Here is a 55,465-nt window from a genome sequence, read left to right as displayed (position 1 = left end):
GAGGATGCGCGGGCGCCGTCGGTGCCCAGGCGTCGCAGGGTCAGCTTCAGGATCTCGCCCACGTTGCCGGTTGCGGCGACGTCGGGGTGTTCGGCAGCGGTGTCCTCGATGGCCGTCGTGGCATCCTTTTCGGACCAGCCCAGCCCGGTCATGGCTGCCAGCACCTGCTCCTGCCAGCGCGGGGCGGCAGGGTTTTCCGTTGTTCCGTGCGGCACCAGCTTGTCCGCCAGTTCCAGGACGATGCGCCGGGCACCCTTGGGGCCTATGCCGGAGACCTTACTGAAGGCCTTGTCGTCTCCGGTGGAGGCGGCCACGCGGATGGCTTCGGGGGTGTGCACGGCCAGGACGGCCAGCGCGATCCGCGGCCCGACACCACTGACGCCGAGGAGGATTTCAAATACCTCGCGCTGGTCGGCGTCGGAGAAGCCGTAAAGGGTCATGGAGTCCTCGCGGACAATCATGGCCGTGTGGACGGACGCTTCACTTCCCGTGCGCAGGGTGGCGAGGGTCTGGGGCGTGGCCTGGATGAGCATCCCGAGTCCGTGGACATCGATGACTGCCGAATTGAGGCCCACGTGCGAAACGACCCCGCGGAGGGAACTGATCATGAAGGAACTCCAGAGGCTGTATAGAACATATCTACGAATACCCTACTTGCTGGTGCCCGCATTCCCCTGCTGTTCAGTAGCTTCCGCGTTTTGCGCGTGCTTCGGCTTCCGCCCACAGCCGCTGCGCCGCCGTCATGCCGGTGTTCGGTGCGGTGCCCCGGGATGCCGAACCGGCAGTGGGTCCGGGGCCGGCGACGCCGCGCCGCCAGGCGTGCGTGATGGCCAGGGCCAGGGCATCGGCGGCGTCGGCGGGCTTGGGCATTTCGTCCAGCCGCAGGATCTTGGTGACCATCTTGCCCACCGCGTCCTTGTTGGCCGAACCGGATCCGGTGACCGCCGCCTTGACCTCGGTGGGTGTGTGCAGGGCCACGGGGATGCCGCGCCGGGCCGCGGCGGCAATGACGACGCCGGAGGCCTGGGCGGTGCCCATCACGGTGCTGACGTTGAGCTGGCTGAAGACCCGCTCCACCGCCAGGACGTCCGGCCGGTGGGTATCCAGCCACAGTTCGATGGCTTCGGAGATCACCAGCAGCCGGGCATCCAGGGCGGTTCCGGCCACGGTGCCTACAACACCGACGGCCACGAGGGTGGCCCGGCGGTTCCCTTCGACCTCAACTACCCCGAGGCCGCAGCGGGTCAGGCCGGGGTCCACCCCCAGGACGCGTAAAGACACTGGATGGGCGCTTAGTCGTCTTCTTCAAGCTCGGCCATGACTGCGGCCGGGATGTCAGCGTTGGAGTAGACGTTCTGCACGTCGTCGAGCTCTTCGAGGGCGTCCACGAGCTTGAGGAACTTGCGGGAAGCATCGGCATCCAGTTCCACATGCATGGAGGGTACGAATTCGGCTTCGTCGGTTTCGTACTCGATGCCGGCTTCTTCCAAGGCACCAACAACGGCGCGCAGGTCCTGCGGCTCCGAGATGATCTCGAAGTTCTCGCCGGACTCCTTGACCTCATCTGCGCCGGCATCCAGCACGGCCATCAACAGGTCATCTTCGGTGAGGCCGTTCTTGGGCAGGTTCACGACGCCCTTGCGGGTGAACATGTAGGCCACCGAGCCCGGATCGCCCATGTTGCCGCCGTTGCGCGTTACCGCCAGGCGCACCTCGGATGCTGCGCGGTTCTTGTTGTCCGTGAGGCACTCGATCAGCAGGGCCGAGCCCTGGGGACCGTAGCCTTCATACATGATGGTCTGGTAGTCGACGGCCTCGCCCAGCAGGCCGGCACCGCGCTTGACGGCACGGTTGATGTTGTCGATGGGCACAGAGGTCTTCTTGGCCTTTGAAACGGCCAGTTCAAGGGCCGGATTGCCCGCCATGTCGGCGCCGCCGGCACGTGCTGCAACTTCGATGTTCTTGATCAGCTTGGCGAAGGACTTGGCGCGCTTGGCATCAATTACGGCCTTCTTGTGCTTGGTGGTTGCCCATTTAGAGTGGCCCGACATGCTCTACGCTTCTCCTAAAGATCCTGTGGATAAAAAGTCCGGCTGCCCACCGCCTGCCTTGGGCCGCGGGAATACCCGCCCAGACAGGGACACCGGCTGGCTTCCCGAACGCACTGCCATAATTCTAGCGACCGAATCCCGTTCCGGCGGCGGAAACGCTGCCGCACTTTCCCCTGCGGCCCCTGCTGCCGCTCCGGCCCGGGTCAAAAACACCGGTTCCCGTCCAGCTTTGCGTGCAGCCTCACGCCGCCCCGGCCCGCCTGCGGACAGGGCGGTGCGCTATATTCAGTAACCATGAGTTCTTTCTCCATCCTGGTCGGAAAACTGGTCCGCAGTGCCTCCAAACTGCGTGGCGGCGGCTCCGCCCTGCCGGGCCTGGTGGTGGAGAAAATCGACCCCGACTTCATCCGCCGCACCCTCGCGGACCTGCCGCTCGGCGTCGCCGTCGTCTCCGGCACCAATGGCAAAACCACCACAACCAAGATGGTGGTGGAGCTGCTCGAGAGCCAGGGCCTGAAGGTCTTCACCAACCGCACGGGCAGCAACTTCACCCGCGGTGTAGCCGCGGCCCTGCTGGGCGAGGTGAATATGCGCGGCCGGCTGGATGCCGACATCGCCGTCCTGGAGCTGGACGAGGCGCACGCGGTGCACTTCGTGAAGCTGATCCAGCCGCGCTACAGCCTGCTGCTGAACGTGCTGCGGGACCAACTGGACCGGTTCGGTGAGATCGACAAGACCACTCGGCTGCTGGAGCAGATTGCCCGTGCCACCACTGAGACCGTGGTGTTGAACCGGGAGGACCCCCGGGTCGCCGGCATTGCCGAGTCCCTGACTACCCAGCGCGCCGTGTACTTCGGCCTGGATGCCTCGCTGCGCAGCACCTTCCCCAATGACGACGAGATGCGCGGCAGCCTGGCCGAGGCCCTGGCAGCCACGCAGGAAGCCGACGTCGTCCTGACCCGTGTTGGCGAGGCGGATGCCGATTTCCTGGTCGACGGCGCAACCCGCACCTCCGGCCTCAAGCTCCGGGGAGTCTACAACATCTTCAATGCCGCTGCTGCGCTGGCCTTCGCCAGGACCATCACCGGCAAGGACACCGACGCCGAGGCACTGTTCACCGCGCTGTCCAACGTTGAGCCGGCCTTCGGGCGCGGCGAATCACTGACGGTCAACGGGCAGCCGCTGGAACTGGTGCTGGTGAAGAACCCCAGCGGTTTCCGCCTCGGGCTGAAATCTTTTGCGGCTCACGGCTACTCGACCATGATTGCCATCAATGACAATTACGCCGACGGCAGGGACATGTCCTGGCTATGGGACGTGGACTTCGAATCCCTCGCCGACCGCGGCGTGGACGTGGTCAGCGGTGTGCGCGCCTATGACATGGCGCTGCGCCTGAAGTACGACGACGTGCCCGTACGCACCGTCGAACCGGACATCACGGACGGCCTGAAGCGTTTCATCAAGGACTCACCCGGGGTTCCCATGCGGATCTTCTGCACGTACACCGCCATGCTGGCGGTGCGCCGGGAACTCTCCAAGATCACGAAGGTAGAGGTGGTCTCATGACCGAGGACCGCACCATCAAAATCCTGCAGCTGTACCCGCGGGAAATGAACATTTACGGCGACTGGGGCAACGTCCTGGTGCTGAAGCAGCGCCTGAAATGGTACGGCTATAACCCCGTTGTGGAGGAATACAACGCCGGGGACACCTTCCCCGAGGGCGTGGACATCATTGTGGGCGGCGGCGGCCAGGACAGCGGGCAGGTGGTGATCCAGCAGGACCTCCAGGAACTCGCGCCCACGCTGCGGGCACTGGCCGACGACGGCCTGCCGATGCTGGTGATCTGCGGCCTGTACCAGCTGTTCGGGAAGTTCTTCAAGACGCACGAGGGCACGCTGATCCCGGGGATCGGCATCCTGGACCTGGAAACGCACGGCGGCGATGTGCGGCTGATCGGCAACGTGCTCTCCGTCAGCAGCGAGTTCGGCGAGATCCACGGTTACGAGAACCACAGCGGCCAGACCTTCCTGGGCCCCGGCGTCGAGCCGTTGGCCGAGGTGCGCAAGGGTGAAGGCAACAACACCAAGGACAACACCGAGGGTGCCCGGTATAAGAACGTGGTGGCCAGCTACTTGCACGGCTCCCTGCTGCCCAAGAACCCGGCCATTGCCGACTTCCTGATCCAGCAGGCCGCCATCCGGAAATTCGGCAGCTTTGAGCCGACGCCGCGCTCCGAAGAGGACCTGGCCGAGCTGTCCAAGCTCTCCGAAATGGCCCGGCAGCACGCCGGGCAGCGGCCGCGGTAGTTCGCGCGCGGGACGCAGGGCCTAGAAGCTGAGTTCCTGGGTCCCGGTGGTTCCGTCGCGGTAGGTGACATTAACGGTTGTGCCACCACCGGATGCGTTCTGGAGTTCGGCGCCGGGCAGCCACAGGGCGAAGTGTCCTTTGAACACGGTCGCAGCCACTTCCTCACCCGCGATACTCATGTACGTCACTCCCACGACGTCGTCGCCGGCTCGCCCTGAAGCTATCGAGATTGGTTTGTTCCTGATCATCCCGGTTCCCAGCTGGGTGGGCGCGAGGGATCGAGCAGCGGGATCGGTTTCGGCGCCGAGCCTGCCGATGGAGCCGATCATGCCCCCGTCGAACAGGGGCGCGGAACCATCGGTGATGCAGGTCGCTTCGAAACCGTCGGCGCCGGTAAGGACCACGGTCATCCACTCACCGCGGCGCTCCGCGATAGCCACCTCCGCGGTGGCAAGGTCCTGTGCATACATCCCGTCCCCCGTGTTTTTGTTCGATGCCATGCAGTCCGCCGCGGCCTCATCGAGGTCGGCTCCGGAAAGGGTTACCGGGTTCGCTGTCCACGTAGCGAATGCTGCATCACCGCCGGAAAGCGAAGGGAGGACGAGCAGCCCGGCCGTGGCGGCTGCGGCCAACCCGCCGAGGACGACGGCGCGCCGACGTCGGACGGGCGCCCCGTGCTTCTGCCCCCGGAATGGGTCATTCCTTCCAGCCCTGGCCCGCTCCCCAACCCCGACCTTGGCCGGAACCGTCGCGGGCGCCGTCGCCGTCGTCCTCCGTGCAGTGCTGCCAGCGAGGATGTGCTCGAGGTCGGCCTGCGCCCGTTGCGGACGGGCGTCCGGGGCTTCATTCGCTGCGTCCATGCTGCGCAGCATTGTGTCTATGTCCTGAAGGCGTTTCATGGCATTGCCGTCCTTTCGGGTGCTGCTGCTGACCTGCTGGAAGGGTCCGGAAGATGATCAATGAGCAGGCGCAGGGCGCGGCGTGCGCGGCTTAGCCGGAGCCGGTAGGCCACCGGGGATATGCCGAGCACCACGGCCGCCTGCGGAGCGGAAAGGTCCTCGAAGACTGACAGGCCTAGTGCTTCCTGGTGCACTGCGGACAGGAGATGCCACGCGCGGCTGAGGTCGACCCGGCTCATCACCGCATCCTCGTGCGAGCTGCTGTAAGGCTCACCGCCAATGTCACTGAGCCGGACGCCGAGGGCCTGCCGGCGCTGCTCGCTGCGCTCGGCGTTCAACATGACGTTCCGGGCGATTCCGAACGTCCAGGCCCGCGCGTCGTCGTGGTTCCGGGGAACCTCGGCAAAGCGGCGCCATACAACGAGGAACGCATCCGACACCACGTCTTCGGCCAAAGCCGCGCCTGTGCGCCGTTGCACGAACCGGAGCACATCCGGGTACACCGCTGTGTACATAGCCCGGAAAGAGTCCGCCCGATCAGCGGGCGCTGAAAGATCATCCATACCCATACATGTCCCCCATGGGCCCAAGTGTGTCGCACGGAAGGCAAAGCTACGCTTCCCGAGTTCCAGCCCAAGGGAAGTGCTTCGTTAATTCAGGTGTTGAAGATTCCATCCAAGTAGTTGCGCTGGGACGGCAAACACCATCCAATAGTCCAATGACGGACGATACCGGCACAGCCACATCAAAACCACAAACCGGACTGAAGCGGGCAATCGGTGCACCGCTGCTGTTCGCGTTTATCGTGGGCGACACCCTCGGCGCCGGCATCTACACTCTCGTGGGGACCATGGCCTCCGACGTCGGCGGCGCGATCTGGATACCCCTGCTGATCGCCTTGGTGGTCGCGCTGCTCACTGCCGCAACCTACGCGGAACTGATCACCAAGTACCCGCACGCCGGCGGAGCCGCGCGCTACGCCGACCGGGCTTTTGGCATCCCCTACGTGTCATTCCTGGTCGGCTTCCTGATGATGGCTTCCGGAATCACCACGGCCGCTGCCCTCGCGAACGCCTTCGCGGGCGATTACCTCACCGCGCTCATCGACGTGCCGGCAGCGCCCGCAGCGGTGGTGTTCATCATCCTGCTGACTTTGATCAATCTTCGCGGCGTCAAAGAGTCCCTCACCGCGAACCTCGTAGCCTCCGTCATCGAGGTATCCGGCCTCGTCATCGTCATCGTCGTCTGCGCCATCGTTTTCGGCTCCGGCAACGGGGAACCATCCCGGCTCCTGGAATTCGCGCCGGACGTCCCTCCCCTCCAGGGCGCCTTCGCCGCATCCATCGTCGCCTTTTTCTCCTTCCTCGGCTTTGAGGCGGCGGCAAACATGGCCGAGGAAGTACGTAACCCCTCCAAGGCCTACCCCCGCGCATTGTTCGGCGCCATCTGCACCGCCGGGGTGGTGTATCTCCTGATCGCTCTCGGCGCCGTCATTGTTATGGACCCGACGGACCTGGCCGATTCCACCGGACCCCTTCTCGCCGTCGTCGCCGCCAGCGGCGTCGCAATCCCGCCCGGACTCTTCAGCATCATCGCGCTGATCGCCATCGCCAATGGCGCACTGCTGTTTATGGTTATGGCCAGCCGCGTCGGCTACGGATTGGCCGAAGCAGAACTGCTCCCTCGTGCCTTCAGCCGCGTGCTGCCGGGCCGCCGCACCCCGTGGGTCTCCATTGTGGTCGTGGCCGGACTAACGATTGTCCTGACCCTCACCGGAAATGTCGCCTCGTTGGCCGAAACCACCGTGCTGCTGCTGCTCCTGGTGTTCCTGTCTGCCAACGTCAGCGTCCTCGTCCTCAAAAAGGACAAAGTGGACCATGACCACTTCAGCGCCCCACGGTTCATGCCGGTCCTCGCGATCATTGCGAGCATCGCACTCCTCACCCAACAAAGCGGGACCATCTGGCTCAGTGCCGCCGTCTACGTAGCGATCGGGTCCTTGTTGTTCCTCGCGGCCCGGGCCCGACGCAAGCACGAGGAGCGATTGAGCGCTTAGCTGACCTGGGCCCCCGGCAAAGACCTAGCCGTATCCCGCACGAGTTCCAGGCGCGCGCTGAATCCTTCCGGTACTTGGGCCGGTAATTCGTTGACCGGGAACCAGCGGACGTCCTCGCTCTCTTCACTCACAGAAGTCACCGCTTCCGGGCTCACCACCGCGGCAAACCCCACATCCCAATGAGCCGAACAAGAGAAACCCCCCTGCAGATCGTGGCGGTCAAGATCCATGATCTCCCGGGCAAGCAGTAGAAGACCGCTGATTCCAGACTCCTCGCGGGCCTCCCGTTGCGCCGCGTCCGCAACCGATGCATCCTCCGGTTCGATGTGACCGCCGAACTGCACCCAGAACTGCCCCTTGCGATGAAAACACAGGAGAACGTGATCGAATGCGGGGGAAAACACGAAACATGACCCCGTGACATGCTCCGGGCCGCCGTCCCTGCGCAGTGAGGCATCCCCTGCCATGTTCAGGAACCCGAGATACCCATCTCTCCGTTGTGATGCGGGAAGTGCTTGGAGGCTGGTACGCAGATCATCAAGGGGCATACCCACATTTTGCCGGATTCCTCACGGCTACCTGTTCCATGTAGGTGGGTCTCCGTCCGGCACGGCATTGATACCGCCGCAGCCTGCGCCCATACTCAGTCCCAAACATGTGGGAAAACCGTCCAACCAAGGAGTGAGATGTCGGGTACAGCACTGGCCAGGTCAACGATGAGGTTTGGAACCAGGTTCGGTATCGCTGCCGTCGTCCTGATAGTTCTTGGTCCATTCATCAACAGGAACTTCGGCGTCGGAGACGCCGCGAACCTCTTGCTTCCCTCCATCGTGGAATCAGCGCCCGCTGCAGTGCTGGGATCGCTGATGTACCTAGTCTTGCTGGGGCTGTGCGTGCTGTTCGGGGCCGCGCTGATCACCGCGTCCCTGGTTATCCGCCATGCGGAAATGAGCGATGAATCTGCACCAATCGAGGAATCCGACTCCCACGCGTTCTGATTCCCGCGTTTCCCGTCTCCCGTCCTATCTGTCGGCCCGCGCCTGAATGCTCAATGTCGTCCAGGTCCGACGGCCGTGAGTATTACTGTGGACTGATGTTTAGGACGCATCAGCTTAGTGAAGATGTCAGCATGCGCGTTTTACGCCTGACGGATGCGAAAGCACTTACCGCAGCGTACGTGCGCAACCGGGACTACCTTTCACACTGGGAACCGGTTCGCCCCGAGGACTACTACACCGAGGTTTGGCAGGCCGATGACATATCCGGTCGCCTGGCTGCGAATGAAGCCGGCGCGCAGTATCCCTTTGGCCTGTTTGCCGGCGACACCGTCGTGGGCAGATTCAACCTCGCAGGAATCGTGCGTGGACCCTTCCAGAGTGCCGGTCTTGGCTACTGGGTGGACGGCACATACGCCGGCCGAGGACTGGCATCGGCTGCCGTCCAGGTGATCGTCGAAACGGCCCGCGACGAACTCGGGCTGCACCGCATCGAAGCGAGCACTCTTCTGCACAACACTGGCTCGCAGCGGGTGCTGCTGAAAGCGGGATTCCAGCAAATCGGAATGGCGCCGCGATACCTGCAGATTGCCGGAAAATGGCAAGACCACAATCTCTACCAGGTACTCCTGCATTAGGCCCCTTGCCCGCTCATGGGTGTCCTCGGGAGGGCAAACGGCGCCTGAAACGGCGCCTGCAGTCTCTGCCAGATAGGGTGCACCCTGTGAACACGTTTATTCCTAAGGTTGGGGTTATCGCCGCAGGGCGGCGCCATTCATTCGGCGTGAATTTCCACGGCTCAGTGGTGTCCGCGGGAATTCCTCATGCCGAGGAGTGCCGCGTCGGCAAGTGGACCGACGTCGGTTCAGTTGCCGCCGGAAACGTCCACACCGCTTCCAATACCGGTAGGTCCCACACCGTGGGACTGCGCGCGAACGGCACTGTGATCGCCACCGGATGGAACAATGACGGACAGTGCGATGTTGGTGGTTGGGCGGGTGTCGTCGGCATAGCGGCCGGTTGGCGACGCACGCTTGCAGTCTTTGCGGACGGTACAGCACAGGCTGCGGGCCGTCGGGGCGAGGGAGCGTGCGATGTTGACGGTTGGAATGAGATTGTCGCGGTCGCTGCCGGGGATTGGCACTCTGTAGGGCTCAGGGCCGACGGCACGGTCACAGCGGTGGGAAATAACCGCAGGGGACAGTGCGACGTCGCCGAGTGGCGCAATCTGCGCGCGATCGCCGCGGGTTATTTGCATACCGTCGCCGTCGACGCAGACGGGCGTGTGCTCGCCGCTGGCGAGCGGGTGTCCGGGGTCCAGGACGTTTCTGCCTGGCGCGACGTCGTCGCTGTGTCAGCGGGCAGCCGGCACACAGTGGGCCTTACGGCCGGTGGGCGCGTTCTTGCCGCTGGAGACAACAGCCGGGGGCAGTGCAATACGGCATCATGGCGTGACGCGGTTGCCGTTGCGGCCGGCTCAACGCACACCCTCGCCCTGCGTGCTGACGGATCCGTAGTAGCTGCCGGCAACAATGATGACGGTCAGTGCAATACAGCTGGTTGGATGCTCACGCTTTGAACGCTGCCGGAAGTAGCCGGGTTACCTCGTTGTTAAGTACTCCTCAACAATCGGCCACCAATGCTGGTGCGCCAGCTCGATCCGCGCTCGGCCAGCTCCATACCATTCGCCGTCTATGACGGGCTGAGCGGTATCAGTGACCAGAAACACCGGGACATGAGCCCAGGGGGCCGGGTATCCATAGGTTTCGTCAGGTGCGGGGACGACATTCCGGATAAAGCCGATACAACGAGTGGCAATTTCCGTCGTCCCGAAAATGTCCTGCAAGAGTCGTTTAAGCCCCTGGGACACGGACTCATGATCAAGACCGGAATACAAATAGCGAGTCGGGATATTCGGTCCCTTAGCTGTCGAGACGCAAAAAAATTCAGATGCGCCGTCTTGGTTGCGCCGCACTAGCAGCAACCGAATGACGATCACCGAATCGTCGCTCCGGCAGTCGCCACCGACCCAAACTTCCGCAGAACTGCCAGGCGGCAACCACGCAGCCTCTCGCGTGCTCCCGATTAACCGTGCGCCAGTCATGCCGTTCATGGTACGAGGAATGGTTGCTGGGGCGGACCTACCCGGCGCTGGCGTGGCGGGGTGCGTGGCATGCAGCTGGAGGCTCGGCCGGGCGTCAGACCGCGGCGACGGTCACTTCTTGACCAATGATCATGGTTATGAGGTCGTCTAGGGTTCCGTGGCTCTTCTCCAACTCGGGCAGGTGGTAGAACGTGCTGGTGATATCAAGGTTGTTCATGACCTCGGTCGGCGAATGCAGGATGGTCCGTTTGCCTTGAGCGATCGCGATGCCAAGCTCAACATGCGTGCCCTTCCCGCCTGGAAGCAGGATTACAACCACGTCGGCACCTATCACCGCATCCCGCTCACGCTGCCCGATGGAGCGCAGATCGGCGAGGGTGACTGTACCCGCGTCGCGCGCCGAGGCGTCCCGGGTCCAGTCGTACGTGTTGACGTAGCCGCTGCTTTCCAAGGCGTGCGCGACGTAGCGGACATTGACGATGTTCATAAAGCTGGACGCAACATAGAACCTTTTCACAACCACACCCCCTCAAGTTCGTTCGGCCCTTAGCCGGATGAGCAACTCCAAGAGTCCCTGTTCGGCTGCCGTGCGAGTTGTTCGAAGACTGAAAGTACCAGTTCAATCGAGGCTTAAGCTGCAGGTGCTGCAGCTTAAGCCGTCGCCCCCCTCATGGTGTCCGTCTCACCCGGGCAGCGGAGGCGCCGTGGAACGCTAACGGTGCCGGGTGGGGGTGGTGATCTCGACGGTGTGCCGTGGTGGGGAAGCCGTAGCCGGCAGACCGGCGCCGTGCTTTATCACCACCGATTTCCATCCCGGTGCCTCCTTCGCCTGGTTGCAGGACTCGCACAGACCCTGCAAGTTGCCGGCATCGGTGCTTCCTCCGGCACGATGAGGCTGAATGTGGTCGCGGTGGCGGATGGGTGCGCCGCACCACGGGGTGCGGCAGAACTGGTCCCGGGTTTCGATGAACCGGGCCAGGGATTCCGGGGCACAGCGCGCTTTGGAATCCATCCCGATCAAGTCACCTGTTGCCGGAGCCGTATACAGCCGCCGGAGCCAAAGCCCCGGTGATTGTTCCCCGCCGTCGGAGCGGCCCCGGGCAGACAATTCGCCGCCCTGCCGGGCCTGGCCGGTTGCTGCTGCAGCGGCCGTGCCAACGGCATGACGCGCCCACATGGCAGGAACGATCCCGTATCCGTCCAGGTGCGCCGGCTCAGCGGATCCGCTCAGCAGCGTGCGGTCGGTCATCACCAGTTGGACCTCCAGCGGCACGCGATCAGCCCGTGAGAGGCCGGTAATGCGTTCCACCATGGTGTCAGCCATGATCTGTCCCCGGCCTCTCGTGTCGCCGTGTGCCCGCAGCGAGTCCGCTTCCCGGCTCAGTGCTGCATACACGGCTACCCCTTGCGCGACCGGCAGCAGACCGGTCACGTACGTCATGGTGTCCGGCGCCGGACGGCAGGAAACATACCGGTCGGCCTCCGCCTTCGCTGCCCGGCGGACGATGGCCTGCTGGTCGATGTGGTAGGTCAGTTTCCGGATCCGGGCGATCAGCCGGCGGTCACCCAGACCCTCCAACTCGGCAGGGTCCCCCGCGATGTCCTTATCCACCAGCCGCCGGTCCTCCACGGACAGGCAGGCGGTCTCCCGCACCAGCAGGGTGGCCCGCCACTCGCTGATCCGGCCTTCGGACAGAGCCTGCAGGGTGCAGGGCATTTCCTCAATCAAAGCGTTGGCGAAGCCCAGGATCCGCCCGCCCCGGGCCGGTGATTCCCTGCGGGCCAGCGCGATCTGGGCACCCACTCCCCTGCCTTGCTGCTTGCGGGGGATCCCGGCCCGCGCATGCGCCCGGCGGATTGATCCGTCAAGCGCGACGGCGACCCTCGCCTGGGCAGCGCTGGCGGCCGCTTTTAGTTCCTCCAGAACGCGAAGCTGATCCACTAGGCCGGCATCTGCCTCACCGCCTACCGCAGACAAAGAGGCGGGGCTAGACAACCTGCGGATCCAGCCGGAAACGGTCTCTACGGCTCCCACCCCGGATATCGCCCCGGAAACCGGGATGGGAGCCGCATTGGGCCGGTCCACCGTGGCCGGTACCTCAGCAGCCGCCCCTCGAGGGGTCAATAATTCGAACATGTGTTCGAGTTTATGGAGCGGGCGAGGCGTTCCAAACCGGATACTTTTTCTTGTTCACAACGCCGCAGACGCACTGTCCTGTGGAGGTAGAGACCCTCCGAGCCTCCCGCGCTCCCCCGCTCCAGCCTCCCCGCGTGCCTCCCAGCCTTCCCGCGTACCTCCCGTCCGCCCCGTCCGCCCCGCCCCGCGCTTCCCCCGCTACTTTCCCGAGCCCTCCCGCGACAGCAGCCACTCGTGCGCCCCGGCGCCGGCCGCCCCCAGGGACTCGACCACCGAAACAGTCCGCGCCCGGACGGCTTCGCGCTGCCCGGCCGGCGCGCACTCCCCCTGCGGCAGGTCCGCAGCCACTGAGCACCAGCGATACGGGTCCCGGACAATGACCGACGGCGCCCAGGCCAGATCACTCACGGACCACGCGCCGTCGTCGTCGCGGGCGAACTGGGCCCGCACTATCAGGCCCTCGTTGTTCACGTCGTACCATGGCGAAAGTTCCGTGACGGCGTTGCCCAGGCCGTAGGCAATCCAGGTGCCGTTGTAGTTTTCGATGGGCAGCACGGAGTGGGTGTGGTGGCCGTAAACGAAGTCGAACTCCCCGCTGTCCGCGAGGGCATGGGCGGTTTCCACCTGCTCGCTGTTGGGCGCGGACGCGTATTCCTCACCGGCATGGATGGCGCCCACGACGACGTCGGCCCCCTGGGCGCGTGCCTGCCGTGCCTTGGCGATCATCGCCTCGGCATCGAGCAGATCCACCTGCCACGGATACTCAGCTGCCAGCCCGTTCAACCCGTACGTCGCCTCGATGACCGCCACCTTGCCGGCCGGAGCGGACAGGATCATCGGCCGGCCCGCCTCTTCCTGCGAAGCGTAGGACCCGGTGTGCGCCAAGCCGAGCGAATCCAGCACCCCCAGCGTGCGGTTCAGCCCCGCCGTGCCCGCATCAACTGTGTGGTTGCTGGCCGTCGTGCAGGCCCGATAGCCGACAGCGGCCGCTGCAGTGAGGATCTGCGGGGGCACGTTGAACATCGGATAACCGGAATACGGGCCGCCGGGTTCGGCCACGGGCGTTTCCATGTGGCAGACGGCCAGGTCCGCTGCGGCAATGTAGTCCACCTGCCCCGCCAGCAGCGGTTCGAAGTCCAGCGGGCCCTTCCCGGTGGCGGCGGCGTCGGCCGCGGCCTGGTCCCACAGCTGCGGATGGACCAGCAGGTCCCCGGCCAGCATCAGCGAGAAGCAGTCCGCGGCCGGGCACGCGGGCCCTTTGCCGGGGATGGCGGGAGCAGCGGTTGCCGCGGGCGACGACGACGCCGGCACCACACGCTCCCCCTCGCCGTCATCCCCGTCCTCCGCGGCCATACAGCCGCCCAGCACCAGGGCAACCAGCAGCATTCCCGCCGTCGCCGCCGCAACCCGGCTCGAACCAAGGCCAGAGCTCCCCACACGTGCGTTGCGTTTCATGAATCCCCCAGGGAATATGCCCCCAGGCCTGCGACTGCGGGCAGCGGGGAATCGGCCCGATCTTACGGGAGGGTCACATTGGTTTGGAATAGGCCGGTGTGCCAGTCTTGGGCCTTATGGACACCCCTTTCCTCACTCCCAGCACCCTCCCGTATCAGCTGCCCCCGTTCGCGCAGATTTCCGAGGACACCTTCCTGCCCGCCTTTGAGGCCGGAATCGCCGAACATGCCGCGCAGATCGAGGCCATTGCGGGCAACCCGGCGGCCTCCGATTTCGCCAACACCATCGCCGCGCTGGAAGCTTCCGGGCAGCAGCTCGGGCGCACCGCCGTCGTCTTCTTCACCCTGTGCGCCGCCCACGCCACCGAGGGCGTGCAGCGGATCCAGCAGGAAATCGGACCCCGGCTGGCCGCCCACGAGGATGCCATCTACCTGAACCGGCAGCTTTTTGAACGGGTAGAGGCCGTCGCCGGACAGGTCGACGGGCTGCACGCCGAACAGTCGCGGCTGGTCTCCGAATACCGTCGCCACTTCATCCGTGCCGGGGCGCAGCTCGACGACGCCGGGCAGGCGCGCATGCGGGAACTGAATGCGCGGCTTTCCGAACTGGGGACGGAGTTTTCCCAGCGGCTGCTGAAGGACACCAACGATTCTGCCCTGGTAGTGGACACCGCTGCCGAGCTGGCCGGGCTCTCCGACGACGACATAGCTGCAGCGGCCTCGGCAGCCAACGAGGCAGGGCATGAGGGCAAGTACCTGCTCTCCCTGGTGCTGCCCACGCCGCAGCCCGCCCTGTCCTCGCTGACCAACCGGGAGACCCGCCGCCGCCTGCACGAAGCCTCCCTGCGGCGCGGCTTCCGCGACAATGACCGCAACACCCTGTCCGTCGCGGCCGAAATGGCTGCGCTCCGGGCGGAGAAGGCAGCCCTGCTCGGTTTCGCGAACCACGCGGAGTACGCCACCGACAACCAGACGGCCCCGTCCCTGGACGCCATCCACGAGATGCTGGACAAGCTGGCGCCGGCCGCGGTGCGCAATGCCCGTGCCGAAGCCGAGCTGCTGCGCGAAGCGGCACGCCGCGACGGCCATGAGCTGGCGGCCTGGGACTGGGCCTTCTACTCGGAGCAGGTCCGCAGGGAGAAGTTCGACGTCGACCTTGCCGCCCTGCGCCCGTATTTCGAACTTGAGCGTGTGCTGCACGACGGCGTTTTTCATGCCGCCAACCGCCTGTACGGGCTGACTTTCACGGAACGCAAGGATCTGGCCGGCTACCACCCCGATGTCCGGGTATGGGAAGTCCATAACGCTGACGGCACCGGGCTGGGCCTGTTCCTGGGCGACTACTACACCCGCGATACCAAAAACGGCGGGGCCTGGATGAATTCCCTGGTGCACCAGTCGCGGCTGCTGGAGGAACCGCCGGTGGTCATCAACAACCTGAACATCTCCAAGCCGGCCGCGGGCGAACCCACCCTGCTGACCTTCGACCAGGTGGTGACCGCGTTCCACGAATTCGGCCACGCACTGCACGGACTGTTCTCCGACGTGACCTATCCGCAGTTCTCCGGCACGGCGGTGCCGCGGGACTTTGTCGAGTACCCCTCCCAGGTGAACGAGATGTGGATGCTGTGGCCGGAAGTGGTGGCCAACTTCGCCCGGCACCACGTCACCGGTGAGCCGCTGCCGCAGGACGTCATCGACAAGGTCCTTGCCGCCTCGACCTGGGGCGAGGGATTCTCCACCACCGAATACCTCGGTGCCACGCTGCTGGACCTGGCCTGGCATGAACTGGCGCCCGGCGAAACCGTGGAAGACCCCGAAGCCTTCGAGGCACGTGCCCTGGCCGCCGCGGGAGTGGACCTGGATCTGGTGCCCCCGCGCTACCGCACCGGCTACTTCAAGCACATCTTCGCCGGCGGCTACGCGGCGGCGTATTACGCCTACATTTGGAGTGAAGTGCTCGACGCCGACACGGTGGAGTGGTTCAAGGAGAACGGCGGCCTGACCCGGGAAAACGGGGACCGGTTCCGGACCGAGCTGCTCTCGCGCGGCAACAGCATCGATCCGCTGCAGGCTTTCCGGAACTTCCGCGGCCGTGACGCGGAAATCCAGCCGCTGCTGGACCGCCGCGGACTGGCCTAGGAGTTCCAAGGGCCGGCAGACGCAAAGGGCGGAACCGGTTCACCGGTTCCGCCCTTTGAACATCTGCAGCCCGGTTAGGCCGCCGGGTTGTTCGTCCGTGCCTGCTTGGCGACGGCGTGCATCCGCTGGCCGATGGTCACGCAGCTGGCCAGGGTCAGCAGGACCAGCACCACCAGCAGCAGCACCTCGGGGACGCCCAGGCCCACGAGCCCGGTGGCCACCAGCAGGGAGACCAGCCGTTCGGCCCGCTCGGCAATACCCACGTTGGCGTTGAAGCCCAGGGACTCTGCCTTGGCCCGGATGTAGGAGACGAGCATTCCCGCGACCAGGCACAGGACCGCCATGATACCGATGGCGTCGTTGCCGCCGCCGGTGAAGAACCAGATGGCCACGCCGGCAAACAACGCACCGTCGGCGAAGCGGTCCAGTGTGGAGTCCAGGAACCCGCCCCAGCTGCCCTTGCGGTCCAGCTGCCGGGCCATGATGCCGTCGATGACGTCGGAGAAGATGAACGCCGTAATGAAGATGGTGCCCCAGAAGAGTTCACCGAGCGGGTAGAAGACCAGGCCGCCGATCATCACGCCGAGCGTCCCGGCAATGGTGACCATGTCCGGGGTGACCCGGTGGCGGAGCAGCCAGGTGGCCATCGGGGTGAAAACAGCAGTGAAGAATCCCCGTGCGTATTTGTTGAGCACGCGTCAGTCCTCGCTGTCCCGGCCGGAGCCGTCTGCGGGCCAGGCGTCGGCTACCTGCCGGCGCACCTCGCCCAGGGTCTGGGTGATGGCCTTGGTTTGCGCGATGATCGGCAGGAAGTTTCCGTCCCCGCCCCACCGCGGCACAATGTGCTGGTGCAGGTGCGCGGCAATGCCGGCGCCGCCGGTCTCGCCCTGGTTCATGCCCAGGTTGAAGCCGGAGGGGCCGGACACCTTCCGCAGCACGCGCATGGCGGTCTGCGTCAGGGCCGCAATTTCCGCCGTTTCCTCCGGGTCAATGTCCGTGTAGTCCGGCACGTGCCGGTACGGGCAGACCAGCAGGTGGCCGGCGTTGTACGGGAAGAGGTTCAGGATGACGAAGGCATGCTTCCCGCGGTGCACAATCAGCGATTCTTCGTCCGTCCGCCCCGGTGCGGCGCAGAAGGGGCAGGACTCTTCTGAGGAGACCTGCTTCTGTCCGCCCTTGATGTAGGCGAGGCGGTGCGGGGTCCAGAGCCGCTGGAACGCGTCGGGAACGCCGGCGAGTTCAAACGTGTCCGTTATTTCCGTGTCGTCTGTTTCTGCCATGGTGTTCCCGCCGCCCTACTTGTCGTGGTTCCGGACGGCTTCGACAATGCGCTTGACGGCCTCTTCAACGGGCACGCCGTTGTCCTGGCTGCCGTCACGGAAGCGGAAGGACACGGCGCCGGCCTCGGCGTCGTCGCCGCCGGCAATCAGGACAAACGGGATCTTGTCCTTGGAGGCCGTGCGGATCTTCTTCGGGAAGCGGTCGGTGCCGGTGTCCACCTGGGCACGGATGCCGTGGGCCTTGAGCTTGTCGACGACGTCGAACATGTAGTCGTTGAACGCTTCGGCAACGGGGATGCCAACCACCTGGACCGGAGACAGCCAGGCCGGGAACGCACCGGCGTAGTGCTCGGTCAGCAGGCCCATAAAGCGTTCCACGGAGCCGAACAGGGCACGGTGGATCATGACCGGACGCTGGCGGCTGCCGTCGGCGGCCTGGTATTCGAGCTCGAAGCGCTCGGGCAGGTTGAAGTCCAGCTGGATGGTGGACATCTGCCAGGTGCGGCCAATGGCGTCGCGGGCCTGCACGGAAATCTTCGGGCCGTAGAACGCTGCTCCGCCCGGATCCGGCACCAGGTCCAGTCCGGAGGCTTCGGCTACCTCGGCGAGGGTGCGGGTGGCTTCTTCCCACACCTCATCTGAACCTACGTATTTCTCGGGGTCCTTGGTGGAGAGCTCCAGGTAGAAGTCGTCCAGGCCGTAGTCCCGAAGCAGGTCCAGCACGAACTTCAGCGTGCTGGTCAGTTCGTCCTTCATCTGCTCGCGGGTGCAGTAGATGTGGGCGTCGTCCTGGGTCATGCCGCGCACGCGCGTCAGGCCGTGAATGACGCCGGACTTCTCGTAGCGGTACACGGAGCCGAATTCGAACAGCCGCAGCGGCAGTTCACGGTAGGACCGTCCGCGGGAGCGGAAGATCAGGTTGTGCATGGGGCAGTTCATCGGCTTCAGGTAGTAGTCCTGGCCGGGCTTGGTGACCTCGCCGGTCTCCGGGTCGGTGACCTCGTCCACGTGCATGGGAGGGAACATTCCGTCCCGGTACCAGTCCAGGTGGCCGGAGACCTCATAGAGGTGGCCCTTGGTGATATGCGGGGTGTAGACGAACTCGTAGCCGGCCTCGGTGTGGCGCTGGCGGGAGTAGTCCTCCATGGCCTTGCGGATGATGCCGCCCTTGGGGTGGAACACCGGCAGGCCGGAGCCCAGCTCATCCGGGAAGGAGAACAGGTCCAGTTCGGTGCCCAGCTTGCGGTGGTCGCGGCGCTCGGCCTCGGCCAGGCGTTCCTGGTAGGCCTTCAGGGCGTCCTTGGTGGGCCAGGCGGTGCCGTAGATGCGCTGCAGCTGCTGGTTCTTCTGGTTGCCCAGCCAGTAGGCGGCGGCGGAGCGGGTCAGCGCAAAGGCGTTGGAGATGAGCTTCGTGTTGGGCAGGTGCGGGCCGCGGCACAGATCACACCAGACGGTCTCGCCGGACTTGCGGTCCACGTTGTCGTAAATGGTGATCTCGCCGGCGCCCACCTCGATGTTCGCGCCCTCGCCTGCTTCCTCGGCGCCGTCCTTCTTGCCGAGCAGCTCCAGCTTGTACGGCTCGTTGGCCATCGCTTCGCGGGCTTCGTCTTCGCTGACCACGCGGCGCACGAATTTTTGGTTCGAGTTGATGATCTTCTGCATCATCTTCTCGAGCGTCTTCAGGTCTTCGGGGGTGAACGGCTCGGCGACGTCGAAGTCGAAGTAGAAGCCGTCCTTGATGTACGGGCCAATGCCCAGCTTGGCGTCCGGGCGCAGCTGCTGCACGGCCTGGGCCATCACGTGGGCGGTGGAGTGGCGCAGGACGTTCAGTCCGTCTTCGGACTCGATGGTGGCTGATTCCACCACGTCGCCCTGTTCCAGCGGGGTGTCCAGGTCCTTGAGGACCGAGTTCACGCGCATAACGACGACGTCGCGGCGTTCGAAGAAGAGCTGCGCACCGGTGGTGCCAGTATCCACCGTGGTCTCTTCGCCGTCGACGATGAGGGTGAACTTCTCTGGCACTGACACGTTGTCTCCTAGATTTGTTTGTACGGGGTCTGCGGCACGGCCTGGACTCGGCCGGCTCCTTCTACGCCCGTACCGATGTTATCCGCTGCGCTTGTGCCCCACCAACATGCCGCGCTGGGGAACCGGCAGCGGAAGCGAGCCTGTGTCCGCCAGATTCCATGCTTCCAGCGCCTGCAGGCTGATGCCGCGGGCACCCGTGCGGCGGGTCAGGCCGCGGATCAGCAGCAGTTCCGTGCCGAACAGCAGCGGGCCGGCTTTCTCCTGGGCTTCGTGGAAGAACGTGCAGTCAACGCACCCGGTGCCGTCGTCAATGCTGATGAAGACCACACGGCGGCCCCCGCGCATGGGCGGGGTTTGCGTGGCCACCCGGATCCCGGCCACCAGCACCTCGGTGCCGTTGCGCAGGTCCATCAGAGCCTCTGCCTGTGTGACTCCCAGCCGCTTCAGCAGCGGGCCGTAGCTTTCCATCAGGTGCGCACTGACGTCCACGGACAGCAGGTCCAGTTCGGTGCGGACCTTCTCACGCAGCCCCGGTTCGGGCAGCTGGTGGCGCAGGTTCTTCAGCTCGGTGTCCCCCAGCGGCAGGGCCAGCTGCCCGGGAATCGGATCATGCTTGCGGGAGGCGGACTTGGCCGGGGCGGCGTCCAGGTACTGGATCAGGTCCGCCCGGCTGCCGGCCGAGCCGGTCTGCCTGCTGAGCGAATCAAAGGCGCCGAGCTGGGCCAGCCGGCGCAGCGTGGGCCGGGAGACCCGCGCCCGGGCCCGCAGGTCCGCCAGGGAATCATAGGGCTGCCCGGCGGCAATGCGCCGAAGCTCAACGGCGGAGAGCCCGTAGATCCCGGCCAGGGACAGCCGGATGCCCAGCTTTCCCTCTTCGGTCCGCTCCACCCGGTACTGCTCCCCGCTCCAGTTGATGTCCAGGGGCAGGATGGGGATGCCCATCCGCCGGGCTTCAGCCACCAGCAGCCGGCGGGGATACATACCGGGATCATGCTCGAAGATCCCGGCCAGGAAGGCCGCCGGATGGTGCGCCTTCAGCCAGGCCGACTGGTAGGTGGGCACGGCGAAGGCCGCCCCGTGGGCCTTGCAGAAACCGAAGCTGCCAAAAGCCTTGAGCGTGTCCCAGACCTTGTCGATGGTCTCCTGCGTGTAGCCGCGTGCCGCGGACTTGCTGCGGAAGTACTCTTCCACCCCCGGTTCTGCCGCTTCATTGCCCAGCAGCCGGCGCAGCTCATCTGCCTTGGCCAGGCCGCAGCCGGTAAAGACGTTCAGGGTGCGCAGCACCTGTTCGTGGAAAACGGTGACCCCGTGGGTTTCCGCCAGTACCGGCCGCAGCGCCTCGTGCGGGTACACCTCCGGGGAAAAGCCGTGCCGGTGTTCCAGGAACGGGCGGACCATGTCGGATTTCATGGGACCGGGGCGGAACAGGGAGATATCGATAATCAGGTCATTGAACTCCCGCGGAGCGAGTTTGCCCACCAGTTCGCGCTGGCCCGGGGATTCAATCTGGAAGCAGCCCAGGGTGTGGGTGCTGCGGATCAGCTCGTAGGTTGGTTCGTCGTCGAACGGCACGGCGTCCAGGTTGATTCGGCCGCTGGGTTCGATGAACTCCGGATCCGGGGCATCCGGTGCCTCCCGGTGACCGCCGGCGGCAATCACTTCCTCACGCGAGGAATGCACGCGCACCACCTCGCGCACGGCAAAGGCCATGGCGCTTTGCATCCGCACACCCAGCACGTCCAGCTTGAGCATGCCCATGGGGTCCATGTCGTGCTTGTCGAACTGGGACATGGGCAAGCCCAGTCCGCTGGGCTGCACCGGGGTGCGGTCCAGCAGGGACTTGTCCCCCAGGATCACCCCGCACGGATGCATGGAGATGTGCCGGGGCAGGCGGTCCAGCCGTTCGGTGAGATCTACCAGCAGGTCCAACTGCTTGTTGTTTTCCACCTGGCCGGAGATTTCGCGCAGTTCCGGTTTTTCGGCGAGCGCCTCACGGAAGTTGCGCGCCGAGAAGCGCCACAGCTGCTTGGCCACGGCTCCGATGTCGGCTTCATCCATACCCAGGGCCAGTCCGGCGTCGCGCACCGCTCCGCGGGCCCGGTAACCGTTCTGCATGCTCATCAGCGTGACCCGTTCGGAGCCGAAGCGTTCGAAGATGCGGTGGTACACATTGTGCCGCTCGGCGCTTTCGACGTCGATGTCGATGTCCGGCAGCGTGGAGCGGTCCCGGGAGAGGAAGCGTTCAAAGATCAGGTCGTGGTCCAGCGGGTTGACGTGACTGACTCCCAGCAGATAGTTCACCAGCGAGGAGGCGCCCGAGCCGCGGGCCGCGGCGCGTACCCCCATTCCCGTGATCATGGCCGAAACTTCGGCGACCGTGAGGAAGTATGAGGCGAAGCCGAGCCGTTCAATGATGCCCAGTTCGTGTTCGAGCCGGTTGCGCATCTGGACCTCGGCGATGGAGTCCTGCACGCGCAGCCGGCGGGTGATCCCCGCTTCGCAGCGTTGGCGCAGTTCCGTCATGGGTTCGGCGTTGATGCCGATCACCGACGCTTCCGGAACCACTGGCTGTTTCCAGCCCATGTCGGCCACCGGGTCAATCCGGCAGTCATCGGCGAGCGCCGCAGTGTCAGCCAGCATCCGTGCCGCTCCCCCGGAGCCGTAGCCCGCTTCCGAGCTGATCTCCCGGGCAAGTGCCGTCATCTGGCGTGTGCCCTTGAGCCAGCCCTGCCCGTTGGGCTGCAGGTCAGGGAGCCGGGACAGCGAGGTCAGCGAGCGCGCGGCGTCGAGCACGTCAGCGGTGGCGGCGCCGTCCTCATCCACGTACCGCACGGCGTTGGTGAGGATGGCGGGTACGCGCATCTCATCGGCCAGCCGGAACATCCGCACCGCGTGGGCGAGGCTGAGGTTCTCCCCCGGCGGGGCCAGGTGCGTCACCACCTCGACGGCGAGCGCCCCCGCAGGGATCAGCGAGCGCCAGCGGGCGAAGAGGGTACGCGCCACGGCATAGCTGCGGCTGCGCATGGCAACGCCGACGTCGGACTGCGGGCCTACCAGCACAGTCAGCACCGGCTGCCCGGCCTCCCCTATGGGAGTTCCGTCTTCTGCCAGTGTTCCCCGGGCATGGGCGGCCAGTTGCTCCATGGTGACGCCTACGGGTTTGCCGGTGCGTGCCCGGGAAGCCGAGGTGCCGGCGTGGGCTGCGGAGATCAGCCGGCACAGGGCACGGTAGCCGGCGCCGCCGTTGGATCCGCGGGCCAGGAGAACCACCCGGCCCGTGACGGTGTGGTGTTCGTCCAGGACGGCGAGGTCCACTCCCACAATGGGGTCGATTCCTGCCTCCATGCAGGCGCGCAGATGCTTGACGGTGCCGTACAACCCGTCCCTGTCGGTGCAGGCGAGGGCATCGGCGCCGTCGGCAGCAGCGGCAGCGGCCATCTCCTCGGGCCAGGACACTCCGTAGTGGGCGCTGAAGGCAGTGGCTGCGTGCAGGTGGATAAAGCTCATGGGGTTGGTGCTGTCCCCTCAGGCACTGGGTCTCAGTGCGTCATGGATCCGTATCAGGCGCCAGCGGTCGGTGTTCACGTGGTGCGAGAGGTCCAGGGTGCGCAGCTCGGAGTGTTCACTGACACGGGCCTGAACCCGCCAGATCTCGGTATCCACCAGTCCGGCGCCGTGGCCGCGTTCGGCCCGGGTTTCCTCTTCCCACCAGTTGCGGCGTTCATACCAGCGCACCGGATCAGCGCCCACCTTGTAGGTGTGCCCGCCCCACACCAGCCGCAGGGGCTTGCCCGCGGGCGAGCACACCACCTCTATTGCTTCGCTGAAGACACCCATTCAGCTTCCCTCCCCGCCCGGCACGTGCATACCGCACGCCGCCATCCCCGCTGGTTTTTACTGGCTGCACTGGTTGCCGGCGGCAGTTTCCCTGTTGGTTTCCTTGGTGGTTTCCCTGTTGGTTAACAGCCGGCAACTAATTCGAACATATATTCGAACAGCGTCATCTTCAGTGTACGACCAGCGGCGGACAATAGGCACCACGAGGTGCCGGATCCGGTATTTTGGTCCCCGCTAACAGACCGTTCATCCACACCCGGGCAAGGGGTTACGGGCTAAACACGCCCGCCTGGTGCACACTGGTTCCAGATTCCCGTCCCCAACCGATGGAGCCAACCATGGACCCTGCCACGCACACCGGCATGCCGCCCGCCGGACAGCCTCCCCTCCATGACCCGCAGGCCTCCCAGCAACAGACGCAGCAACAGGCGCAGCAGCAACCCGGTCCGCCGCCGGGGTACGCCGGGGCCTACCAGAACCCGTATAACGGTGCCCCAATGCAGGGAAACCCGTACCCCGGGGCGTCCATGGCTGGAAACCCGTACCCGGGGGCACCAACGGCTGGAAACCCGTACCAGCAATTCCCCCAAGCACCCCGGGAGCGCTTCGGCGGCGGGGCAATCGCCGGCATCGTCATCGTTACCCTCGGCTGGGCCCTGGCCTTGATGCCCCTCATTGTCTGGGCCGGCAGTATGGGCGACTACGCCTATGGTTCCGGCTGGGGCGGCCTTGTTGACCTCATTGCCATCCTCGGCATCCTCACCCTGGTCGCATCCGTAGGCGGTTTTATTGCAGCGCTCCAGAACGGCAGAAAGAAGCTCGCGGCACGGCTGTACATCATTCCCTCCCTGGTGTGGCAGGGCGCCGTGCTGGCACTGATCCTGTGGCTCTTGTACATGCTGTTCACTTACGGCATTTCCTAGGCCTCTTCCTTCGCCTCCACCCGCACTGTTGTGGACAGCGGAATCTCCTTGATGAACAGGCACAGCACCAGGGCTGCCGCCACAATGGGCACGCTCAGCAGGAAGATGGGCGGCAGCGCGTGCCCAAACGCGGCGGCGATAAAGTCCTGCGCCGGTGCGGGCAGGCTGCGCAGCATGGCCGGGCTGAGCGAGTTGATGTCTCCGCCCGCGGCGGCCCCTGCCCCGGGCGGCGCCGCCGCCATTTCGTTGCCCAGCCGGTGGATGAAGATGGAGCCAAACAGTGCAATGCCGAACGAGGCACCGATCTGCCGGAAATAGTTCGCCCCGGAGATCGCTGCCCCCATGTCCCTGCCCGGCACGCTGTTCTGCACAATCAGCACCAGGTTCTGCATCAGCATCCCGATCCCCATGCCCATCACCAGCATCCCCAGGGCCGTGAACCCGTACGGCGTCGTATCCGAGATCCGGGACAGCAGGACCAGTCCGGCAATGATCACGGCACAGCCGGCCACCGGATAGACCTTGTACCGTCCCGTGCGCGAGATCAGCTGGCCGGTGCCGATGGAGGTGAGCAGCAGCCCGCCCATCATGGGCAGCATCATCAGGCCCGACTGGGTGGCGGTGGCGCGGTTGACCATCTGCAGGAAGGTCGGGAGGTAGGAAATGGTGGAAAACATCGCGATCCCGACGGAGATGCCCACCAGCACGGGGAGCAGGAAATTCCGGTTGCGGAACAGCCCAAGCGGAAGGATGGGTTCGGGGGCGCGGCGCTCCACCGGGATGAACGCCCCGGCCGCGGCCAGGGTCACGGCTGCCAGGGCAAGGATCTGCGGGCTGGACCAGGCATATGTGGTCCCGGCCCAGGTGGTCAGCATGATCAGGGCAGCGCTGGCCAGTGCCAGCAGTCCCGCGCCGGCATAGTCCAGCTTCGGACGCCTGCCCTCGGGTTTGGGCAGGTGCAGTGAGGCGATCACGACGGCGAGCGCCAGCGCCCCGATGGGCAGGTTGATGTAGAACACCCACCGCCAGGACCAGGCATCGGTGATCCAGCCGCCCAGCAGCGGGCCACCCACGGAGGCCAGCCCGAACGCCGCCCCAATCAAGCCCATGTACTTGCCGCGTTCCCGGGGCGAGACCAGATCCCCCAGGATGGCCTGCGCCCCGATCATCAGCCCGCCGCCGCCGATACCCTGCAGGGCACGGAAAGCGATCAGCTGGCCCATGTTCTGGGACAGCCCGGACAAGACCGAACCGGCCAGGAAAACCGCTATGGCGAAAATGAAGATGCTTTTGCGCCCGAACAGGTCTCCGAGCTTCCCGTAGATCGGCAGGCCGATGGTGGCGGCAAGGATGTACGCGGTCACCACCCAGGACAGATGTTCCAGCCCGTTGAGGTCGCCCACAATGGTTGGCAGCGCAGTAGCCACAATGGTCTGGTCCAGCGCGGCCAGCAGCACCGAGAGCAGCAGGCCCGTGAGGACCAGGCCGAGGTTCCGTCCGGGCTCCACCTCCTCCTGGACGGCCTGCCCGCGGTGCCTGGGCACTGCGGGCACAGGACGGGGCGGTACTGCCGCGATCCGCGGCGTGAGGGCTCTGTGGGACATAGGGGGCAACTCCTGGTTGGCTTCTTATTCCACGTCCGCTTCCACACGGGCGGTTTTGGACAGCGGCTGCTGCACAATGAAGAGCGTTAAGATGAATGCCGCGGCCAGGAAGGGCACTCCCAGCAGGAAGATGGGCGGCAGCGCTTCACCGAAGGCGGACTTGATGAAGTCCTGGGCGGCGGCAGGAAGGGCTTTGATGGTTTCCGGGCTGATCGAGTTCGCTCCGCCGGACGCCGGATCCCCGGCTCCGCGAGGCGCCGAGGCCAGCTGGTCATTGAGCCGCTGGATAAACAGCGACCCAAACACCGCAATACCCAGTGACGCGCCCAGCTGCCGGAAATAGTTGGCCGTGGACACCCCGGTGCCCATGTCCGTGGGCGGGACGCTGTTCTGCACAATCAGCACTGTGTTCTGCATCAGCGCTCCGATGCCCAGCCCCAGCACGAACATGCCCAAGGCAGTGAACCCGTACGGCGTCGTACTGGAAATCCGGGAGAGCAGCAGCAGTCCGAGAACCATGACAGCCGATCCGAGGATCGGGTAGATCTTGTACCTGCCGGTGCGGGAAATCAGCTGTCCGGTGCCGACGGAGGTGATCAGCAGGCCCGCCGTCATGGGCAGCATCATCAGCCCGGACATGGTCGGGGACGCGCCGTTGACAATCTGGAGGAAGGTGGGCAGGTAGGCGATGGACCCGAACATCGCCAGGCCCACGGCCAGCCCCACCAGCGTGCAGATCAGGAAGTTGCGGATGGAGAAGAGCCGCAGTGGCAGCATCGGCTCCTTCGCCCGCAGTTCCACAGGGATGAACACCGCGACGGCAGCCAGGAAAACCGCGCCCAGTGTCAGGATGGTCGGAGAAGTCCACGCGTAGTTGTTGCCGCCCCAGCTGGTCAACAGCACCAGAGCGGCGCTGCCGATGGCCAGCAGTCCCGCGCCGGCGTAGTCCAGGGCAATACCCTTGGCGCTGTTCCGCGGCAGGTGCAGCGCGCCGATGATGACGGCGAGCGCAATGACCCCGATGGGCAGGTTGATGTAGAACACCCACCGCCAGGACCAGGAGTCCGTCAGGTATCCGCCCAGCAGCGGTCCGCTGACCGATGCGATGCCGAAGGCAGCCCCAATCAGGCCCATGTACTTGCCGCGCTCGCGGGCGGGCACAATGTCGCCGATGATGGCCTGCGCACCGATGATCAGCCCGCCGCCGCCCACACCCTGGATGGCCCGGTAGGTGATCAGTTCGGCCATGCTGTGCGACTGCCCGGACAGCGCTGAGCCCACCAGGAAAACCACAATGGCGAAAATGAAAATGTTCTTGCGTCCCAGCAGGTCACCGAGCTTGCCGTAGATGGGCAGCCCGATGGTGGAGGTCAGCAGGTAAGCGGTGATCACCCAGGACAGGTGGTCCAGCCCGTGCAGGTCCCCCACAATGGTGGGCAGTGCCGTGGAAACGATGGTCTGGTCCAGGGCAGCGAGCAGCACCGCGAGCATCAGGCCCGTGAAAATGACGGCAATGCGGCGCCCGGAATGTTCAGGGGACGGCTGCCGGCCGGAGTGCGGGTCCGGGGCGCCCGCGCCTGCGGCCGTTGCGCCGCCCGGGTCTGCCGGGGCTGCACCCGCCGGAGCCGTTCCCGGAGGGGCCGCGTCCGGAGCCGTTCCCGGAGCGGCCAGCGTCGCACTGGAGTGGGCCGCCAGCGACACGGTACTGACAGGGGCACCCATGGCGCCGGTCATACCCGCGGCGGGGTGGGCTGCTCTTGTGCCACGGGCGGTGAATTGCTCTGCCATGCGCATCTCCTTGGAAGTTTCCGCCGAGTGATGGCAGTCCAGGTGCACTTCCCATTCGACGCCCGCCTTGCCCGCCAAGTCAACGGTCGCGACGGCCTCCTATGCCCCCTGTACCGCTGTCCCGGCGAGTGCACTTGTCCCGGTGCGGGCGGGAGAGTCAGGCAAATTCCATTCCTTCTGCCGGGCGGGGCCGGGTGAGCCAGTACTGGGTACCGGCGGGATCCCGGGCAACAATGCCCTCGTCGATGAGGTAGCGGCGGATAGCGGCGGGGTCGGAGGTGTAGGCGGCCAGGCGGTGTGTCAGGTCCTTCTCGGTAAGGACCGGCTGGAGCCCCGGTTCCGGCGGCACCGCGTGTTCGAAGACTTCGCCGGCAATCAACTGCAGCAGCTCGAGCCGGTCTGCCCGTTTGCGCGGGAAGGCCTCGATCCGGCCCCGGACCAGGAACCGGCGGGCCGAGGACTCCGGCGGCCGCACACCGGCTGCCAGCAGGTCCCGGAACACTGACGGTGCGGGTTTGGTCCGGTTTCCGTCCACCTGCAGCAGGCCTGCCTGCTGCAGCACCGCCAGCGACTTGGCTTCGTCCGCAGCGAGGTCCGCGGGGTCCAGCGGGGCGCCGTCGTCGGCTGCGAGGACGGCGCGCGCATACAGGCGCAGGCGGCGCGGGTCAGCGAGCGCGGCGGCCACGGGACGCCAGCGGTTGTCGCCGGGTGCCGGAGTTGGCCGGCTCACGCGTTTGCCACGGTCGAGGTCATGCGGCCCAACCTACCGGATGTGTGCCGCGGACGGCGGCACCTAGCTGTTGCTGAAGGCGTCCAGCTTGCGCTGGGTTTCCGTTTGGTGCCGGACCTTGAGTTCGTAGTCGATGAAGGCTTCGATCATTGCCTTGTAGGTCCGTTCCACCACGTTGCAGTCGCTGTCCTGCTCCTCGGCGGCGTGCCGGACGTGGGCAATTACTTCTTCCATGCGCTTGGGTGAGCGGACGGCGGCGTCGCTGTCCTTCAGTCCCCCGGCGAGGCGTACCAGCCGCTCCCGGCGCCAGATCAGCGCAACGATTTCCTCGTCGATCTCGTCGATTGCTGCCCGGACATCGTCAAGCTGTCCCGAAACGGATTTCTGCTCAGCTGCTTCCATGCTTAAAGAATATCCAGCACCGGGACAACCGGTGTGCAATTGCCGCTGCGCGGCGGGCCCGGCACTGATTCGCGCCATAATCGGCATTCTTGACCTCTGGATGGGAGGATCAAGACGTGAACCCCCATGTATCCGTGGTGACCGTAGGCGTACGGGACCTCGAAGTGACTTACGCGTTCTATGTGTCCCGGCTGGGCTGGACTCCGCTGCAGTATGTTCCGGAAGAGGTGCTGTTTTTCCAGGTCAACCACGGCCTGGTGCTCTCCTTCTTCCGTGCCGACCACCTCGCGGCCGAAGCCGGGCCAATGGGTGACATCCGTGAGGCGCCCTTCACCCTGGGCCATAACCTAGACTCTCCCGCGGAAGTGGACGCGGTGCTGCACCAGGCCGCAGCTGCCGGCGGGACTATCACCGCCCCGGGTACGCAGATGAGCTGGGGCGGGTATTCCGGTTACTTCACCGACCCCGACGGCGTGCGCTGGGAGGCCTGCCACAACCCCGGGCTATCCGTGGACGACGACGGCCGGGTCACCTTGGTGACCCAGAATCCTGCGGTCCTGGACCGGGAAACCCTCGATCCCGCCGGACCGGACCCGGACCCGGAGGCGGCGGTCGAGGCTGCCTTGGAGGCGTCCGCAGCGAACGGGCCGCGGGGCTAGAAGAGTACGTCCTCGCGTGCCGCGGCCGGGTCCGGCTGCAGCAGGTACGCGCCGTCGTTGCGGACATTCCCCACACCGTGGTGTGCCTTCCGCAGGTGCCAGTCCGACGCCGCCGCATACGCCTGACCGGTTGCCGCAGCCAGCAGCGCGGCGGTGTCCGTCCCGGCGAGCGCTGCAGGGTCGAGCCAGGCGGTCATTGCCTCCGGAGACAGGGGCAGCGGCAGCCGGTCATGCAGGCCCGCGAGTTCCCGCAGCACCGGTTCGGCACTGTCCGCCGGCGGTGCGGCGACGGTCAGGATGGAGGTCGAGAGCAGCCACCTGTCCGGATCCCCCGGGTCCTTCGCCGGATCCCGCCACCATTCATAGAGCCCGGCGAAATAAATGGGCCGGCCGTCGGTCCGGGAAACGTAAAACGGTTGCCGGACCTTGCCGGGACCGGCCATCCACTCGTAGTAGCCGTCCACGGGAACGGCGCAGCGCCGGGCGGCGACGGCGTCACGGAACGTCGGCTTCTCCAGCACCGTTTCGCTGCGCGCGTTGAACGCCCGCACCCCCACCGAGGCATCCTTCGCCCAGCCCGGCACCAGGCCCCACCGGGCCACGTGCACCTGCCGGGCCCGCCGCCCGTCCACCAGGCGTTCGAGCACTACCGGGACGTCCGACGTCGGCGCCACGTTCCAGGAGGCGCGCAGCTCAAGGTTGGCATCCGCCTCTGCTTCTGCTTCGGCCACCAGGTCCGCAGCGGCCCGGGCCATCACGTATCGTCCGCACATGCTTCCAGTGTGCCAGCGGGAATGCCGCCGGCCGGAATACTGTTGACGCTCCCGACTACTGTTAAAGACAGGCAACCAGTTAAATCGATCGACAAAAGGAGCACCGCCGTGGCCGCCACAGCCGAAGCCTTCACCCCGGAAACCGGGACCATCACCATGTTCTCCACCAGCTGGTGCGGCTACTGCCGCCGGCTGAAGTCGCAGCTGGACCGCGAGGGCATCGGCTACACCGAGGTCAACATTGAAGACGTGGAAGGCACCGCTGACCTGGTTGAGGCGCTGAACGGCGGCAACCAGACGGTTCCCACCGTGATCTTCCCGGACGGCTCCTCCGCCACCAACCCCTCCGCTTCCGAGGTCAAGTCCCGGCTCGGACTCTAGCGCCGCGCCTCCGCGGCCGGCCCGGATCTCCGGGCCAGCCGCGAGGGCCACCAGATCCGGTCTCCGATGTCGTAGGACAGCGCCGGGACCAGCAGCGAGCGCACTACCAAGGTGTCCAGCAGCACGCCAAAGGCGACAATGAAGGCCAGCTGCGCCAGGAAAAGCACCGGGATAACGCCCAGGGCGGCGAAGGTTGCCGCCAGCACAATGCCCGCACTGGTAATGACGCTGCCGGTGATCATGAGCCCGCGGACCACTCCCTCCCGCGTGCCGTGCCCAATGCTTTCCTCACGCACCCGGGTCATCAGGAAGATGTTGTAGTCCACACCCAGGGCCACCAGGAAAATAAAGCCGAACAGCGGGACGGCCGGATCCGCGCCCGGGAAGCGGAACACATGGTTGAAGACCAGGGCGGAAACGCCCATGGTGGCCCCGAAGGACAGCAGCACCGTCAGGATCAGCAGGAACGGGGCCAGCAGAGCCCGCAGCAGCAGCATCAGCAGGAACAGGATCACCACCAGCACTACCGGAATGATGAGGTCCCGGTCATGGGCGGCTGCAGCATTGGTGTCGATGGTCGTAGCCGTTACCCCGCCGATCAGTACGTCCCCGATCCCGGCCACATTCCCGCGCATGGCGCTGACCGTCTGTTCGGCGGCGTCCGATTCGGCTGCCTCCTTGAGCGTGGCCTCCAGCAGCACTTTTCCCTCCACCACCTTCGGCGTACCCGAAGTTCCCGGTATGGGTGAGGTCTGCACGCCGTCGGCCGTCACCGGCAGCGTTCCCTCCGGTGTGCCGGTTGCATCCACCACCAGCGCGTCAACACCGGGAGTGGACAGGACCGCCCGGGCAACGGTGTCCAGTTCACTTTCCGGGGCCACAATCAGCGCCGGACTGCCGGAACCGGAGGGGAAATGCTCCCCCAAAACCTGCTGCCCCTCCTTGGCGGAAGTCTCCCCCAGCACAAAGTCGCTTTGCGGCACTCCGGAGGCGCGCAGCTGCAGCAGGCCCGCGCACGCCACCAGCAGCACGACGGCGGGAACCACCCACAGCCGGCGCGGGTGCGCCTTGATACTCCTTGCCACCCGGGGCCAGAACCCCTTGCCTGCGTTGCCGTCCCGGTCCGGATGCGGGGAGCCGAAGGCGGGCCGGCGCGGCCAGAACGCCGCCCGGCCGGTCAGCATCAACAGCGCCGGCAGCAGCGTCATCGCGGCCAGGAAAGAAAATCCGATGCCAATGGCTGCCACCGGGCCCAGCGCCTTGTTGGAATTGAGGTCGCTGAGCAACAGGCACAGCAGCCCGGCCACCACGGTGGCGGCGGAGGCAAGCACCGGCTCGATCGTTCCCTTGAGGGCTGCCTTGGTGGCATCCCGGCGCCCCTCGTGGTCCCGCAGGGATTCCCGGTACCGGGAAACATAGAGCAGCGAATAATCGGTTGCTGCGCCGATGCCCAGGATGAACAGGATCCCCTGCACCTGGCCGTTCAGTGTCAGCGCTCCGGCCTTGGCCAGGTAAAAGACCACCAGGATGGCCGCCGACAGGGCGAGGATGGACGTCAGGAGCACCAGGAACGGCAGCAGCGGTGACCGGTAGACCACCACCAGGATCACCAGCACGGCCAGTGCCGCCACCAGCACCAGCGAGGTATCGATGCCGCCGAAGGCCTCGGTGATGTCCGCCAGCTGTCCGGCCGGGCCGGTGACGTAGCTGTCCAGGCCCGAGGGGATGCCGTCGCCGGCAACCCCGCCCAGATCCTCCACCGTGGTCGCGGCGGCATCATTGTCCTGCACCGGCACAAAGATTTCCGCCGCCTTGCCGTCAGTGGAGAACTGCGGCGGGGATACCTGTCCCGCCACGCCGCTGACCCCCGAAAGCGCGGAGGCCCGGCCGGTGACGAAGGTCCGGTCCGCCTCGGTCAGGCCGTCATTGTTCACATAAACGACGACGGCGGGAATGGCATCGCTGTCCGTGAACTTCTCCTGCAGCGCGGCCACCTGCGTGGATGCCGAGCTGGCGGGCAGATACGAGGTCTGGTTGTTGTCCGCCACTTCGCTGATTTTGCCGAAGTACGGGCCGCCAATCCCGCCCACCGCCAGCCAGGCCAGCACCAGCAGCACCGGCAGCAGGAAGATGAGCCGGCCGGTCCGGCTCCCCGTCCCGGAACGCTTCTTCGGACCTTCGGGGGACGCGGGTACGCTGCTGCCGGACGCTGAGGCGTTCATGGGCCGTCCTTGGGGGGTAGGCGGTTCCGCCGGCGCGATGCCGCGCTCGCTGCGGACCTTTTCCGCCTCCCATCGTAGGGCGGGATCGGCGCCGGCGGCAGGCCCAGGCACGGTTGCGCCGGAAGCGGAAGGGTAATTCCCGGCTTCGCTCCCGGCCGAAACGCTTCATAGGATGGAAGGCGGGACGCCGGACATCGGCGCCCCGCCCGAACATCGCAGGAGGCAGCACCCCATGGTCCATAAGGTTCAGGCCGTAGTCGTCAAGGAAAAGAACGCACCCGTTTCGCTGGAAACCATCCTGGTTCCGGATCCGGGGCCCGGAGAGGCCCTGGTGGACATCCTCACGTGCGGCGTCTGCCACACCGACCTGCATTACAAGCAGGGCGCCATCAATGATGACTATCCGTTCCTGCTCGGCCACGAAGCCACCGGCGTGGTCTCCGCCGTCGGCCCCGGCGTCACCGAAGTGGCTCCCGGCGACCGCGTGGTGCTGAACTGGCGCGCGGTGTGCGGCGAATGCCGTGCCTGCCGCAAGGGCGAGCCGCAGTACTGCTTCAACACCGCCAACGCCACCCAGAAGATGACCCTTGAGGACGGCACCGAGCTGACGCCCGCCCTGGGCATCGGCGCATTCGCCGAAAAGACGCTCGTGGCTGCCGGCCAGTGCACCAAGGTGGACGACGACGTCGATCCCGCCGCGGTGGGCCTGCTCGGCTGCGGCGTGATGGCCGGCATCGGTGCAGCCATTAACACCGGCGCCGTACAGCGGGGCGAATCCGTCGCCGTGATCGGCTGCGGCGGCGTGGGCATTGCCGCTGTTGCCGGCGCCAAGCTGGCCGGCGCCACCACCATCATCGCGGTGGACATCGACTCCGCCAAGATCGAGCTGGCCAAGGCCCAGGGTGCCACCCACGGGATCAACTCCAAGGAGCAGGACCCGGTCGAGGCTATCCGCGCGCTCACCGGCGGCTTCGGGGCCGACGTCGTGATTGATGCCGTGGGCCGCCCGGAAACCTATCGGCAGGCCTTCTACTCCCGCGACCTCGCCGGCCGGGTAGTGCTGGTGGGCGTACCGAACCCGGATATGAAGATCGAACTGCCGCTGGCTGACGTCTTCGGCCACGGCGGGTCCCTGAAGTCCTCCTGGTACGGCGACTGCCTGCCGTCCCGGGACTTCCCCATGCTGGTGGAGCAGTACAAGCTCGGCCGGCTGGACCTGGATGCGTTCGTCACCGAGCGCATCGGCCTGGGCGACATCGAAGAAGCCTTCACCAAGATGCACGACGGCAAGGTCCTGCGCTCGGTGGTGGAACTGTGACGTTCCGCATCGACAACGTCGTCACCTCGGGGACCTTCTCGCTGGACGGCGGCACCTGGGACGTGGACAACAACGTCTGGATTATCGGGGACGACGCCGAAGTGATCGTGATCGACCCCGCGCACAACATCGACGCCGTCGCCGAGGCCGTCGGGGACCGCGAAGTCATGGCCATCCTGCTCACGCACGGCCACGATGACCACATCCGCGCCGTCGAGCAGGCCCGGGACCGTTTCAGCGCCCCCGTGTTCCTGCACGCGGCAGACCGGATGCTCTGGGACGCAGTGTTCCCGGACGAGGGACCGGACGACGAGATTGAGGACGGGGACACCTTCGAGGTGGCAGGCCACACCCTGCGCGCCCTGCACACACCGGGGCACTCCCCCGGGTCGGTGTGCTTCTCGCTGGCTGCCGGTGAAGATGTTCCCGAACCGGTGGTTTTCAGCGGGGACACGCTGTTCAACGGAGGGCCCGGTGCCACCGGCCGCTCCTACAGCGATTTCCCCACCATCATCGAGTCCATCAAGGAACGCCTGCTGACCCTGCCGGCCGAAACCAAGGTGCTGACCGGGCACGGGGACGCAACGTCCATCGCCGTCGAAGGCCCGCACCTGGACGAGTGGATCGCCCGGGGGCACTAAGACAGACCCCTGAGTGCGCCAGGGAAAACCCTGCGCCAAGGAAAAGGGCATGCCCCGGCTGGAAGGCCGGGCATGCCCTTTTTCGCGTGTCCGGCCTCGCCGGGCATGCCACGGAATTATTCGGCGGCCTAACGGGTTCCCTCCACCATGACTGCACGGCGGCAGGGACACCTTCCGCTGGAACCCATATCCACGACACTTAGCAGGGAGCACAACATGAGCAAGGTCTGGTTCATCACGGGAACATCGCGCGGCTTCGGCCGCGAATGGGCGGAAGCGGCCCTGGAACGCGGAGATTCCGTTGCCGCCACCGCCCGCAGCACGGACAGCCTCACCGCACTGGTGGACACCTACGGTGACCGGGTGCTGCCGCTCTCGCTCGACGTCACGGACCGCGCCGCGGTCTTCGCCGCCGTCCAGCGTGCACAGGAGCACTTCGGCCGGCTCGACGTCGTCATCAACAACGCCGGGTACGGGCAGTTCGGCATGGTCGAGGAACTTTCCGAGGCCGAAGCACGCGGTCAGATCGAGACCAATCTGTTCGGAGCGCTTTGGGTGACCCAGGCCGCCCTTCCGTACCTGCGTGAGCAGGGCAGCGGCCACATCATCCAGGTCTCCTCCATCGGCGGCATTTCCGCCTTCCCGTCCGTGGGCATTTACCACGCCTCGAAGTGGGCCCTGGAAGGACTGAGCCAGGCGCTGGCGCAGGAGGTTGCCGGCTTCGGCATCAAGGTCACCATGATCGAGCCCGGCGGGTTCTCCACCGACTGGGGCGGCAGCTCCGCGAAGCATGCGCAGCCCATTGCCGCCTACGACGTCGTCCGGGAGCAGGCAGCGAACCGCCCCAGCCGCCGGGGCACGCCCGGTGATCCGCGTGCCACCCGCGGGCCGATCCTCAAGATCGTCGACGCCGAGAACCCGCCCCTGCGGGCGTTCTTCGGCGAGGGCCCGCTGGCCATCGCCAAGGCCGACTATGAGTCGCGGCTGGCGTCCTGGGAAGAGTGGCAGCCGGTGGCACTCGAAGCCCACGGAGGCAGCAACTAGCGGGATTCCGCTAGCGGAAGGTCGGCCCCTCGGGGCCGGCCTTCCGGCGTGGGCGACTGCTGGGTGGATCCTCGGTTGAGTCGCGAAGTTTTAGGTGTAGCTCAGCGGAAGCCGCCAACCTGCCTCTCGACCGGAACGGTGCCCTCCACGACGACGTCGCCGGTGTGCGCGGTAGTGACGGTTTCGATCAGCACGATCTCGACCTCCTCGTCCGCGATCGGATTGTGCTGCACCCCGCGGGGAACGACGTAGAACTGACCGGGCGTGAGTACGACCTTCTCAGCATCGGAAGTCACCCCGTATTAGGGTCAGGGCATGGGAGATCACTGGGAACAGCTGCTGGATCTGTCGGTGGATGGGGCCGGCGCGGAAGATCGCCTGCAGGAAGTCCGAAACTGGCTCAGCCAACGGCTGGACCAAGGCGGACCCGGACGCCTGCTGATGTCAGTCATCTCCCGGATAAGTGACTGGGACCAGGGCGGGACCGAACCGCTCCTCACCTGCACGGGATGCTCCTGGACTGCTCTGCTCGGAGACTGGAAGATTTCCTCATGCATGGCCGTGACACACCTCGCAGTCATCATTGACCACACCTGGTCGAATCTCGCCGACCCGCTGATGGAGGCACTGCGGACGGATCTCGGCGGTCGCTGGGCCTATGTCCACCGCCACCTTTAGCACCACCGGGTCGACGCCGCGGACTCTTCGCGGGCGGTACGGGCACACCCGCTTCACTTAGCCCCTACGGCGAGGTTTTGATGGGCGAGGCGGCGGATCGCTGCGAGAACAGGTTCATACAGCGCGGTACCCAGGACGGCGTACTGAACAGCTGCATCCGGGTCGGCTGTCGGCATCGCTTCTATTTCAGCGCGCGCGATCGCCATGAGATGGTCGCCGTAAAGCCGTAACCTCTCCGTGTCGGCCGGCATTCCGACCTCCTCGACAGCACGGAGCGCGCTTTCGAGCTGCGCGAAGGCAGCCATCCGATCATCCGAGGCGTTGTAGGCACTCCCCAGCGAAGCGAGGGCTGCTTCAGCGCGCGGGCAACTGCGGTCGGGGCCGTCTTCGCCCGGCAGGTAGCCCGCGAGAGCGTCGATGGCCGTCCCCAGCATCTCGTAGACACTGCCTTCAGGGTGATCGATCACGTCGAGAATCTTCTTCACCCGGTTCAGGGGCAAGCCGGCCACGACCGTGAGTGAGCGGATCAGCCGCAACCGCTCCAGGTGATTCTCATCGTAGTCGGCACGGGTTGCACTGGTTGCACGCCCGGCAGGGAGCAGGCCCTCCCGAATGTAGTACTTGACCGTCGCCAACGGTACGTCGGCCTGCTGGACCAGTTGGGATATCTGCATCTTGCCTCCATTGGATAGTTGGACTATCGTACACATTAGATAGTCAACTATCCAATCCCGAGATTCCTCCGGCGACATGGTCCTCCACCGTCCGGCGCAGCATGAACCACCTCGAATATCCCATCACAACGGAAGGCAACACCATGTCGACACCGAATGAATCGTACGAGCTTGCCCGGCGGCACGTCATCGCGAAGACGGTCTACAAGGGAGTGGTCGGCCTCTGGCTGCTGCTCGCAGTATTTCAGGTCGCGATCTGGTACTTCACGACGCCGGGTGGCTACTTCTGGCCGATCTGGCCCATTCTGGGGACTCTCATCGCCGCGGTCGTCGCGGGGATCCCCACCTACTCACGCCGTCCGGCCATATCGGATAGCCGTATCGAGGCCGAATTGGCCCGGATGCGGCGAAACAACTAACCCACACGCCGCCTTTTGTCGTCTTGCTCCCGGCGCTGTCCCCCAACCTCGCACTTCTCCGCACCGCCGCCGGCGGTGCTCCGCACCGGCACGCGGAGAACCACCCCTGCGGGCGTTCTTCGGCGAGGGACCGTTGGCCATAGCAACTAGCGGGATCCCGCTGCGGGAAGGCCGGTCCCTCGGGGCCGGCCTTCCGGCGTCGCCGGAACATCCCGATCCGCAGCCCCTTGAATCGGGTTTCCTCCCGCAAGACACTGGGCACATGGCACTGCAAATAAGCCCCTCCATGTGGAAACTCCTGCCCGAGCTGCGGTACGAGCCCACTCCGCGGCGCATCCGGGCACAGCTCGGGGACAACACGGTTGTGGATTCCACCAGTGCGGTGCTGGCGTACGAGCCGCGGCGGGTCACGCCGCTGTACGCCGTCCCGGCGCGGGACATTGCTGCGGAGCTGATCCCCGCTGATCCCCCCGGCCGGGATCCGCTCGCTGATGTGCCGCCGGAGGCACTAATGGATCCCCGCTACCCCTTCGCCGCGCACACGGCACCGGGGCAGCGACTGGACCTGCATGCCGGATCCCATGTCCTGCCGGGCGCGGGTTTCCGTCCGGACGATCCGGACCTTGGCGGCTACGTTCTGCTGGACTTTGACGCGTTCGACCGCTGGATGGAAGAGGACCAGGAGATCAAAGGCCACCCGCGCGATCCCTTCCACCGGGTGGATGCCCGGCAGTCCTCACGGAACGTGCGGGTGCACTTGGGCGGGCAGCTCCTGGCCGAAACCCGCGAACCGGTTTTCGTGTACGAGACCATGCTGCCGGTCCGCACCTATTTCCCGCGCGGCGACGTCGACTGGGACGCCCTGCATCCGTCCCTCAAGCAGTCGGTCTGCCCTTACAAAGGCACCGCTTCCTACTGGTCCGTCACCGACCGGCCCGAAGGCACTGACCTGGCGTGGTCCTATGAGGCTGTACTGCCCGATTCGGCCCAACTGAAGGACCTGGTTAGCCTCTTTGATGAACGCACCGACGTGTACGTGGATGACGCCAAACAGGACATCAACTCACTGTTCCGGTTCTGAGATGCGCGCTCCTGCCCCTATTGCGGTCTGTGCAGCGCTGACTCTAATCGCGCAATGTCTAGGATGTCCTTGTCGCGTCGTCGGAACCCGGGGACCCATACCGGCATCATGCGCTTGATTTCGATCTGTGACTCTGGGCTGATGATGGGGCAGCGGATACCTTCCAGCTCTCCAAAGAGGCTATTGCCGATCATGTTTTTAGGCCATGGTTCACCCATGAACGGGCCCCCACCCACGACCACATCACCGCAATCAGTCCGAGCCAGTGGCGCAAAGCCGAGTTCAACCCCATCGCGAAAAAGATCGCGTTGCTGATCGAGTGGGTGCCTGGCGAGATCAACCCAGTCTCGGGAGATAAGCAGCCCAGAAATCCCGGGCAAGTCCTTCTGCCAGACGAACCAATCTATGTCTTCGTGGTCACGAGTCACCTGGCCGAGGTAAAAGTCCATCGCCCAACCTCCACGCAACCAGATCTCGATCCCCAATGTTTTTGCTGCGTGTAGAACCTCCGTGATGGCAGAAAGCTGTGCTTGAACAAGTTCATTCATGCCGAGCACTCTAGCCTGCGTTCGGTAACGGGGAACCCGCCTGGACGCGACTGTCATTGTGCGGCAAGGCCTGCAGGCACCTTAATCCTCGTATTCGTGCAGCCCGAGACCTCATCGTCCGTGGTCTAGTCGAGGGTTGTAGCGCATTCCCTGTCGTCCGGGTCGGCGCTGATGTCCAGGAGGACGCCAAGCCGGCGGTGAGCTGCCTGAAGCTCGGAAATATTAGCGGCGAGGCGCGCGCGCTCGGCCTCCAAACGGGCTACCAGGTCGGGTTCAAGGTATTTGGCGTCGATCGCGGGCAGAAGCCGGACGAGGAGGCGGCTGCTCAGGCCGGCTGTGAAAAGCAGTTGGATGAGCTGGACCCGCGCTAGCGAGGCTTCAGTGTAGATCCGGTGCCCGGCCGTGGTCCTGGCCGGTGTGAGAAGACCCTGTTCCTCGTAGTAGCGCAGTGCCCGTGTGCTGACTCCTGCCCGTCTTGCCAGCTCTCCGATTCTCATCCTCAAAAGCTCCCAGTCACTAGTTCGATGTTGGCGATTTGCACTTCACGTCGACGTGAACTTCTAACGTAGCGCTAGCGGGCGAACGAGCCCTCATCAACGAGCAGAAGGAAGAGCTATGCACATCAATGGAGCTACAGCCCTCGTGACCGGAGCGAACCGTGGCATTGGAAAGAGTTTCGTGGATGAACTCCTCAAAGGCGGAGCCCGGAAGGTGTACGCCACGGCCCGTGACGTGGAGACGATCGACATCCGTGATTCCCGAGTCATACCGCTGCGCCTTGATCTATTGGATGAGGTGTCGATTAAGGAAGCTGCTGTCGTCGCATCGGACGTGGATCTGTTGATCAACAATGCCGGCATCACAACGGGCGCTGACCTTCTGACCTCACCCATGGGCGAGATAAGGGCGGACCTGGAAACGCACTTGTTTGGAACTCTGCGGGTTATTCGAGCATTCGCACCCGTGATCGAGGCTCAGGGGACAGGGGCGATAGTGAATGTCCTGTCCGTCCTGTCCTGGGTTGCGACCACTGAGGGGTCCGGGTCCTACTCTGTGGCTAAAGCTGCGGAGTGGAACATGACTAATGGGGTGCGCGTGGAACTGACCGGCCGGAACATCCTCGTGCAGGGTGTGCACCTTGCAGGAGCTGATACGGACATGATGGCCGGCGTCGACGGCCCCAAGATCGATCCGGCAAACGTGGCCAAAGGAAGCCTCGCCGGGGTCGAGGCCGGGGCAATCGAAGTCCTCGTCGATGAACCGAGTCGTTTCGTCAAGGCCTCCCTCTCGGGAGACCCTGCCCGCCTCTACGGGTGAAAACCCCTCATCTCGAGCCCCGCAAGGAATCCCTTGCGGGACAGTCCGATCTTGCAAGCCCGGATGATGACGGAGATCTTCTATCGTCGGTGGGGTCGATTCGTCGTACGCGCGTCTTGGGGCCGATGATGGCCCCAAGACTTCTCTCCACGGAATCGATGTCGCCGCTGAGCTCCGGCAGGTCCACACCCATTGGACCCCACGGGTCATTGGGCGCGTGAACGATCAGTACGTGAAGGTCGCGAAGCTGCTCGGTGAGCTGGTCTGGCACGCCCATGACGCGGAGGATGAAATGTTCCTCGTCGTCTCAGGTCGGTTACGCATCCAGCTGCCCGATGCTGAGGAGGTCGTACTCACGCCTGGCCAGTTCTACGTCGTTCCCCGCGGGGTGCAGCACAATCCGATCGCGGACGAGGAGGTCGAAATCGTCCTGATTGAAACCGTCACTACCGCGCACACCGGCGGCGTCGTCGTGGAGGGCACCGTTCCGGTCGAGAGGCAGGTTGGCGACTTCCGCTGACCTACACCTAAAACTTCGCGACTCTACGTATGTAATAAGCCGTTCCTCAGGTGGTACGTCTACAGCGTGCTTTCTCTCAAGGCCCGACTGTAGATGGCTGTGTTGTTTCTGGTGTCCGCAGATACGACTAGGGTGCTGGTGGCTGAGGCGATGGGCAACCGAACCCTCTGCGTACCGCCTACGCAGACACCACTGCACGGGTCTCGTCATCACGCTGGCCGTGCGGCGCGGACGTCGCTGCGGATGCCCGGGCATGGGCGGTGAGCGTGAGGACGACGCCGACGGCGGTCCATCCGATGAGGATCCACCACTGCGGGGCGAGGTTCGCATGGGGGAAATAGCTCAGGGATCGAACGAGCCAGTTCGACGCTCCCGGAACGAAGAACTGCCCGATCTGGCCCCAAGGCTCCGCTAGGAATTGCCACGGTGTCGCCGCAGAGGAGATCGGGTTCCCGATGAACATAGTGAGTACCGCACCGACGCCGATACCCTTGGCCCCAAGCAGCGATTTGCATCCCACGATGAACGAAGCGGTTGCGAGAACCGACAGTCCCATCGCGGCGGCATTGATCCAAAAATGCCCCTGGAGGTATTCGAACCACGGCTGCAGGACAAGGGTGAGGCCGAGACCCGCTGCGACGGCGAATCCGGCAAGGGCGGCCAGCCTTCGGGCGGCTCCGGCAACCAACAGCGAGATTACGACGCCGCCAATCATGCCGCCCATCGTCATTGGGAATGAGGCAGCGGCCAGCCCGCTGCCGGACGGGTCGGAATCAGAGAGCGGCACGACCGGAGTGACGGTGACCGTGGCTGCTGCGGGATCGCCCCCGGTGGCAAGAGCCTGCTGGGTCCGCTGGGCCTGCAATTGAGCAGCGGCACCGTTGAGCAACTGGGTGGCTGCGGCACTGGCGGCAGGGGCAGTCAGCACCTCGGGCGCCGTCGTGCCCTCTCCCAGGATGATGGCGCCGTAGGATTCGCGGGATTCGATCTGCAGTACAGCTTCATCGCGGTCCGCTGCATCCACAAAATCGAATGTCTCGGGCGACTGTGCGCCGATGATGTCCTGGACAGCAGTCACTGCCGCGGCCGGGCCGGCGATGCTGACGGGCAGGTGCTGCGCCGTCGTGACCTTCGAAGGCCAGAGGAATGCCAAGACCACGAGCAGGGCAATAAGTGAGCCGGCGACACCGAGGCCGGCAGCCTTGGACCACTTGGTGGGAGGGGAATGGAGCTGGGTAGTCATGGGAATCTCCAGAGTCAAAAAGAACAACCATACTGTTTGGGTCCCAGCGTAACAGAACGGGTATTCTGTTTGGATGCCTCGTCTTACGGATTCCCGTCGCGCCGCCCGCCGCGAGCAGATCGCGGCCGCTGCCATGCGTTGTTTCATAGCCAACGGATTCAGTGAGACGTCGATGGCGGAGATCATCAAGGAGTCGGGGCTTTCCGCTGGCTCGATCTACTCCCACTACGACAGCAAGGCCGACCTGATGCGGAGCGTTGCCGCAGAATTGTTGGAGGAGCGGACCGCCGGTCTGGGCGCTGCAGCCACCCCCGGCGATGTGGTGCGAACCATCCTTGCCTCCATCGATCGCGAACGCGCAAGGCTTCTGCTTCAGGTGTGGGCCGAGGCTGCACGGGATCCGGAAACGGCCTCCATGGTGCAGGACCAGCTGCGGGCCATTCAATCGGCGGCTGAAGCGAGCCTCCTGGATTGGGTGCGTGCTCACACCACTCCTGCCGAGCAGGATGTTGGGGAGGCCGCCACTGCGGCTGCCCATGCTGTCCTGTCTGCGGCCCAAGGCTACGTGGTCCGGATCGCCCTCGATCCAGGACTCGACCCCGGCGTGCTCATTTCCTCTATCGCCGCCATGGTCGACCGGTAGGAGCTGAATCAAGGCATTCCGGGTTCTAGAACCACTTCAGCCGGATGTTCGAGATGACTGCATGGACGAGGATTTGGCCGACACCCATGAACGCATGGCGGATTTGCCAGCACACTAGCTGTAGGGATGGCTAGAGAACGGGGAGGCTATGAGCGCGGAGTTAGTCATCAGTGTTCAGGGGCTGGAAAAGTCTTTCGGGAGATTCCAGGCTCTGAACGGGCTGAACCTCCAGGTTGAGCGTGGGCAGGTGCACGGTTTTCTGGGGCCAAACGGCGCCGGGAAGTCAACAACTATCCGTGTGCTCTTGGGGCTGTTGAAGGCCGACGCCGGAGACCTGCATGTCCTGGGTAAGGATCCGTGGCGGGAGGCCGTGCCGCTGCATCGGCGGCTTGCCTATGTACCGGGCGATGTCGCGTTATGGCCGGGCATGACCGGCGGCGAAGCCATCGACCTGCTGGGATCGCTCCGCGGCGGGCTGGACGAGGGGCGGCGGGCGGAACTGATCCAGCGGTTTGAGCTGGATCCCGCGAAGCGGGGCCGGCAGTACTCCAAGGGGAACCGGCAAAAGGTAGCCATCGTCGCCGCCCTGGCCTCCGACGTCGAGCTCCTAATCCTCGACGAGCCAACCAGCGGCCTGGACCCGCTGATGGAGAACGTCTTCCAGGAAGTGATCGGTGAGGCAAAGCAACGCGGCACCACGGTGCTGCTCAGCAGCCATATCCTCGCCGAAGTCGAAACCCTCGCGGACCGGGTGAGCATTATCCGGGACGGACGGATCGTGGAGGAAGGCACGCTGGCCCAGCTTCGCGGGCATACCACCGCCGCCGTCCGCGCCACTCTGGAACGTGACCCACAGCCCGGCCAGCTGACCGCATTCGGGGACGTGCACCTGGACGGCGGCAAACTCACGGCCGTGGTGGAGTCCGCACGGGTGGGTGAGGCAATGGCAGCACTCACCCCGTTCGGCATCACATCGCTGACCGTTGAACCGCCCTCGCTGGAGAGCCTCTTCCTGCGGCTGTACGACGATGACACCCCCTCCACACGGGCGCGCCCATGAGTAACGCCCTGACGGGTACCGGACCCCTGCTGCGCGCTACTGTCCGGTTCGACGGACGTAGCTTTGTACCGTGGATCCTGATCGCGACGGCGCTCTCTGCGTCCTCCGTGCTCGTCTACCCATGGGTCTTTCCCACCCAGCAGGACCGCCTCGGGCTAGCCCTTGCCATTGGCTCCAACCCGGCACTGGGCCTGATCTTCGGGCCGGCCTATGATCTGAGCACCGACGACGGTTTCAACGCTTGGCGCAGCCTCGCCCTGGGCGGATTCCTCGCCGCACTCGGATCGATTTTCATCGTCACCCGGTCCAGCCGGGGTCAGGAGGACTCCGGACAGGCGGAGCTTCTGGCATCCGGTGTACTGGGCCGGAACAGCCGTCTGCTGGCGGGAGTGAGCCTGGCCCTGATCGGCTCGGTGGCTCTGGGAGGCGTCGCCGGAGTCGTCACTTCCTGGTGCGGCGGCAGCTGGAATGCGTCCCTGCTGCTGGGAGCAACGTTCACTGCCACCGGTTGGATGTTCGCTGCGGTCGCCGCTGTGACGGCGCAGCTAGGATCCGATGCGCGGACGGCCAACTCGCTGGCTGTGGGTACCTTCGGCGCGCTGTTCCTGCTGCGCGGCTTCCTGTATTCGGTGGAGGCACCGGACTGGACGTCCTGGATAAATCCGTTGAGTTGGATGACGGAAACCCGGCCGGCCAGCGGCAACCACTGGTGGCCGCTGCTCCCCGCAATGGCCGTTACTCTGGTCCTGCTCGGTATAGCCTTCCTGCTGCAGTCCCGGCGCGACTTCGGGCAGGGGGCCATCGTCCCCGGACCCGGCCCCGCCCGGGGCAGGGTTGGAACTCCGTGGAGCCTGGCGGTCCGGCTGAACCGCGCCCCGCTCCTGACATGGACCGTTGCATTCATGATTATCGGGGTGGTCTTCGGGTTTTTTGCCCGCTCCTTTAAGGACATCCTGAGCGGTGACAGCGCAGCCGCCTCGGTTCTCGCCTCCGGTGCCGCCACGCCGGATGCTCTCGCGCCGGCCTTCCTGACGACGATCCTGAGTCTGGTCGGTATTCTCGCCGCCATTCCGGGCGTGCAGATCGTGCAGAAGGTGCGGACCGAGGAGCTGGCGGGCAGGCTGGAGCCGGTTCTGGCCGCCGCCGTTCCGCGCTCCCGTTACTTCACGGCGAACGTCATCCTCGCATTGGCCGCACCAACCATCTACCTGCTCCTGGCCGGAGCCATCATCGCGGTGCTGGCCTCCGGAGAACTGGGCATCGACGCCGGCAGGGTTCTGCTGCAGGCCGTGGTGACGGTTCCGGCCGTGTGCACGGCCACCTCCGTATCCGCAGCGGTCGTCGGCGCCCGCCCCCGGCTGGTGATCGCGTCTTGGGCGGGCGTGTTCATTTCCTTTGCGCTCACGTTGCTGGGCCCGACGTTCAGGCTCTGGGACTGGGTGCTTGCTATCAGTCCGTTCTGGCACGTTCCCAACGTTTCCGTCGACGAGGCCGGGTGGGCCGGGGCAGGAATCTCCGCCGTCACCGCTGTGTTCCTACTGATCGGTTTCACTGGTTTTCGCCGTCGAGACCTCGATGGGTAGCCATTCGTCGCCGATGGAGCCGGTGCGGCCAGCTAAAACGCGACAGCCCTACAGCCGCATGGGTCCTCCCCCTGGCACACCCGCGCGGGCCTTATCAGCATGCTAGTCGGCGGCGGAGGAAGGTCAGCCGTTGCTGCCGGCGATCTGGATGAGGTTGCCCACCGTGTCGGAGAACACCGCCGTCGTCATTGGTCCCATCTGCGTCGGCGGCTGCGTGAACTCCACGCCCAGGTCCAGCAGGCGCTCATATTCATCCTGCACGCTGTCCACGGCGAAGGACGTGAACGGAATCCCGTCCGCCACCAGCGCCTGCGTAAACGGAGCGACGGCGGGATGCCCGGCCGGTTCCAGCAGCAACTCCACGCCGCCCTCCTCCCCCGGCACGCCCACCGTCAGCCAGCGCGCCCCGCCCGCCGGCACATCCTGCCGCGGCTCGAATCCCAGCACGCGCGTGTAAAAATCCAGTGCTTTGTCCTGGGCGTCCACAAAAATACTCGTCACCACAATCCTCATGGCTGATCCCCTGTCTGCTCGGTGTTTCTCTGTCCGGTCACTGTCTCCGTACGGCCATCTGCCCGTCGGCGCACCGCCAGTATCGGGGGCAGCCGGAAAATGCGGGAGGGTAGTGCCGCTGCGTCCGGCAGCGGCAGCTAGGCTGGATGGCCATGGAGCTCTTCAGCGCCGAAGGATACGAGTTCGCCCGCCAGGTGCTGCAGCGCGGTATCGCCGCCGTCTTCCTGATCGGTTTCCTGAATGCCGCTGCGCAGTTCCCGGCACTGCTGGGCGAAAACGGGCTGCTGCCGGCGCCGCGGTTCCTGCAGCGGACGGCGGGCCGCGGCATCCCCACGCTGTTCCGCTGGCACTACTCGGACCGGTTCCTGCTCATAGTGGCCTGGACGGGTGCGGCGGTCTCGGCCCTGCTCGTGGCCGGAGTGCCGCAGTCCGGCCCGTGGTGGCTGCCCTTGGCGGCTTTCCTGCTGATCTGGGGCCTGTACCTGTCCATAGTGAACATCGGGCAGACCTTTTACGGTTTCGGCTGGGAGTCGCTGCTGCTGGAAGCGGGGTTCCTGGCCGCGTTCCTTGGCTCCGACGACGTCGCTCCCCCGGTGACCGTGCTCTGGCTCTTCCGCTGGCTGGTGTTCCGGCTGGAGTTCGGTGCGGGCCTGATCAAGATGCGCGGAGACAAGGTGTGGCGGGACCTCACGGCCCTGTATTACCACCACGAAACCCAGCCCATGCCGAATCCGGCCAGTTGGTTCTTCCACCACTTGCCCCGGCCCCTGCACAAGGTGGAGGTGCTGGGCAACCACTTCGCCCAGCTGGTGGTGCCGTTCTTCCTGTTTTTCCCGCAGCCGGTGGCCTCGGTTGCCGCCGCGGTCATCATCATCACCCAGCTGTGGCTGATCCTCTCCGGCAACTTCGCGTGGCTGAACGTCCTGACTGTCCTGCTCGCGTTCACTGCGGTCAGCGACTCGGCCGTGCAGGCGGTGCTGCCGGGCATCCGGTTCGCGGATGACCCGGCTGCTGTGCCGGTGGCCAACGCCGTCGTCGTCCTGGCGGCAACCGCCGCGATGCTCTACTGGGCCTGGGCGCCGCTGAAGAATCTGTTCAGCCGCAACCAGCTGATGAACGCCAGCTTCAACCGCTGGCATCTCTCCAACGCTTACGGCGCGTTCGGCAGCATCACCCGGCACCGGAACGAGGTGGTGATCGAGGGGACCAATGACCCGCCGGGGCCCGGTGCCCGCTGGCGCGAGTACGGATTTCGGGGAAAACCCGGGGACCCGCGGCGGATGCCGCGCCAGTTCGCGCCGTACCATTTGCGGCTGGACTGGCTGATGTGGTTTCTGGCCCTGGGCTCCTACGGTGCATGGTTCCCGGAGCTGCTGCGGAAGCTGCTCGCCGGTGACCGCCGGACCCTGCGCCTGCTGCGGCGGGACCCGTTCAACGGGGTGCCGCCGCGCTGGATCCGTGCCCGGGTATACCGGTACCGCTATTCCACCCCGGCTGAACTGCGCGCGGAGGGGGTCTGGTGGGTCCGGGAGCCGGCCGGGACCCTGGTGGATCCGGTTGAGGGACCCGGCCCGGCCGGCGCACCCCGTCCCGGGTCTTAGGCGCTGACCTCGGGCTTGGTGATGACCGAGTGGGTCGCGTGGTCGTACAGGAACGTCAACGGTCCGCCGGCGTGCTGCATTTCGATGTTGCCGCCGTCGCGGTGTGCGTCGTGTCCGTAGTTCTCGTCCCAGGAACCGTTGAGGGCAACCTTGTACTCATACGTTCCCTCGGGCAGTTCCACGGTGAGCTTCCACAGTTCATCGTGCCGGTCAAAGGCGAAGCGCAGGTCCGTTCCAGCCGGATCCCAGTCATTGATGCCCAGGGCGGACCGGAAGCCGCCGGCCAGGACCACGGACTCCGGCTGCGGGAAGGACGGTTCGGGGACGGACTCGGGATGCGCACCGTGCTGCTCGGCCGGAACTTCCGGGACGGAAACGGCGTCGCGCAGCGCTTCCTCCACCACGTCCTCCACCACTTCTTCCGCCGGCGACGCCTGGTCGGGGGTGGAAGCAGCGGGTACGGGCTTGCCGTTCAGGGCCGCGGCCAGGTGGGCGGGCTCCGGGAAATCCTTCAGCGCCTGCCGGCCGGCGTTGGTGATGCTCCAGCCGGAGCGGGCTTCCTTGAGGATCCAGCCTGCCTTGACCAGCTTGGTGGTGGCATTGACCAGGGCCCGTTCACCGCGGGCGGTGCCGCTGGCCAGGGTTTCGGCCTCGCTGCCCGTCAGCGGAACCCGGTCCAGGGCGGCGCCGAGAACCTTGCCCCGGCTGATCTTCCCGGCGGCGGAGGGCTCCTCCGCGGCGAGGATTTCGAGGACCGCGCGCAGCCGGAGGGCAGTATTTTCAACGGTGTCTGAACCCAATGGAATTCCTTCGTAACGTATGTGCTGATAAGCCTGCTGACAGTCATCCACCTTAGCCGGGGGCGCCGGACGCAGGAAGCACCGAGCCCCTAGTGTCGCCCGGCCAGGTCCGTGAGGGCAGTGAAATCGCCCTCATCCAGGGCGGCATAACCGGCGTACGCGGCCCGCACGGCGTCCTCCACCCGGTCCGTGGTCAGCTGCGGGACCAGGTCGGCGGCCGCGCCCGCGGTCCGGGGATCCCACCCGAGCCCCAGCTCGGCATAGCAGTCGGTCAGCACCCGGCGCAGCGGCGTACCGTTGCCGACCACCAGCACCGTGGAAAACAGCCAGGCCCCGGAAACCACGCGCTGGGCCGTGCCGGCCAGCTTGATCCGCTCCCCCGGGGCTCCTTCGCCGTAGACGCTGAACTCACCCGGGCAATACTCACCCGGGATCGGTCCGACGCCGGCGGTCAGCCCGTTCTTGGCCAGCGCCCCGGCCAGGAGGTCAGCGAACCGGGCGAAGCGGTTCCGGGACCCGGACAGGGCGTCTGCCTCCGGCTCCACATGGTCCAGGATCAGGCAGTCCCGGTGGTAGGCGGCAGCCCGGCCGCCGGCCTTGCGGACCAGGGGCGCGAATCCGTGCCGGCGGGAAGCAGCCTCTGCGGCGGCGAAACCGGGAAGTTTGGCATCACGCTGCCCCAGCGCCACAGTGGGAACCGGGCGGTAGATGCGCAGGGTGGGGCCCAGCTCCCCGCGCCGGACGGCATCGAGCATCGCCAGCGCGAAGTCCAGGTCCTCTGCAGCTCCGAGGGACCGCTGCTGCCGGACCACCGTCAGGGCGGGCTGCACGTCCTAGGCCCCGCCGAGGGGCCGGACCGTGAGGATCTGCTCGCTGCGCCCGAACGGACCCTGCAGATCATGCAGGACCGCCGAGGTCAGTCCGATGCCGTCCGCTCCGAACGTGACCCGGGTGTCCAGGCCCAGCCATTCGCCGCGCGGTTCACGGTGCAGGTGCAGCTGCAGGTCCACGTTCGGGAACATGTAGCTGTCCCCGCCCGGGGGCACGCGGGTGGAGATGCCGTTGGCGGTGTCAGCCATGCCGATCATCTTCACCAGGTCCGACGTAGGGGTGCCTTCCACCATTTCGTGCGGGGTGCGCAGCCAGCCCCGTCCGCGGCCGGGCCGGATGCCGGGCAGGGCGCGCATTTCCAGGGATTCGATGAACGCCCCGGGCCACGCCGTCAGGCTTTCGCGGGACCCTGCCTCTGCGGGGCCGGGCATGGTCTCGTCTTCGACGGCGGCCACTTCCGGCGTGGTTCCCCGGGCCAGCCGCCATGCGGTGGCGCGTACCGCGGCGCGCCCGTCCGCAACCATCTCGGCCTGCAGGAGTTCAATGGTGCGTCCGGGCCGCAGGACGGTGGTTTTCACTTCGAAGGTCGTGCGCGGAATCAGTCCCAGGATGTCGTAGCTGATGCGCGCCATCCGGAGCTCGGGCCGCGGCTGGAATTCCTCCAGGCAGTGCGCCAGCAGGCCCGAGATGGGTGCCATGTGCTGCTCGTGCGGGTTCCACGCGCCCTGCGTGTGGATGGTGGCCTCATAGACCCCGTTGCCCAGTGAGCGGTAATACGATTCAGCCACGTGCTTTGCTTCTCCCTGCCGGTCCTTATTTGGCCTTCAGGCTACATCAGCACCCCGGCGTGTCTGGTCCCGCCGCGTGTCCGGGGACACAATGGCCGGATGGAATACACCCATCTTGGCCGGTCCGGCCTGTCCGTTTCCCGCCTGTGCCTGGGCACCATGAACTTCGGTCCCAAAACCGAAGAGGCGGACGCGCACGCCATCATGGACTCCGCCCGTGACACCGGCATCAATTTCTTCGACACGGCCAACGTCTACGGCTGGGAGCGCAAGGGGTGGACGGAGGAGATCATTGGCCGCTGGTTCGCCAAGGGCGGCGGCCGGCGCGAGGACACGGTCATCGCTACCAAGCTGTACGGGTCCATGAGCGAGCGGCCCAATGACACGTTCCTTTCGGCGCTGAACATCCGCCGCGCCCTGGACGCCAGTTTGAAGCGGCTGCAGACGGACTACGTAGACCTCTACCAGTTCCACCACATTGACCGGAACACGCCCTGGGACGAGATTTGGCAGGCCATGGAAGTGGCTGTGGCGCAGGGCAAGATCATCTACAACGGCAGCAGCAACTTCGCTGGCTGGCACATCGCCCGCGCCCAGGAGAACGCCCGGCGGCGGAACTTCACCGGGCTGGTCAGCGAACAGTCCATCTACAACCTGATTAACCGGTCCGTGGAGCTGGAAGTCATCCCCGCCGCACAGCAGTACGGGCTGGGCCTGCTCCCCTGGTCCCCCCTGCAGGGCGGCCTGCTCGGCGGGATCCTGCGGAAGGAGGCCGACGGCGGCGGACGGCGGGCCGAGGGCAGGGTACGGGACCTGCTGGAAAAACACCGGGACCAAATCCAGCAGTACGAAGACTTCGCGGCGGAGCTGGAAACTGCACCCGGTGTGCTGGCCCTGGCCTGGCTGCTGCACCAGCCGGCCGTCACCGCACCGCTGGTGGGCCCGCGCACCCAGGAACAGCTCGATGAAGCACTGGTTGCCCTGGACGTCACTTTGGATCAGCCGGCCCTTGACCGGTTGGACGGGATCTTCCCGGGCCACCGCACCGCGCCGGAGGACTACGCCTGGTAGCCGCGGTCCGGCTACACTGCTGCGAACCCGGGCAGCGCGAAGCGGGCGCTCGGATCTGCTGACGAACGGATATCGGCGAGGCGGGCCGCGTTGCTGCCGAAATACGCGGCGCCGGGGTCAGTAATCGAGGGATCGAGATAGTTGACATAGGCCCCGGTGCCCCACCACGGCTCCATCGCGGCCCGGGATTCCCGAACGAACACGTCATAGGGGGCCGGGTCCGCTGAGTCCTCGAACGTGGCAGTGTATTGCACCGTGGCGTAGGCATCCCGGTGGGCAAACCCTGTCTCCACGTGCAGGTCCCGCACGGCTCCACCGAGCGCGTCGAGGGACACTGAGACCTCCCTCGCCCCGGCCAGCTGCTGGCCAAGCATGCACCTCTCCACCAGCGCAGCGGCACCGTTCCGGTCGAGCAGGTCGGTGGGGACATGGGAGGTCGCACTGAACGCTTCCCGCTGCAACAGACCGCCGGCACCTGTGGTGCATTGCTCGGCTGACACACCACCGGCACACCCTGCGAAGGAGAACATCACATCCTGGTACGTCCGGTCCGGTTGGACTGAGTTCACCGTCGGCAGGACGCCGGATCCCTGATGCAGCCCCGCCATATTCGCATCCAGCTCGGACGACGGGCCAATCCATGTTGCCGTCAGCTGGATGGCCGGGCCGGCATGGCGGCCACCGCTGAGGAGTTTCAGCGTGGACCACAGCCGCGGGTCGGCGTCGGGCGCCCACGCCTGCCACGCGAGGATTACGGGAACCGCGTCAGCGAAGGACCATTCAAGGAAGGCGGTGGTAATTGTCGGTGCCGGAACAGTGTCGAAGGTCAGGGACGTGAGGACGCCAACCTGCCCGCCCCCGCCGCGGCAGGCCCAGAGGATGTCCGGGTTCTCATCGGCGCTCGCCGTCATCCGCATACCCTCGGCCGAGACCATTTCAACGGACCGTAAGGCATCTGATGTCAACCCGAAGGCCCGCGTCAGGACCCCCACGCCGCCGCCGAGAGTCAGTCCCGTGATCCCCACCGTTGCGCAGGACCCGGCGGCCAGCGCACGGCCCTGCTGCCCCAGGGCCTCATACACCTGGATAAGCCGGGCACCCGCACCGATGGTTGCGGACCCGTCCGCGGCGACGCTGATGGCCGACAGCGCCCGCACATCGATGACGAGGGCTGAATCACCGCTTGAATGACCGGCATAACTGTGTCCTCCGGACCGCAGGGCCAGCGGCACCCCGGAGGCATTGGCGAACATGACGCCCTCGGCCACATCGTCTGCCGACGCCGCCGAAAGCACCGCCAGCGGCTCCGCACCGTCAAACCGCGGATTTTCCACCTGCCGCGCCGATGTAAACGCTTCGTCACCCGGCATGGACAGTTGTCCCTGCAGGCGTGAACGCAGGCCTTCCCAATCCGGCGGGCCCGCCGGGGATGCGGTCCCGGACGGTGAGGCTGCAGTTGACGCAGGTGGCGGGGAAGCCGGCGCCATACACGCGCCCAGACCGGCAGCCGCGATTCCCCCGACGGAGGCAATAAGCAGGTTTCTCCGCGTCATCTTCACCATGCGCACACCCTACGCCCCGGCAGGCACCGGCATGTCGAGGCCTTTCATTCGCTGGCAATCCCGCCGCCGAAGCCGCACCCGCCTTTCAGGCGCTCGCGGGCTCGATCAGGGCCGGTCCGTCGTTGCGCACGGAGTTCACATCCGTGGACACCACGCGCGGTGTCAGAGTCGGCTCGGGGACGGCGTCGAGCAGCTGTGCGACGTCGGCACCCTCGGTCAGGCGCGGGTCCAGCCAGTCCGCGTACAGGTCCGGCGGAATGATCAGGGGTGTGCGGTCATGGATGTGGCCCAGCGCATCGGCGGCTTTAGTGGTGATGATGGTGACGCTGAGCAGCCACTTGTGCTCATGGTCTTCAGGCAGCGCCGGGTCAGGCCAGAATTCGTAGAGGCCGGCGAAAGCCAGCGGATCCCGCTTCTCCGAATACAGGTAGGTGGGGATTTTCCCCTCGGCGGACTTCTCCCACTCGTAATAGCCGTCCGCCGGCACCAGGGCCCGCCGCTTGACCGCGGCCTTGCGGAAGGCCGGCTTTTCCAGAATGGTTTCCCTGCGGGCGTTGATCATCCGGGAGCCTATCTTCGGGTCCTTCGCCCAGACCGGCACCAGGCCCCACTTGGCGGTGGCCAGCCGCCGCACGGGCTCCTCGCTGGCGAAACGCTCCGTGACAATGCGCACGTCGTCGGTGGGCGCCACGTTCCAGGACGGCTGTACGTCAGGGCCCACTGTCTGTTCGACGGCGAAGGCCGAGACCAGGTCCGACGTCGCCCTTGCCATTACGTAGCGTCCACACATGGCACCCATTGTGCACCATTCGTGCCGCCGTTTCCCGGGCGGCGCCGGTTATCCCTACTCGAACGTATGTTCTATTTTTAAAAGCATGAACCAAGATGCCGTGCTGCGGCTCGCCGCAAGGTATGCCCGGCGGGCGGAGCCGATCGGCCTGACCCCGGAAGAGCTGGACTTCGAGCACAATCCGGTCACCACGTCAGTGCCCGGTGTACCCGTGTGGGCCTGGATCCGCTTTCCGGGAGCGGCGGAGCAGGTCAAGGGTGAGGCCTGCAGCTGGTCCGCCAGGGCCGTGCAGGTGCTGTGGGAGGATGCCGGGGTGCGCCGCTCCACCTGGGTCTGGGCCTCGGCGGTGACCCGGCGGAAGAACAACAGCCGCAAGGAAGCCCTGGGTGAGCGCACGGCCCCGGACCGGAACGGGTGACCCGGTTGCCTTGAACGCGGCACAGCGCCCTAGAGCTGGCTGAACGAGGCGGTGGCCGGGTCCGCGCCGATCCGGCTGCCGGCATCCAGTCCGTCCAGCGTGTCCATTTCCTCCTGCGTCAGGTCCAGGTCCACTGCGGCCAGGTTTTCCCGCAGCCGGCCGGGATTCGCCGATTTCGGGATGACGATCCGCCCCGAGCCGAGGTGCCAGGCGAGCACCACCTGCGCCGGCGTCGTGCCGTATTTGTCTGCGAGCGCCGCCACCTCGTCATCCGCCAGGGCAGCACCCTGTCCCAGCGGGCTGTAGGCTTCCACCGCAATGCCGCGCGCAACCGTGTCGGCGGCGAGCGCAGCCTGCCGGAACCCCGGATGCAGTTCAATCTGGTTGACGGCGGGCAGCACCTGGCTCTGGTCTGCCAGGGCGTCCAGATGCTCGGGCAGGAAGTTGGAGACGCCGATCGCCCGCATGTAGCCGTCACGGTAGAGCCCTTCCAGCTCCTTCCACGCCTGCACGAACATCCCCTGCGAGGGCACCGGCCAGTGGATCAGGTACAGATCCACGGTGTCCAGCTTCAGGGCCCGCCGGCTGTCCATGAACGCAGCCCGCGCCCTGCCCTGGTCCCCGTTGCGCAGCTTGGTGGTTACGAAGATCTCGGCACGCGGGATGCCGGAAGCCGCGATGGCCGCCCCCACCCCTGCCTCGTTGCCGTAGGCCGCCGCGGTGTCGATGTGGCGGTACCCGGCAGCCAGGGCGTCTTCCACAATTTCCTGCGTCTGTTCCGGCGGAACCTGGAATACGCCGAATCCCAGCTGCGGAATCCGCACTGAGTTGCTCAGGGTCAGCTCTGGAACGCTCGAACGCGGGCTCTCGGTCATGGTGGTACCTCTCCTTGATGCCGTCCCCGGGGCTGAATTGCCCTACGCTGGGGTGCAGTTGCGGGCCGGGCACCTCCACCTAAGCCCGGCTCCCTCCCCCAGTCAAGGAAAATCCGGACAGGAAGTGAACCATCCCGTGGCACTGAATCTGCTGTTCATTGGCGGTACCGGCGTGATCAGTTCGGCCGCCGTCGCCCGCGCCGCGGCCCTCGGGCACCGGGTGAGCGTGCTGAACCGCGGCGTTTCCGCGGCGCGGCCGGTACCGGCCGGCGTCGAGGTGCTCCCGGCCGACGTCCGCGACGTTTCCGCAGTCCGGCAGGCGCTGGGAAGCCGGGAGTTCGACGCCGTGGCGGACTTTCTGTCTTTCACCGCCGGGCATGTGCGCGATGCCGTGGAACTGTACCGCGGGCGGACCGGCCAGTACGTGTTCATCAGTTCCGCTTCGGCCTACCAGAAGCCGCCGGCCCGGCTCCCGGTGCTGGAATCCACGCCGCTGCGCAATCCGTTCTGGCAGTATTCCCGGGACAAGATCGCCGCCGAGGACGTGCTGGTCCAGGCCTACCGCAGCGAAGCTTTCCCGGCTACGATTGTGCGTCCGTCGCATACCTATGACGCCACCAAGGTGCCGCTGCTGGGGCGCTGGACCGACATTCACCGGATGCGGGCCGGACT

The 55,465-nt window shown here is 65.8% G+C and carries 57 protein-coding genes (2 of these 57 cut by a window edge); 25 read left to right on the top strand and 32 right to left on the bottom strand.

Translation table 11 applies throughout. The features are described from left to right. The 3 genes from ruvA to LJ754_RS08170 all read right to left on the bottom strand — a co-directional run. A protein-coding gene (gene ruvA / locus LJ754_RS08180; RefSeq protein WP_227926210.1) for a Holliday junction branch migration protein RuvA crosses the window boundary here: on the bottom strand, nt 1-608 show its 5' portion. The gene continues 19 nt to the left of window position 1, outside the view; only the first 608 of its 627 coding nucleotides appear in the window; the start codon lies at nt 606-608; its stop codon lies beyond the left edge, outside the window. A gap of 73 nt (nt 609-681) precedes the next feature. Further along, nucleotides 682-1,281: a crossover junction endodeoxyribonuclease RuvC gene (gene ruvC, locus LJ754_RS08175; RefSeq protein WP_227911510.1), complete on the bottom strand. Its 600-nt coding sequence runs from the start codon at nt 1,279-1,281 to the stop codon at nt 682-684. An 11-nt stretch (nt 1,282-1,292) separates the two neighbouring features. Further along, entirely contained in the window at nt 1,293-2,051 is a 759-nt protein-coding gene (locus LJ754_RS08170; protein ID WP_227926209.1) for a YebC/PmpR family DNA-binding transcriptional regulator, read from the bottom strand. Between the two features lie 294 nt (nt 2,052-2,345). Here LJ754_RS08170 and LJ754_RS08165 point away from each other — a divergent pair, with 294 nt between their 5' ends. Both LJ754_RS08165 and LJ754_RS08160 read left to right on the top strand, forming a co-directional pair. Next, nucleotides 2,346-3,617: a Mur ligase family protein gene (locus LJ754_RS08165; protein ID WP_227926208.1), complete on the top strand. Its 1,272-nt coding sequence runs from the start codon at nt 2,346-2,348 to the stop codon at nt 3,615-3,617. Continuing rightward, nucleotides 3,614-4,360, top strand: a complete 747-nt coding sequence (locus LJ754_RS08160; RefSeq protein WP_227911513.1) for a type 1 glutamine amidotransferase — start codon at nt 3,614-3,616, stop codon at nt 4,358-4,360. Before LJ754_RS08165 ends, LJ754_RS08160 begins: the two co-directional genes overlap by 4 nt. Before the next feature lie 21 nt (nt 4,361-4,381). Here LJ754_RS08160 and LJ754_RS08155 read toward each other — a convergent pair whose 3' ends face one another. Both LJ754_RS08155 and LJ754_RS08150 read right to left on the bottom strand, forming a co-directional pair. Then, on the bottom strand, nt 4,382-5,260 hold the full coding sequence (locus LJ754_RS08155) for a hypothetical protein (RefSeq protein WP_227926207.1): 879 nt from the start codon (nt 5,258-5,260) through the stop codon (nt 4,382-4,384). Continuing rightward, complete coding sequence (locus LJ754_RS08150) at nt 5,257-5,823, bottom strand: RNA polymerase sigma factor (RefSeq protein ID WP_227926206.1); 567 nt, start codon at nt 5,821-5,823, stop codon at nt 5,257-5,259. Before LJ754_RS08150 ends, LJ754_RS08155 begins: the two co-directional genes overlap by 4 nt. Before the next feature lie 155 nt (nt 5,824-5,978). On the opposite strand from LJ754_RS08150, the gene LJ754_RS08145 reads away from it, so the two are divergent. After that, the gene (locus tag LJ754_RS08145; RefSeq protein WP_227926205.1) at nt 5,979-7,316 is read left to right on the top strand and encodes an APC family permease; all 1,338 of its coding nucleotides are present in this window, start codon (nt 5,979-5,981) and stop codon (nt 7,314-7,316) included. Here LJ754_RS08145 and LJ754_RS08140 read toward each other — a convergent pair. Further along, nucleotides 7,313-7,864, bottom strand: coding sequence for an NUDIX hydrolase (locus LJ754_RS08140; protein WP_227926204.1), 552 nt, complete (start codon nt 7,862-7,864; stop codon nt 7,313-7,315). The genes LJ754_RS08145 and LJ754_RS08140 overlap by 4 nt on opposite strands. Nucleotides 7,865-8,002: 138 nt before the next feature. Here LJ754_RS08140 and LJ754_RS08135 point away from each other — a divergent pair, with 138 nt between their 5' ends. From LJ754_RS08135 to LJ754_RS08125, 3 genes are all read left to right on the top strand, one after another. After that, the gene (locus LJ754_RS08135; protein ID WP_227926203.1) at nt 8,003-8,314 is read left to right on the top strand and encodes a hypothetical protein; all 312 of its coding nucleotides are present in this window, start codon (nt 8,003-8,005) and stop codon (nt 8,312-8,314) included. Between the two features lie 131 nt (nt 8,315-8,445). Beyond that, nucleotides 8,446-8,949 carry a GNAT family N-acetyltransferase gene (locus tag LJ754_RS08130; protein WP_227926202.1) on the top strand — a complete coding sequence of 168 codons (504 nt, stop codon included), beginning with the start codon at nt 8,446-8,448 and terminating at the stop codon, nt 8,947-8,949. An 86-nt stretch (nt 8,950-9,035) separates the two neighbouring features. After that, nucleotides 9,036-9,890 (top strand): RCC1 domain-containing protein, encoded by an 855-nt coding sequence (locus LJ754_RS08125; protein ID WP_227926201.1) that lies wholly within the window; start codon nt 9,036-9,038, stop codon nt 9,888-9,890. Between the two features lie 619 nt (nt 9,891-10,509). Here the strand turns inward: LJ754_RS08125 and LJ754_RS08120 are convergent. The 3 genes from LJ754_RS08120 to LJ754_RS08110 form a co-directional block, all read right to left on the bottom strand. Beyond that, a complete protein-coding gene (locus LJ754_RS08120; protein ID WP_227926200.1) occupies nt 10,510-10,902 on the bottom strand; it encodes a nucleoside 2-deoxyribosyltransferase in 393 nt (130 codons plus the stop codon). Nucleotides 10,903-11,127: 225 nt separating this feature from the next. Then, a complete protein-coding gene (locus tag LJ754_RS08115) occupies nt 11,128-12,357 on the bottom strand; it encodes an HNH endonuclease (protein ID WP_227926199.1) in 1,230 nt (409 codons plus the stop codon). A gap of 393 nt (nt 12,358-12,750) precedes the next feature. Next, a complete protein-coding gene (locus LJ754_RS08110; RefSeq protein ID WP_227926198.1) occupies nt 12,751-14,007 on the bottom strand; it encodes a CapA family protein in 1,257 nt (418 codons plus the stop codon). A gap of 116 nt (nt 14,008-14,123) precedes the next feature. Between LJ754_RS08110 and LJ754_RS08105 the strand changes: the two genes are divergently transcribed. Further along, nucleotides 14,124-16,148 (top strand): M3 family metallopeptidase, encoded by a 2,025-nt coding sequence (locus tag LJ754_RS08105; RefSeq protein ID WP_227926197.1) that lies wholly within the window; start codon nt 14,124-14,126, stop codon nt 16,146-16,148. A gap of 74 nt (nt 16,149-16,222) precedes the next feature. On the opposite strand, the gene pgsA is transcribed toward LJ754_RS08105, so the two are convergent. The 5 genes from pgsA to LJ754_RS08080 all read right to left on the bottom strand — a co-directional run bounded on the left by pgsA (nt 16,223) and on the right by LJ754_RS08080 (nt 23,293). Then, nucleotides 16,223-16,843 carry a phosphatidylinositol phosphate synthase gene (gene pgsA, locus LJ754_RS08100; protein ID WP_227911524.1) on the bottom strand — a complete coding sequence of 207 codons (621 nt, stop codon included), beginning with the start codon at nt 16,841-16,843 and terminating at the stop codon, nt 16,223-16,225. Between the two features lie 3 nt (nt 16,844-16,846). Then, nucleotides 16,847-17,428 (bottom strand): HIT family protein, encoded by a 582-nt coding sequence (locus tag LJ754_RS08095; RefSeq protein WP_227926196.1) that lies wholly within the window; start codon nt 17,426-17,428, stop codon nt 16,847-16,849. Nucleotides 17,429-17,443: 15 nt separating this feature from the next. Further along, complete coding sequence (thrS, locus tag LJ754_RS08090; protein ID WP_442860132.1) at nt 17,444-19,450, bottom strand: threonine--tRNA ligase; 2,007 nt, start codon at nt 19,448-19,450, stop codon at nt 17,444-17,446. A gap of 84 nt (nt 19,451-19,534) precedes the next feature. After that, nucleotides 19,535-22,963: a DNA polymerase III subunit alpha gene (locus LJ754_RS08085; RefSeq protein WP_227926195.1), complete on the bottom strand. Its 3,429-nt coding sequence runs from the start codon at nt 22,961-22,963 to the stop codon at nt 19,535-19,537. Between the two features lie 18 nt (nt 22,964-22,981). After that, on the bottom strand, nt 22,982-23,293 hold the full coding sequence (locus LJ754_RS08080) for a DUF6504 family protein (RefSeq protein WP_227911528.1): 312 nt from the start codon (nt 23,291-23,293) through the stop codon (nt 22,982-22,984). A gap of 338 nt (nt 23,294-23,631) precedes the next feature. Here LJ754_RS08080 and LJ754_RS08075 point away from each other — a divergent pair, with 338 nt between their 5' ends. After that, nucleotides 23,632-24,216 carry a hypothetical protein gene (locus tag LJ754_RS08075; protein WP_227926194.1) on the top strand — a complete coding sequence of 195 codons (585 nt, stop codon included), beginning with the start codon at nt 23,632-23,634 and terminating at the stop codon, nt 24,214-24,216. Here the strand turns inward: LJ754_RS08075 and LJ754_RS08070 are convergent. The 4 genes from LJ754_RS08070 to LJ754_RS08055 form a co-directional block, all read right to left on the bottom strand. After that, nucleotides 24,213-25,820 (bottom strand): MDR family MFS transporter, encoded by a 1,608-nt coding sequence (locus tag LJ754_RS08070; RefSeq protein WP_227926193.1) that lies wholly within the window; start codon nt 25,818-25,820, stop codon nt 24,213-24,215. The genes LJ754_RS08075 and LJ754_RS08070 overlap by 4 nt on opposite strands. Before the next feature lie 24 nt (nt 25,821-25,844). Then, nucleotides 25,845-27,608 carry an MDR family MFS transporter gene (locus LJ754_RS08065; RefSeq protein WP_227926192.1) on the bottom strand — a complete coding sequence of 588 codons (1,764 nt, stop codon included), beginning with the start codon at nt 27,606-27,608 and terminating at the stop codon, nt 25,845-25,847. Nucleotides 27,609-27,765: 157 nt separating this feature from the next. After that, a complete protein-coding gene (locus tag LJ754_RS16925) occupies nt 27,766-28,338 on the bottom strand; it encodes a DUF2087 domain-containing protein (protein WP_227926191.1) in 573 nt (190 codons plus the stop codon). A gap of 63 nt (nt 28,339-28,401) precedes the next feature. Then, nucleotides 28,402-28,740, bottom strand: a complete 339-nt coding sequence (locus LJ754_RS08055) for a chorismate mutase (RefSeq protein WP_227911533.1) — start codon at nt 28,738-28,740, stop codon at nt 28,402-28,404. 116 nt (nt 28,741-28,856) lie between these two features. Here LJ754_RS08055 and LJ754_RS08050 point away from each other — a divergent pair, with 116 nt between their 5' ends. Continuing rightward, nucleotides 28,857-29,399 carry a VOC family protein gene (locus LJ754_RS08050; protein ID WP_227911534.1) on the top strand — a complete coding sequence of 181 codons (543 nt, stop codon included), beginning with the start codon at nt 28,857-28,859 and terminating at the stop codon, nt 29,397-29,399. On the opposite strand, the gene LJ754_RS08045 is transcribed toward LJ754_RS08050, so the two are convergent. Continuing rightward, a complete protein-coding gene (locus LJ754_RS08045; RefSeq protein WP_227926190.1) occupies nt 29,396-30,172 on the bottom strand; it encodes an SOS response-associated peptidase in 777 nt (258 codons plus the stop codon). The genes LJ754_RS08050 and LJ754_RS08045 overlap by 4 nt on opposite strands. Before the next feature lie 156 nt (nt 30,173-30,328). On the opposite strand from LJ754_RS08045, the gene LJ754_RS08040 reads away from it, so the two are divergent. Then, nucleotides 30,329-30,553, top strand: a complete 225-nt coding sequence (locus tag LJ754_RS08040; RefSeq protein WP_227911595.1) for a mycoredoxin — start codon at nt 30,329-30,331, stop codon at nt 30,551-30,553. On the opposite strand, the gene LJ754_RS08035 is transcribed toward LJ754_RS08040, so the two are convergent. After that, nucleotides 30,550-32,775 carry an MMPL family transporter gene (locus LJ754_RS08035; protein WP_227926189.1) on the bottom strand — a complete coding sequence of 742 codons (2,226 nt, stop codon included), beginning with the start codon at nt 32,773-32,775 and terminating at the stop codon, nt 30,550-30,552. The two genes, LJ754_RS08040 and LJ754_RS08035, sit on opposite strands and share 4 nt — an antisense overlap. Nucleotides 32,776-33,007: 232 nt before the next feature. Here LJ754_RS08035 and LJ754_RS08030 point away from each other — a divergent pair, with 232 nt between their 5' ends. From LJ754_RS08030 to LJ754_RS08020, 3 genes are all read left to right on the top strand, one after another. After that, nucleotides 33,008-34,093, top strand: coding sequence for an S-(hydroxymethyl)mycothiol dehydrogenase (locus LJ754_RS08030; protein ID WP_227911537.1), 1,086 nt, complete (start codon nt 33,008-33,010; stop codon nt 34,091-34,093). Continuing rightward, nucleotides 34,090-34,734 carry an MBL fold metallo-hydrolase gene (locus LJ754_RS08025; RefSeq protein ID WP_227926188.1) on the top strand — a complete coding sequence of 215 codons (645 nt, stop codon included), beginning with the start codon at nt 34,090-34,092 and terminating at the stop codon, nt 34,732-34,734. The genes LJ754_RS08030 and LJ754_RS08025 overlap by 4 nt, the downstream gene beginning before the upstream one ends. Nucleotides 34,735-34,950: 216 nt before the next feature. After that, nucleotides 34,951-35,778, top strand: a complete 828-nt coding sequence (locus LJ754_RS08020; RefSeq protein WP_227926187.1) for an SDR family oxidoreductase — start codon at nt 34,951-34,953, stop codon at nt 35,776-35,778. 101 nt (nt 35,779-35,879) lie between these two features. On the opposite strand, the gene LJ754_RS08015 is transcribed toward LJ754_RS08020, so the two are convergent. Then, nucleotides 35,880-36,074: a hypothetical protein gene (locus LJ754_RS08015; protein WP_227926186.1), complete on the bottom strand. Its 195-nt coding sequence runs from the start codon at nt 36,072-36,074 to the stop codon at nt 35,880-35,882. A 19-nt stretch (nt 36,075-36,093) separates the two neighbouring features. Here LJ754_RS08015 and LJ754_RS08010 point away from each other — a divergent pair, with 19 nt between their 5' ends. After that, nucleotides 36,094-36,456: a hypothetical protein gene (locus LJ754_RS08010; protein WP_227926185.1), complete on the top strand. Its 363-nt coding sequence runs from the start codon at nt 36,094-36,096 to the stop codon at nt 36,454-36,456. 53 nt (nt 36,457-36,509) lie between these two features. Here LJ754_RS08010 and LJ754_RS08005 read toward each other — a convergent pair whose 3' ends face one another. After that, entirely contained in the window at nt 36,510-37,130 is a 621-nt protein-coding gene (locus LJ754_RS08005) for a MerR family transcriptional regulator (protein ID WP_227926184.1), read from the bottom strand. Between the two features lie 101 nt (nt 37,131-37,231). On the opposite strand from LJ754_RS08005, the gene LJ754_RS08000 reads away from it, so the two are divergent. Both LJ754_RS08000 and LJ754_RS07995 read left to right on the top strand, forming a co-directional pair. Beyond that, complete coding sequence (locus LJ754_RS08000; protein WP_227911543.1) at nt 37,232-37,549, top strand: hypothetical protein; 318 nt, start codon at nt 37,232-37,234, stop codon at nt 37,547-37,549. Between the two features lie 262 nt (nt 37,550-37,811). After that, a complete protein-coding gene (locus LJ754_RS07995; RefSeq protein ID WP_227926183.1) occupies nt 37,812-38,630 on the top strand; it encodes a DUF427 domain-containing protein in 819 nt (272 codons plus the stop codon). Nucleotides 38,631-38,647: 17 nt separating this feature from the next. Here LJ754_RS07995 and LJ754_RS07990 read toward each other — a convergent pair whose 3' ends face one another. Then, entirely contained in the window at nt 38,648-39,178 is a 531-nt protein-coding gene (locus LJ754_RS07990) for a nucleotidyltransferase domain-containing protein (RefSeq protein ID WP_227926182.1), read from the bottom strand. 125 nt (nt 39,179-39,303) lie between these two features. Beyond that, nucleotides 39,304-39,675, bottom strand: coding sequence for a MerR family transcriptional regulator (locus tag LJ754_RS07985; RefSeq protein WP_227926181.1), 372 nt, complete (start codon nt 39,673-39,675; stop codon nt 39,304-39,306). A gap of 118 nt (nt 39,676-39,793) precedes the next feature. Here LJ754_RS07985 and LJ754_RS07980 point away from each other — a divergent pair, with 118 nt between their 5' ends. Continuing rightward, nucleotides 39,794-40,495 carry an SDR family oxidoreductase gene (locus LJ754_RS07980; RefSeq protein WP_227926180.1) on the top strand — a complete coding sequence of 234 codons (702 nt, stop codon included), beginning with the start codon at nt 39,794-39,796 and terminating at the stop codon, nt 40,493-40,495. A gap of 217 nt (nt 40,496-40,712) precedes the next feature. Continuing rightward, nucleotides 40,713-41,015: a cupin domain-containing protein gene (locus tag LJ754_RS07975; RefSeq protein ID WP_227926179.1), complete on the top strand. Its 303-nt coding sequence runs from the start codon at nt 40,713-40,715 to the stop codon at nt 41,013-41,015. Nucleotides 41,016-41,193: 178 nt separating this feature from the next. Here the strand turns inward: LJ754_RS07975 and LJ754_RS07970 are convergent, their stop codons facing one another. Then, on the bottom strand, nt 41,194-42,258 hold the full coding sequence (locus LJ754_RS07970; protein ID WP_227926178.1) for a hypothetical protein: 1,065 nt from the start codon (nt 42,256-42,258) through the stop codon (nt 41,194-41,196). A 73-nt stretch (nt 42,259-42,331) separates the two neighbouring features. Here LJ754_RS07970 and LJ754_RS07965 point away from each other — a divergent pair, with 73 nt between their 5' ends. The 3 genes from LJ754_RS07965 to LJ754_RS07955 all read left to right on the top strand — a co-directional run bounded on the left by LJ754_RS07965 (nt 42,332) and on the right by LJ754_RS07955 (nt 45,544). After that, on the top strand, nt 42,332-42,901 hold the full coding sequence (locus tag LJ754_RS07965) for a TetR/AcrR family transcriptional regulator (RefSeq protein WP_227926177.1): 570 nt from the start codon (nt 42,332-42,334) through the stop codon (nt 42,899-42,901). Between the two features lie 148 nt (nt 42,902-43,049). Then, a complete protein-coding gene (locus tag LJ754_RS07960) occupies nt 43,050-43,961 on the top strand; it encodes an ABC transporter ATP-binding protein (RefSeq protein ID WP_227911549.1) in 912 nt (303 codons plus the stop codon). Continuing rightward, entirely contained in the window at nt 43,958-45,544 is a 1,587-nt protein-coding gene (locus LJ754_RS07955) for an ABC transporter permease (protein WP_227926176.1), read from the top strand. Before LJ754_RS07960 ends, LJ754_RS07955 begins: the two co-directional genes overlap by 4 nt. 123 nt (nt 45,545-45,667) lie before the next feature. Here the strand turns inward: LJ754_RS07955 and LJ754_RS07950 are convergent, their stop codons facing one another. After that, nucleotides 45,668-46,057, bottom strand: coding sequence for a VOC family protein (locus LJ754_RS07950; RefSeq protein ID WP_227926175.1), 390 nt, complete (start codon nt 46,055-46,057; stop codon nt 45,668-45,670). A gap of 152 nt (nt 46,058-46,209) precedes the next feature. On the opposite strand from LJ754_RS07950, the gene LJ754_RS07945 reads away from it, so the two are divergent. Then, entirely contained in the window at nt 46,210-47,658 is a 1,449-nt protein-coding gene (locus LJ754_RS07945) for a lipase maturation factor family protein (RefSeq protein WP_227926174.1), read from the top strand. Here LJ754_RS07945 and LJ754_RS07940 read toward each other — a convergent pair. The 3 genes from LJ754_RS07940 to LJ754_RS07930 all read right to left on the bottom strand — a co-directional run bounded on the left by LJ754_RS07940 (nt 47,655) and on the right by LJ754_RS07930 (nt 50,077). Then, the gene (locus LJ754_RS07940; protein ID WP_227926173.1) at nt 47,655-48,458 is read right to left on the bottom strand and encodes a pullulanase X25 domain-containing protein; all 804 of its coding nucleotides are present in this window, start codon (nt 48,456-48,458) and stop codon (nt 47,655-47,657) included. The genes LJ754_RS07945 and LJ754_RS07940 overlap by 4 nt on opposite strands. An 89-nt stretch (nt 48,459-48,547) precedes the next feature. Then, nucleotides 48,548-49,288, bottom strand: coding sequence for a lipoate--protein ligase family protein (locus LJ754_RS07935; RefSeq protein ID WP_227926172.1), 741 nt, complete (start codon nt 49,286-49,288; stop codon nt 48,548-48,550). Between the two features lie 3 nt (nt 49,289-49,291). Next, a complete protein-coding gene (locus LJ754_RS07930; protein ID WP_227926171.1) occupies nt 49,292-50,077 on the bottom strand; it encodes a thioesterase family protein in 786 nt (261 codons plus the stop codon). A gap of 99 nt (nt 50,078-50,176) precedes the next feature. Here LJ754_RS07930 and LJ754_RS07925 point away from each other — a divergent pair, with 99 nt between their 5' ends. Continuing rightward, complete coding sequence (locus tag LJ754_RS07925; protein WP_227926170.1) at nt 50,177-51,148, top strand: aldo/keto reductase; 972 nt, start codon at nt 50,177-50,179, stop codon at nt 51,146-51,148. Between the two features lie 11 nt (nt 51,149-51,159). Here the strand turns inward: LJ754_RS07925 and LJ754_RS07920 are convergent, their stop codons facing one another. Beyond that, nucleotides 51,160-52,518: an FAD-dependent oxidoreductase gene (locus LJ754_RS07920; RefSeq protein ID WP_227926169.1), complete on the bottom strand. Its 1,359-nt coding sequence runs from the start codon at nt 52,516-52,518 to the stop codon at nt 51,160-51,162. A gap of 277 nt (nt 52,519-52,795) precedes the next feature. Further along, complete coding sequence (locus tag LJ754_RS07915; RefSeq protein ID WP_227926168.1) at nt 52,796-53,500, bottom strand: SOS response-associated peptidase; 705 nt, start codon at nt 53,498-53,500, stop codon at nt 52,796-52,798. A gap of 85 nt (nt 53,501-53,585) precedes the next feature. On the opposite strand from LJ754_RS07915, the gene LJ754_RS07910 reads away from it, so the two are divergent. Next, a complete protein-coding gene (locus LJ754_RS07910; protein WP_227926167.1) occupies nt 53,586-53,918 on the top strand; it encodes a hypothetical protein in 333 nt (110 codons plus the stop codon). A gap of 29 nt (nt 53,919-53,947) precedes the next feature. Here LJ754_RS07910 and LJ754_RS07905 read toward each other — a convergent pair whose 3' ends face one another. Further along, nucleotides 53,948-54,793 (bottom strand): aldo/keto reductase, encoded by an 846-nt coding sequence (locus LJ754_RS07905; protein ID WP_227926166.1) that lies wholly within the window; start codon nt 54,791-54,793, stop codon nt 53,948-53,950. A 136-nt stretch (nt 54,794-54,929) separates the two neighbouring features. Here LJ754_RS07905 and LJ754_RS07900 point away from each other — a divergent pair, with 136 nt between their 5' ends. Continuing rightward, nucleotides 54,930-55,465, top strand: the 5' portion of a protein-coding gene (locus LJ754_RS07900; RefSeq protein ID WP_227926165.1) for an NAD-dependent epimerase/dehydratase family protein. 454 nt of this gene lie beyond the right edge of the window; the window shows 536 of its 990 coding nt (coding positions 1-536); the start codon lies at nt 54,930-54,932; its stop codon lies off the right edge, out of view.

This window comes from Arthrobacter sp. zg-Y40, from assembly GCF_020731535.1.
Taxonomy (GTDB): domain Bacteria; phylum Actinomycetota; class Actinomycetes; order Actinomycetales; family Micrococcaceae; genus Arthrobacter_B.
The sequence above is the reverse complement of the archived record's forward strand: the minus strand, read 5'-3'. Positions and strand labels throughout refer to the sequence as shown.

Bases quoted from the DNA above. Each gene is read 5' to 3' on its own strand.
- LJ754_RS08120 (WP_227926200.1), bottom strand. From the start codon at position 10,902: ATGAACATCGTCAATGTCCGCTACGTCGCGCACGCCTTGGAAAGCAGC.
- LJ754_RS07925 (WP_227926170.1), top strand. From the start codon at position 50,177: ATGGAATACACCCATCTTGGCCGGTCCGGCCTGTCCGTTTCCCGCCTG.
- LJ754_RS07950 (WP_227926175.1), bottom strand. From the start codon at position 46,057: ATGAGGATTGTGGTGACGAGTATTTTTGTGGACGCCCAGGACAAAGCA.
- LJ754_RS07915 (WP_227926168.1), bottom strand. From the start codon at position 53,500: ATGTGTGGACGCTACGTAATGGCAAGGGCGACGTCGGACCTGGTCTCG.
- LJ754_RS07955 (WP_227926176.1), top strand. From the start codon at position 43,958: ATGAGTAACGCCCTGACGGGTACCGGACCCCTGCTGCGCGCTACTGTC.
- LJ754_RS08085 (WP_227926195.1), bottom strand. From the start codon at position 22,963: ATGAGCTTTATCCACCTGCACGCAGCCACTGCCTTCAGCGCCCACTAC.
- LJ754_RS08110 (WP_227926198.1), bottom strand. From the start codon at position 14,007: ATGAAACGCAACGCACGTGTGGGGAGCTCTGGCCTTGGTTCGAGCCGG.
- LJ754_RS08030 (WP_227911537.1), top strand. From the start codon at position 33,008: ATGGTCCATAAGGTTCAGGCCGTAGTCGTCAAGGAAAAGAACGCACCC.
- LJ754_RS07920 (WP_227926169.1), bottom strand. From the start codon at position 52,518: ATGCCGGGTGACGAAGCGTTTACATCGGCGCGGCAGGTGGAAAATCCG.
- LJ754_RS07995 (WP_227926183.1), top strand. From the start codon at position 37,812: ATGGCACTGCAAATAAGCCCCTCCATGTGGAAACTCCTGCCCGAGCTG.
- LJ754_RS08155 (WP_227926207.1), bottom strand. From the start codon at position 5,260: ATGAAACGCCTTCAGGACATAGACACAATGCTGCGCAGCATGGACGCA.
- LJ754_RS07970 (WP_227926178.1), bottom strand. From the start codon at position 42,258: ATGACTACCCAGCTCCATTCCCCTCCCACCAAGTGGTCCAAGGCTGCC.
- LJ754_RS07905 (WP_227926166.1), bottom strand. From the start codon at position 54,793: ATGACCGAGAGCCCGCGTTCGAGCGTTCCAGAGCTGACCCTGAGCAAC.
- LJ754_RS08000 (WP_227911543.1), top strand. From the start codon at position 37,232: ATGAACCACCTCGAATATCCCATCACAACGGAAGGCAACACCATGTCG.
- LJ754_RS08070 (WP_227926193.1), bottom strand. From the start codon at position 25,820: ATGTCCCACAGAGCCCTCACGCCGCGGATCGCGGCAGTACCGCCCCGT.
- LJ754_RS07980 (WP_227926180.1), top strand. From the start codon at position 39,794: ATGCACATCAATGGAGCTACAGCCCTCGTGACCGGAGCGAACCGTGGC.
- LJ754_RS08005 (WP_227926184.1), bottom strand. From the start codon at position 37,130: ATGCAGATATCCCAACTGGTCCAGCAGGCCGACGTACCGTTGGCGACG.
- LJ754_RS08020 (WP_227926187.1), top strand. From the start codon at position 34,951: ATGAGCAAGGTCTGGTTCATCACGGGAACATCGCGCGGCTTCGGCCGC.
- LJ754_RS08105 (WP_227926197.1), top strand. From the start codon at position 14,124: ATGGACACCCCTTTCCTCACTCCCAGCACCCTCCCGTATCAGCTGCCC.
- LJ754_RS08045 (WP_227926190.1), bottom strand. From the start codon at position 30,172: ATGTGCGGACGATACGTGATGGCCCGGGCCGCTGCGGACCTGGTGGCC.
- LJ754_RS08075 (WP_227926194.1), top strand. From the start codon at position 23,632: ATGGACCCTGCCACGCACACCGGCATGCCGCCCGCCGGACAGCCTCCC.
- LJ754_RS08065 (WP_227926192.1), bottom strand. From the start codon at position 27,608: ATGGCAGAGCAATTCACCGCCCGTGGCACAAGAGCAGCCCACCCCGCC.
- LJ754_RS07945 (WP_227926174.1), top strand. From the start codon at position 46,210: ATGGAGCTCTTCAGCGCCGAAGGATACGAGTTCGCCCGCCAGGTGCTG.
- LJ754_RS08055 (WP_227911533.1), bottom strand. From the start codon at position 28,740: ATGGAAGCAGCTGAGCAGAAATCCGTTTCGGGACAGCTTGACGATGTC.
- LJ754_RS08160 (WP_227911513.1), top strand. From the start codon at position 3,614: ATGACCGAGGACCGCACCATCAAAATCCTGCAGCTGTACCCGCGGGAA.
- LJ754_RS08140 (WP_227926204.1), bottom strand. From the start codon at position 7,864: ATGCCCCTTGATGATCTGCGTACCAGCCTCCAAGCACTTCCCGCATCA.
- LJ754_RS07985 (WP_227926181.1), bottom strand. From the start codon at position 39,675: ATGAGAATCGGAGAGCTGGCAAGACGGGCAGGAGTCAGCACACGGGCA.
- LJ754_RS08010 (WP_227926185.1), top strand. From the start codon at position 36,094: ATGGGAGATCACTGGGAACAGCTGCTGGATCTGTCGGTGGATGGGGCC.
- LJ754_RS07910 (WP_227926167.1), top strand. From the start codon at position 53,586: ATGAACCAAGATGCCGTGCTGCGGCTCGCCGCAAGGTATGCCCGGCGG.
- LJ754_RS08150 (WP_227926206.1), bottom strand. From the start codon at position 5,823: ATGGATGATCTTTCAGCGCCCGCTGATCGGGCGGACTCTTTCCGGGCT.
- LJ754_RS08080 (WP_227911528.1), bottom strand. From the start codon at position 23,293: ATGGGTGTCTTCAGCGAAGCAATAGAGGTGGTGTGCTCGCCCGCGGGC.
- LJ754_RS08095 (WP_227926196.1), bottom strand. From the start codon at position 17,428: ATGGCAGAAACAGACGACACGGAAATAACGGACACGTTTGAACTCGCC.
- LJ754_RS08035 (WP_227926189.1), bottom strand. From the start codon at position 32,775: ATGAACGCCTCAGCGTCCGGCAGCAGCGTACCCGCGTCCCCCGAAGGT.
- LJ754_RS08130 (WP_227926202.1), top strand. From the start codon at position 8,446: ATGCGCGTTTTACGCCTGACGGATGCGAAAGCACTTACCGCAGCGTAC.
- LJ754_RS07965 (WP_227926177.1), top strand. From the start codon at position 42,332: ATGCCTCGTCTTACGGATTCCCGTCGCGCCGCCCGCCGCGAGCAGATC.
- LJ754_RS08170 (WP_227926209.1), bottom strand. From the start codon at position 2,051: ATGTCGGGCCACTCTAAATGGGCAACCACCAAGCACAAGAAGGCCGTA.
- LJ754_RS07960 (WP_227911549.1), top strand. From the start codon at position 43,050: ATGAGCGCGGAGTTAGTCATCAGTGTTCAGGGGCTGGAAAAGTCTTTC.
- LJ754_RS07990 (WP_227926182.1), bottom strand. From the start codon at position 39,178: ATGAATGAACTTGTTCAAGCACAGCTTTCTGCCATCACGGAGGTTCTA.
- LJ754_RS08040 (WP_227911595.1), top strand. From the start codon at position 30,329: ATGTTCTCCACCAGCTGGTGCGGCTACTGCCGCCGGCTGAAGTCGCAG.
- LJ754_RS08165 (WP_227926208.1), top strand. From the start codon at position 2,346: ATGAGTTCTTTCTCCATCCTGGTCGGAAAACTGGTCCGCAGTGCCTCC.
- LJ754_RS08135 (WP_227926203.1), top strand. From the start codon at position 8,003: ATGTCGGGTACAGCACTGGCCAGGTCAACGATGAGGTTTGGAACCAGG.
- LJ754_RS08145 (WP_227926205.1), top strand. From the start codon at position 5,979: ATGACGGACGATACCGGCACAGCCACATCAAAACCACAAACCGGACTG.